The sequence below is a fragment of the Eggerthella sp. 1_3_56FAA genome (assembly GCF_000185625.1).
Lineage (GTDB): Bacteria > Actinomycetota > Coriobacteriia > Coriobacteriales > Eggerthellaceae > Eggerthella > Eggerthella lenta.
Genome location: NZ_GL622580.1, coordinates 319,433 through 363,659 on the forward strand (window position 1 = coordinate 319,433; position 44,227 = coordinate 363,659).

Here is a 44,227-nt window from a genome sequence, read left to right on the forward strand (position 1 = left end):
GCGCCGGCGTCGCTTTGGGGGTCGGCGTGGGCGCTTTGGTCGGTCACCTGCGCGGTCGCCGCCGCGTCGCCGCCCGCTTCCTGCTCCTGTTCCACTTGGGCGACGGAGCAGCGCACCGCCGAGGTCGCCACGACGATGGCCACCATCCCGATGGCGGCCGCCAGCATCAGCCTGTTTTTCTTTCGCATTCTCTCTCCTTGCTATCGGTATCTGATGGCGCACGTGAAATAGGCGATTCCCTCCGCGCGCTTGCATACGTCGCCGGGCTGCGGCTCGTGGATGTACTCGTCGCCGCCCACGTAGATGGCGACGTGGCCGGGCCGCCAAAGGATGTCGCCCGGCTCCGCCTCCGAGAGGGGGACGCGCCTGCCGGACGAGGCCTGGTCCTCCGAGTACCTGGGTATGGAGATGCCGGCCTGGGCGTAGCAGTACTGGGTGAGGCCCGAGCAGTCGAGCCCCACGCCGGGCACGCTCCCTCCCCAAACGTAGGGAACGCCCAGCTGGCTCACCGCCGCGGCGACGATGGCGTCGCCGTTCGCCGCGCCCGACCTGAAGTCCTCCAGGCTCATGCCGTCGAAGCGGCGCAGCCCGTAGGAATCCATGGCCGATTTGAGCGAGTCGGCGTAGGCGGAGGACGTGGCGTAGCCCGCGTCCTTCAGCCCCTCGGCCATCTTGTCGGAGCTCTTCTCCGCGATGGCCTGCCGTATGAGGGGGTTTTCCGCGTAGCGGGGGGCGGCGAGGAGCACGCGGCTCCTGAACGCGATGCACTCGCCGTGCCCCTTGAACGCGGTGAAGTCGGCCGTGATGCCCACGACCTCGCCGCCGTACTCCTCGTTCGTGGCCCAAGAGCTCTTCCCCGCCACCTCCGGGCAGCCGAGGAAGGAGGGGGACCACTTGATCCCGAAGAGGTTGTTGTCGCGCTCGGCGAGCAGCGACAGGCGGTCGCCCATGCCGCTCTCGCAGATGATCTGGGCGAGCGTGCATCCGGCGGGGTGGCCGTATTCCTCCTGGCATTCGAGCGCCGCCTCCACCATCTCCACCGTGATGTAAGGGGGAAGCCCTTCGAGCGAGGCCTTCTCGGCCTCGCCTTTCCAGAAGCCGAAGACCGCGCTTGCGATCTGCGAGACGACGAGGGCCGCCAGCACAAAGCAAAGCGCGCCCGCGAGGGCCCCCGCCACGGGGGCTGCGGCCGACGAGGCGGCCGCGGCTATGGCCTTTCCGGCGCCGGACCCGGCGGCGGCGGAGGCGCCCCTTGAGGCGGAGGCCGCATCTCGCATCGCCCGCGCCCTCAACCAGGTTCGCCTCGATTGGGCCTTCGCCGTAGGGCTTGCCTTCCCCCGGGCCTTGGCCTTGGGGGCGGGCGGCCTCTTCGCGCCGGGGCCGCTCGGGGCCGCCTCGCGATTCTCGGCGTGCAGCGCCGACGCTCTCCCCCTCTCGCGCATGCCCCGCAGGGCAGAGGAGGCGCCCCTGCCGCTGCGGTAGATCCCCTCGGACCCGCCGAGCTCGTCGGAGTCGTCCATTTGCGAGGCGGCCGCATCCGCAACGGCCCGTCTCGTGCGAAACGCGGACTGGCGCTGGGAAAGCCCCTCGGCTCGTTCGGGGCCGGCTGCTCGATTGGCCCCGGGTGCCTCCCCGCCTTTTTCCCTCGCCTTGCCGCCCCGGCTTGCCGACCTTCGGCCCCTGCCCTTGCAGCCCTCCGCCGCGAAGCGGTCGAACCCCCTCACGAGGCCCGCGCTCACCGCGTCGGTGCGCCCCGCGGATGCCAGCGAATCGGCTTGCGCGCCCTCGCCTTTGGCGAGCATGGTGTCGGGATGGGCCTGCGCCCTCGCCTCGCTTGCCTTGGCGAGCCCGCCCACTACACGTCGCCTTTCTCCGACTTGCGCCTGCGCTCGCGCTCGGCGAAGTCGCTCTCGCGCTTCTTGGCGGCGATCTCCTCGGGCTTGGTGTTGAACAGGTCGTAGAGCCTGCCCTTCGGGAAGTCGTCCTTCAGGGGCACCCGCGCGCCGCCGGCTATGAGCAGCCCCTCGCCCGCGCGCACGGACTCGTCGATGTAGGAGGCCTCCTGGGCGCTCATGTCGAGCAGTTCCGCCCATGCCCGGCGGTCGAGCGGGGACTGCTTGTGCAGCAGGACGAAGTCGGAGTTCAGCACCATGTTGCGCGCCTCCTCGTGGTCGAGCATGTAGACGCTGTTCTGCGTGATGCCCGTGGCGATGAGGTTGAACTTGCGCCCCTCCGCCCAGTACTTCGAGAAGTAGCCGATGATGGCGGGATGGCCGAAGAGCGACTGCACCTCGTCGATGTAGAGCCAGGTCGTGACGCCCCTCTCGTAGTTGTAGTACATGCGGTTGCGCACGCTCTCCAGCACCGTTATGACGCCGAAGGCGCGCATGTTCTCGGAGAGGTCCTTGAAGTCGATGTTGGTGACGCGCCTCTCGAAGCCGACGTTGGAGGGGTGGTTGAAAAACGACAGGGCTCCCTCGACGTAGCGCTCGTATCGCAGCGCCACGTCGCGCGCCTCGGGCTCGGGCTGCCTTTTCAGGATTCGGTAGAAGTCGCCGAGCAGGGGGTCGCGCCCGCTTTCCGCCGCCTCGCGGTAGGCTGCCTCGACGCAGCGGCTGATGATGGACCTGTCGGCCTCGGTCAGCCCTTCCGAGCCTTCGGCCATGGTGGCCGAGGACAGCGCAAGGAAGGCGTCTATCTTGAACGCCATCTGCGCCGAGGGCGACTGGTGGGCCACGTCGGCGAGGTCGAAGGGGTTCAGGTGCGTGCCCGAGTCGGGCGCGAAGCGGATCGACTCGCCGCCGTTGGCGAGCACCACCGGCGAGTACTCCCCCGCGGGGTCGAGGATGATGATCTCGTCGTCGGGGTAGGCCAGTATCGTGTTCTCTATCTCGCGCTTCACGGAGAACGACTTGCCCGACCCGGGCTTGCCGGCGACGAACCCCATGGGGCTCGCGAGCCGCTTGCGGTTGCAGAGCACGAGGTTGGAGGACTGCTTGTTCTGCCCGTAGTAGCCGCCGCCCGCCTGCGCGAGCTCCTGGGTGGCGAAGGGCATCTGGATGGCCACCTGGGCGGTCGTCATCATGCGCGACACCTCCACGTGGTTGTGCCCCAGGGGGAGCACCGAGTTCAGCCCCTCGCGCTGGCGGTAGTCGAGCGCGTCCGCCTCGATGGAGTTGCGCCGCGCCGTGGACACGATCTGCATCACCTGGTCGTCGAGCTCGGCGCGCGTGGGGGCGTGGGTGTAGACGAGGCCCGTGTAGACGTAGAGGCGCTGGTTCTTGTTCTGCAGGTGGTCGAGAAGGTCCTCGGCCTCCTCCTTGGAGTACTTGAGCTCCGAGGGCAGGATTTGGAAGTCGTAGCCTTTCTTGACCGCGCTCATCTGCTCGTCGATGATCTCCTTGTCCATCCACGCGATGCGCTTCTTCACGAACGCCACGGCCTTCGACTTGTCCATGGCCTGCACGTGGATCGACACGGCGAGCGGGATGGGCAGGTCGATGATGTCGGCCAGGCAGCGGTCGGACAGCTCGCTGCCGAAGCGGTTGATCGAGAGCACCTGGCACCACGCGTCCTCCGACTTGAAGCACGATCCGGCGCCGTCGGGCTTGAAGTCGAGGGACGAGGGGCAGATGAGGTCCTTGCTCGTGAGGCCGCTTCTCGCCCCGACGGCATCCCATGAGAACGCGTTGGGCTTGCCCGGGCGCAGGAGGGCGTGTATGGCGTCCAGGCGCTCCGCGCCCGAAAGCGGGCGGCTCGCGCTGCGCATCTTCGAGAGCGTCTGCTCGGCGTCGGTCCGCATTCGGGCGAGCTTGGGCATGGCCTCGTCGATGCTCGCCGCCCCGACCGAGAACGTGAGGTAGCGTTCGCGTACGAGGTTCGAGACGCCTTCGCGCATCTTGTCGTTGAGGATGCGGTTGTACTCGGCGGCGTAGGCCGCCGTGGCCGGGTCGTCCTCCCCGAAGAAGCGCTTGCGCCCGATGAGCTCTGTGGGGATGGGCCGGTTCACGACGGAAAGCTGCACGCAGCTCTCCGCCCCGAAGTAGTCGAACAGCTGGCACCATCCGCTGAAGATGGCCTGCTGGCTCTCCTCGCGCGCCGACTGGTAGCTTATGTCGTCGAAGGCGAGCGTCTGGCTGAACAGCCCCTCTTCCACCTGCGCGATGCCGTTCTCGTACATGAGGTCGTAGCCTATGGCCGCGTAGACGTCGCGCGCCGCGCGGCGGCGGGCGCGTCTCTCGGCCATGCGGTCGGTGAGCCGCCTTTCTTGCTCGGCCATGCGACGCCCAAGCGACTGGGTGCGCTTGGGGCCGGGGGAGGGCTTCACGAGGGTTCGCTTCCCGCCTTCTTCGCTAGAGTTCCTTGACACGGCGCTCCGCCCCTTTCCTTCTCGACTCCCGGCGTGCGCGCCGGCTCGTTTTAGCGCAGCCGACGGGGCCCGCTATCGACCCCGGGCGCGAGCCCGTGGTGTAAGCGATCTTCCCGTCGCCAAGCGCATGGCTCGCCACCAGGGGCAGGAACCTCTCGGGGGGAAGCCCCTTCGGCCGCCAGAACCCGAGGAGCCAAAACGGCATCGAGGCCGCCATGACGGGAAGGGTCGTGGCGTCGACCGGGATGCCGAGGGCGAGGTTGGCCACGGCAGCCGCGGCCACCGCCGATGCGAGCCCTCCCGCTGTGCAGGCGAGCGTGCGGGCGGAGAGCTTGCCCACCACCTTCTCGGTGTACTCGCCGATGTCCTTGTGCACGGACACGCTCAGCATGTGTCGCCTCCTTACGCCGGGAGCCAGCTCGTGTCGAGCATCCCGAAGTACACGGCGGCGGCGATGATGATCCCGCCGCCCGCTATGGTCGAGATGGCGCTCGCTATCTGGGCGCCGCCCTGCTGCTCGCGGATGGCGAGGCCGAGCGACACGGCCCCCCAGACGACCAGGAAGCCTCCGAGGAACGTCACGCACCCCGAGACGAGGCTGATGATGTTGGCCAGCATGTGTTTTCTCCTTTGCGTTTCGCTCGCGCGGCACGGCCCCCGAAGCGGGGCCGTGCCGCGGCTCTTCTTTTCCGGGAAATGGGCAGCCCTATTCACGTGGCCGCTCGCCCCCGAGCCGTCTTTCCCTGTATTCGGAGAAGTCGAAGGGGAGCCCGTAGAGCGCGTCGGCGCGCCCCGGGTACACCGAGCGCCACCTCGGGTGCATGGAGACGTCGTATTTCCTGTCCCTCAGGGGATCGGTTCCCGCGATGAGGACGATGGCCTCGTCGCGTGGCAGCTTCGCCACTTCTGCGGGCTGCATGAGGTCGCGCTCGATGGTGTTCCAGTTGCGGGTTGAGGATGCCGACGCGCCCCGGCTCTCGTTCCATGTGACGGTGGCGACGGTCTCCTTGCCGATCGACTCGGCTATCTCCCTCACCGTGTCGGTGGACTTGCCCCCGAGGAACAGCGTCGTGTCGCAGCAGTCGACGATGGTGGCCGCGTCGTCTTTGTACGCGCTCTTGAGCTGCGAGAGGGATTGCAGGCCGAAGGCCATCGAGATGTTGCGGCTGCGGACGACCGCCACCATCTTCTCCACGTCGGGGAGCCGGCCGATGTTGGCGAACTCGTCCATGAGCATGACGACCGGCGTGGGCAGCGCGCCGCCGTAGCGCACGAGCGCCCTCTTGCACAGGACGTTCATGGTCTGCCACATCATGATGGCGAAGAGGAACGAGTAGAGCGAGGAGGTGTCCGACATGACGGCGAACACGGCGCGGCGCTCGCCCGCGTCCCCCAGGCGGTCGAGCCCCATCTCGTCGAAGCTCACGAGCTCGCGCACCTGCGGGATGGCGAAGGGCTCCATGCGGGTGTTGCACGACACGAGGATGGACTTCAGCGTCTTGCCCGCCGCGTCCTTGAACATCTTGTAGTGCAAAAGGCAGAAGTCGGCGTCCACCGCCACGGGCTCGGAAACGCGCACCCATCGGTGCGTGCCGCCGGGGTTGTACGATTCTCGCCTTAGGGGGTCGAACCCCTCCGGCTCGCCGGCGCGGCGCACGTAGCGCATGCCGGTCTCCACCTCATCGAACAGGAGGTCGAGGGGGCTTCTGTAGTCCTCGTCGGATTCCTTGGCCTTGGCCAGGGAGAGCAGGGTGACGAGCCCCGAGAGCGATCGGTCGTCGGGCGGGCAGTGGTAGATGAGGTAGCCGATGAGCGCGACGTAGAGGAGGCGTTCGGCGTTCTCCCAGAACGGGTCGCCCGCATGCTCCTTGTCGCCCGTGGTGTTGTCGATGAGGCAGGCGACGAACTCCAGGATGTCCGCCTCGTCGGCTACGTAGGCGAGCGGGTTGTAGTGGAGCGACTTCGAGAAGTCCACGGTGTTGAAGGAAAGGATCTCGTATCCGCCCGCTTCCAGCATGTGCCCGAGGCGGGGCAGCGACTCGCCTTTGGGGTCGGTCACGAGGTAGTTCGCGCTCATCTGCATGACGTTGGGCTCGAAGAATCCGCGCGTCTTGCCCGCGCCGGATCCCCCCACCACGAGCACGTTGCGGTTGCGCTCGTGCCTGCGGTCGTGGTCGGGGCGGCTCATCGCCATGCCGAAGCGCTCGGTCAGGATGACGTTCTGGTCGGGGTCCTTGAGGTTCATGAAGCGCCGGCCCTCGCGCACGGTGCCCCAACGGGCGCTTCCGTGCTCCTCTCCTTGGCGCTGGGCGCGCCCGTGCGTGAGCGACCACGCCCACGCGCACCATACGGAGCATGCGGCCACGAGCCCCGTCGCGAGCGCGGCAGCCTCGAGCGAGAGGGGGCCGTGGCCCATGATGTAGAGGGGGAGGCGCCGGAGCGCTGCGGCCAGGTTGGCGATGGGGTTGCCCGGAAGCGACAGCAGGCAGGCGGCGTACGCGTTCGCGGCGAGAAAGGAGAGCGCCGAGAGGGCGGTCGCCCAGATGATGCTCGCCGTCACTTCGCCCGCACCTCCTGGAGGCGCGGCCCCTTGGCCTTCGCGCGGCTGGTGGCCCCCTCGGCTTCGAGCGCCTTGGACGCCTCGCGCGCCTCTCCCGCGCGTTCGTCGAGGGTTCTCTCGTCGCGTAGGCGCTCGGGGCCCTTCCCGCGCTGCGCCTCGAGCTTCTCCGCGGCCTTGGCGCAAGCGCCGTCGGTCTCGCGGGCGAGCTCGTCGAAGGACTGCCAGACCTCGCGCGCGTCGGCGATGCGGAAAAGCAGGTACTCGCGCCCCGTCTCGGGGTCGGGAAACCACGTGCTCGCGACGCCGTGCGCCGCGAGCCTGTCCTCGATGATCCCCTTGATGGCCTCATAATCCTCTATTCCCTGGAACTCGTGCATGTCGAGCTTCGCCCACTCGGCCAGGTTCCCGGCGGGAGCCTCCCCGGCCGCCTCCCGCGCCGATTGCGTGGCGTTTTGGAACGCACGCTGCATCTGGCTTGCGCGGGTGTACATCGCCCGCTCGCCCATGCGCTCCCCGAAGCGCATGAAGTCGTCGATCATCTTGCTTCCGGCCTCGTCGCCGTAATCGCTCGCCATAGGGCGTCCCTTCCCGAATGCGGGAGGGAACGCGCCTCCCGCGCCTACATCAACGGAATCCTTTCCGATAGTTGTGGGCATGGGATTGGCTTTGCGTTGGGAAGGGAGGCGTATGCGCGGAAAGGCGAGGCCGACCGTGCCGGTCGCACCCCGCCCTTGGCATCGACGTATGTCTCCGTCAGATGTTGCAGCGCGTCTCTCCCCTCTCTCTCATCGTCGGCAGGCCGCACAGGCCCGTGCCGTACTCCTCGATGGTCAGCTTCCGGCGGTAGGACAGCTCCTCGCGTAGCTCGGGCGTGAGGAAGAACTGCATGTCCAGGCCCATCACGGCGCAGAGGCGGACGAACTCGTCGGCGCGCATCTGGCGCTGGCCGTCCAGGATGTACCACAGCCTCTTACGGTCGATGGAGGCCCGCCGGGCCAGCTCCGCGACGCTGATGCCGCGCGCGTCCCGTGCCTCCTCCATCCTCACCGCTATGAGCTTCGCGTGGTCCATTCCCTTTGATCGCCTGCTTGCACTGTGTCGGTTGCCGTTTTCGATTGCCTTGATTGCCAGAGTAAGGATGCACGTGCCGACGCTGGGAACATCGTCCCAAACAAGAGACACATGACCTCGAATTGGGAACAAGTTCAGGACTGCCCGTCCAGCAATTTGCCTTCTTCCTGATGGTCGTCATTTAGAAGCGAAACGACATGAGCCATTGGCGAAGATCGCTTCTCTCTATTCGCTTCGCAGCGCAGCGAAACCAATCGCGCTTGGGCCGCAATGCGCTGTGACCACGCATCCCGTTTGCACCCAATGCACCTCTTGGACCCCGAGATTTTTGGCCCTTTCAGTGACTGCCTCGCATATCTTCGATGGCAGTCCGCACGAATAAAGGAGAATGAGCTGCTGCCTGTCGATCGCGCCATCCGAAAGGAACGCCTCCAAGAACTTAGTGGCAACGCGCTTCGTGCTCCCATGGAACTTCCTCGTCATCGAGAGCGCTCCATCGCGCATCTCGACGACTGGTCTGATGTTCAGCACTTGGGATGTCGCGTACTTTATTGAGGAGAGACGTCCGCCTGCCCTCAGAAACGATAGGTCCATTGGTAAGAAAGCCATCTTCGCACGGGCGATGAGGTTCTCTGACCTGTATCGTTTTTTCGGACACGAAGGTGCGAGATTTCTCCATATAAATCTTGTATCATTCACCACCGAAAAAAGGAGCAGAAACCATGACAACGTATACACCTGAATACAGGCGAGAGACCGCGGATTACATCATCTCGACAGGACGGCCAGTCCGACAAGTTGCCGAGGAACTTGGCATCAACTACAAAACCGCAAACAACTGGGTTGTAGCGCGCAAAAAGCAACTATCTGGCGAGGCTCCCACTACGGAAGTTGATGCTGATCTGGTTGCAGCTCAAAAGCGCATACGTGAGCTTGAGATGGAAAATGCCTTTCTAAAAAAAGCCGCAGCCTTCTTCGCGAAAGGCCAAGCGTAAACGATAAGTATCGCTTGATGTATGCGGAGAAGGAAAACTTCCCTGTAAAGCTTATGGCTCGCATACTCGAAGTGAGCCGATCGGGCTTTTATGCCTGGTGCAATAGGCCAAAAAGACCAGAAACCTCACCTGAATTGAAAGCCCTTATTGAGCGAGCCTGGCTTGAGTCCGACAGACGCTTTGGGCACAGGAGCATTCATGCCTATCTTGCACTCCAGGGACACGAACTCACGCTTTATCGGGTGCTTAGGATTATGCGTGAACTGGACATCAAGGGATGCACGCCTTATGCCAAAAAGCGCACCACAATCCCAGGATCCGGCGATGATGGACGTCCTGATTTGATACAGCGCAACTTTACAAGTGCCGTTCCGACAACACGGCTTGTAGGAGATATAACCTATCTTAAGACCGGAGAGGGATGGCTCTACCTTGCTACCGTGATCGACCTTGCAACGCGCATGGTTGTTGGGTTTTCGCTATCTGAAAAGATGACGGCCGACATCGTTGTGTCAGCCCTTGAGTGCGCTCGTGCTCGCGGCTATGTTGCAAAAGGCGCCATCTTCCACTCAGATCGCGGCAGTCAATACACATCACGTCTTCTGGCTGGCTGGGCTGATCAAAACGAAGTGAGGCTCTCTGTTGGACGCACGGGCTCATGCCATGACAACGCAGTGGCTGAATCATTTTTCGCGAATCTTAAAAACGAGATGTATCACCGTCAAAAGTTCTCTGCGCGAGTGGAGGCAAGGAGGGCTTTGGTGAACTACATCGAAACTTACTACAACAGGCGTCGCCCGCATTCCACCATCGACTATCAGATTCCGGCGCAAGCCATGCAATCTTTTATGCAACGCTGCGATAAAGCGTTCGGTATAGACGATAAGGATTTACAAGTGGCCGCATAAATATCTCGATATTCTGTGTCCGAAAACTTGACACAGGTCAGTATGCGCGCTACGACTTTTTAAGCACCGTAGGCGAGAGCGCCGTAGGACGGATCGGTCTCGTCGAAGGCGCAGCCGTAGGGAATTTGCAGCTTCTCCGACGTCAGGTGCCAACCGAAATCGTTAGTGACGATACGCTCGACGATGACCCATTCCCCATCGCGATACTCCCATTTGTCGCAGTAGCGGGCCACCGTCTGGAGCACGTGCCAAGTGCCGTCCTCGTTGGGACTCATCACCGGTGCGTTCGCGTAGGTCTCGGAACCGGCCTTCGTGCCATTCACGGTAATAGCGATGTTGTACATCTGGTGCGCGTAGTAACCGCCATTAGCCGTAATGCCCTTATCGATCGTGTTCGCGCAATATTCGGCCCACTCCTGGCCCGAGCCCTTGAACACTTCGCCGAATTCCGGGCTCGTGCCGAAATCAACGTAGCTGTCCTCGGCATAGACAGGCTTGCCGATGGCGGCATCCTGCCGATCGTCGCCACGAGCGTACATGCACAACTTGTAGCGAATCTCTTCCTTGGCCTCGGCAACCCAGAGCCGATCCTCGAGCTCCTGCATCTTTTTCATCAGTTCATCCATGGAAGTTTGCTCCCCCGTATCGGCCATTGGCGTCGAACAGCCCGCAAGGCCCAAGGCGCTCGCGCCGCACAAAGCACCAGCGGCAACTGCGGCTCCCTTCAGCACCACGGTGCGTCGATCCATTTCGCGGTTATCCTGCCGTTCATTCGTCGAATTCTCCATCATGACACTCCCCTGTCTTTCGCTTGCGTTCCGACAATCCGCCCACTCCTGCCTTAGCCATACCGGCGAGGGCGCCCGACAGCCGGGCCGCCCTCGCCTCATTGGGTCGCGCCGCCGAGCGGGAGGGGAGGACTCGGCAGGCGACATCGAAATAGTTACGCAAGTGGCTCCAGCGTCACCACGTGCTGACCGGCAATGCGTCCCGAGGTGTAGGTCCAGCCGAGCGCCTGGCCGCAGCCGGCGTTCACCTTCCCCTTGAAACCGCCGACCATGTTGCCCACCGCGTACAAGCGCGGGATAACCTCGCCGAACACGTTGAGCACCTGGGTGTTGGTGTTCACGTCAACACCGCCAGCTGTATCGGGCGAAACGGCGATGACGCGACCTGCGAAGAAAGGCGGCTGCATCAGGGGCATTGCGCCCTGGCGACCCAAGGCATCGGCACCGGCGGCCGCACCTTCATTGAAGTCGTCGATAGTCTTCTTAAGCGTGTCCGCATCCAAATCAAGAGCCGCCGCTAACTCTTCCACAGTGTCGGCCTTGACGATATAGCCGCCGGAAAGCTCTTCCTCGAATCCATCGCTGCAGTACATGACAGGGCCGCCGAAATCAGCCGTCGCGTCCGCGAGACCCTGATCCCAGATGTTCCACACATAACCGTTCGGCTGCTTCCAAACATCGCCCACCACGTTCTCGGTGGGACGACCGCTCTCCAGAACGTGGCGCTGGCCGTCAGTAGAAACAAATATACCCGGCATGGAAATGTAGCCTGCGGAATTATCCTCAACCTTGCGCTCCAGACCAGGGGCCACATTGTAGGCGCACCAAGGATTCACCAGCTTGGCACCGAGCGCGCAGGCCATCATAATGCCGTCGCCCTGCTGCCACGGCGAGCCATAGGAGCCCATGACGGGGCGGTCGTTAAACATGCCCGGCATGGCCGGCGACATGAAGCTACGCACCATGTCGGCGTTGCGGGAGAAACCGCCCGTGTTCAGGATGACGCCCAGACGCGCCTTGATGCGCTGCTCCTTGCCGCCATCTGCGACGATAACGCCCTCCACCTCGCCGTCAGCGTTGGTCAGCAAACGCGTGACCTGGGTATCGAACATGAATTCCGCACCTTGCTCCTCAGCCTTTTTGCGCAGCGGCTCGGTGAAACCAGCGCCGATGCCATCGGCGTTCTGGTGCATGCGGGCCACGGCGGGCGTCACATCGGTGTAGTAGTCCACCATGGTTCCCTGGGTCGACAGGCGATCGGTGGAAAGGGCCGCACCCTGCTCGGCCAACCAGTCGATAGTCTCGCCGGATTTCTCGGCATACAGGCGGCGCAGCTCGGGGTTCTCGAAGCCCTCGGCCACGGCCGTCAGATACTTGTCAAACTCCTCGACCGAATCATCGATGCCGGCCTCTTTCTGCAGCTTCGTGCAAGCACCCTGAATCATACCGGCGCACAGGGCTGAATTGGACATGGTGACGCTGCTCATCACTTCGCACACGACAACTTCCTTGCCCGCCGCAGAGACCTCAACAGCCGCAGCCAGGCCACCGCCGCCGGCGCCGGCGATCACAACGTCCACTTCTTTGTCCCACGCCGAATCGCTCGTGGAGCTCAGTTCCTGAGAAGCGGACGTTTGGGGCGCGCAACCAACCATGCCGGCAAAAGCGGCGGCTCCACCCATGAGAGCCGCGCCCTTCAAAAAGCTGCGACGATTGAGCCCTTCGTTCAGATTCATGATTGTCCCCTTTCCTTACATTAGTTGCCCTTCGGCACGACCCCATAGTGCGCTGGCGCCAGGCCGATAGCTAAATGCAAATGCGCGATTCTCTATCACGTTTCATGATGGCTTTTCGTGAAAGCCGATATCGCCGTCTCGGACGTCGTGCTCTTGCTTTGCGCAACATGCGATAATGCAAAAAAGCAAGGGAGGAGGTTCGCTATGAGAACCGAGTACTTGCGAGAGTTCGTCGTTTTCTCTCGCTACTTAAGCTTCACCGATGCCGCCAAAGAGCTGTTCATCGCCCAATCAACGCTAAGCACCCATATTGCTGCGCTCGAGAGCGACGTGGGCTTTTCGCTCATCGACCGGAAAGCGGGCAACCGACTCACCGATAAAGGGGCCGTTTTTCTCGACGGAGCCCGAACACTGCTGGATGGACTCGACGAGACACTGGCACGGTGCCGAGAGATGGGCGATCCTGACGCCACTCTTCGCATCGCTGTTCAATATCCAACTCCTCTTTTTGCGACCAAACTTAAAGAGCGGCTGCCCATGTCCTTTGCTTTCGTCGATCACGATTACCGAGATCCCATCTTCCAGCCCATCGCCAATGGCGCGGCCGACATCGTGCTCGATTACGACTACACGCCTTTTGCCTCACTCGTAAAGGAGACGAGCGCTCTCGATCTGGTAACAAAAACGTGTTTGGCCTTCCGCATGAGTATCAGCATGATGGCGTCGAATCCCCTGGCAAGCAAGTCCGCACTCTCGCGCAGTGACCTTCGCGGCGCATCCATTATCATCAACGATGCCCACAATTACGACCGCATCCGCTATCTTTACGAGCGCATGTTGGGCGACAGTCTGAATCTGCGCTTCAGCCTTCAGCCCATCAACGGCATGAGCGGTCTGGCCTTCGCCACCTACGGCGATGGAGTCCACATCTGCGGGCTATCGGAAAATCGCCACTGGTTCGCCGACCGAAACGATATAGTGCTCTTCGAAGAGCTCGACGGAAAGCCCTTCGGCATGCCCACCTCTCTCACGTATTCAGCTGACGCCAGCGATTGGGTTCGTGAAGGTGCAGCCATCGTTCTCGAGTGCATGGAGGCTTGCAGAAAGGAAAACGGACTTGCGAGCTAAGCGCTAACTGAATGCGCTAGACATAAAACTGACAAGTTACTCAGACAGGTGGCGCGTAACTCTTTTGAAAATGTTGCAATAAACTCCCAGTTTCTTGCAACATTTCGGATTATAGGAGGAAGACTGGCGCCTTTTATCACGACATCGAAACGCCCCGCGCCCTGCGACGATAGGCACAAATTGCCTGTTTTCGTTGCAATCACTTGAAACGAAAACTGTTTTCGTTGCATAATGTTTGCAACGATGAGACGTAAAGGCGGCCACTATGCGCGAAACAGCCACTCTTGAGTTTAAACAACAGCTGTCGAAAAGTTACCTGAAGACCGTCAGCGCCTATGCCAACTACGGCACGGGGAAGATCATTTTCGGCATCGCAGACGACGGCACGCCCGTCGGACTGGCCGATCCGCAAGACACCTGCCTTCGCATCGAACATGCGATTAACGACTCGATCGATCCAGTGCCTCGTTTCGAGCTGTCCATCGAAGGGGACACAAGAACAGTCACACTGACGGTGCATGAAGGCCCCGACAAACCCTATCTTTCCTCTGGACGCGCCTATCGTAGAACCGACACTTCAACCGTCGAAGTGAGCCGCCTTGAGTACGGCAGGCTCGTTTTGACGGGTGAACATGTCAGCTTCGACGCCCTTGTCGCAAAAGAGCAGAACCTTGCATTTGGCCACCTCGAAAAGGAGCTCGCATCGAAACTGGGGCTCAAACCACTCGATCAAAATTCCCTTATTTCGCTTGAGCTTATGGCTCCTTCCGGTGAATACTGCAATGCGGCCGCCCTTCTCGCCGATAGTAATCATTTCCCCGGCATAGACATTGCGCGCTTCGGCGGGAGCATCAACATCATTCACTCCCGGCATACCTTCGAGCGCACGTCAGTCCTTGAGCAGATGCAACGCACACTAGAGGTGTTCGACACCTATTACGCCTACGAAGAAATTGTCGGGTTCGAGCGCATAACGAAGACACTCGTGCCGCGTGAGGCTTTCCGAGAGGCTATCGCCAACGCGCTCGTCCACCGCTGCTGGGACGTTCGCGCCAACATAAAAGTGGGCATGTTTGCCGATCGCATTGAAATAACCTCGCCAGGAGGACTGCCTGCCGGAATCACAGAGGAGCTCTACCTCGCAGGAGGCCCTTCAGTGGCTCGCAACCCAATCCTTGCGAACGTTTTCTTTCGACTGGGACATATAGAACGGTTCGGTACGGGCATCCCGCGCATCCTGGACGAATACGCCCATGAAACAGTATCGCCCTCTTTCGCTCTGCGCGATAGCTCGATTACGGTGATGCTTCCCGTGACAGTGCTTGAGAACGTAACACTCGACGAGGAAGCCATACTTGCCGTGCTCGCCAAGGGCTCTGCTCTCACACGATCCCAGATAAGCGAAAAGACGCAGCTATCGAAAAGCAAGGCTATCAGAACTCTGAATGCATTGGTTGAGAAAGGACTCGTAACCAAGGTCGGCGAAGGCCGCTCCGTCCGCTACGAGAGAAACTAGCGGGAGAAAGCCCTTCGATATTTCTCTGTAACACCAAACCGCATCCTCCTCGCAACGAGCAGCTCAACGGTCACAATCCCATTGCAGCCGTCTCGCACGCCGATGGCATAATCGTGGGGCGCGGCCGTGGCGGCCGCGTTATGATTCGCTCGTTATGGAATCTTCGCAGCGAGACATATCGGATGAGAGGGACGCGCGTCGGCCCGATGGGCGCGACGAGCTCGACAAGTCAAACAGCCCGGCCACCCGCCCTAAGCGAAATCGACGCGATAAGCGCGACAACGGCATCGATATGCTCAACGGCCCCTTGCCGGGCAAGATTCTGCGGTTCGCCATTCCCCTGGCGCTGAGCAGCATCCTCCAGCAGTTGCTGAACTCGGCGGATGCCTCCATTGCCGGACAGTTCGTCAGCAGCTTCTCGCTCGCGGGCATCGGCGGCGTGAACCCGGTGACGGCTATGTTCGTGAACCTGTTTGTGGGACTTTCCATCGGCGCCAACGTGGTCGTGGCCATGCATGTGGGTGCCGGCGAGTTCCACAGCATCAAGAAGAGCGTCCACACGGCTATGGCGCTCTCGCTCATCGCCGGGTGGCCCTGGGGGCGGCCGGGCTCGCCTTGGCCCCCTGGGTGCTGGACGCCATCGGCATGCCCGAAGACTCCCTCGCCGACGCGCTCACCTATGTGCGGCTTTACTTCTGCGCCATTCCGTTCCTCACCATCTACAACTTCGGGTCGGCGCTACTGCGGGCCCACGGCGATGCGAAACGACCGCTGTATGCCCTCGCTGCCGCCGTTGTGGTGAACTTCGTGCTCGACCTCGCCTTCGTGCGCCTGTTCGGTTGGGGCACCGCGGGCATCGGCATCGCCACCGTCATCGCCGCCGCCCTGAGCGCCGTCATCGTGGTGGCGTTCCTCATGGGCGAGGAAGGCCCCTTCCGCCTGCACCTGCGCGAGCTGCGCATCTCCGGCCCGGAGCTGGCCGGCATTCTGCGCATCGGCGTTCCCGCCGGCATCCAGGGTGCCGTGTTCTCGCTTTCCAACACCGTTGTGCAGGCGACTATCAACGGCTTCGGCTCAGCGGCCATCGCGGGGTCGGCGGCCACGCTGAACTTCGAGTACTACACCTACTTCTTTGTGAACGCCTTCGGCCAGACCGCCGTCACCTTTACCGGCCAGAACTTCGCCGCCAAGAACGCCGACCGCTGCCGGGCCATCTTCCGCTGGTGCGTACTGTTCGGGTTCGCCTCGTCGCTCATTTTGGGCGTGACGTTCACGGCTTTGGGCACCCGGGCGCTAGGGCTGTTCACCACAGACGCAGCCGCCCTCGGCTTCGGTCTCGTGCGACTGTGGCTCGTGGAGCTGCCTGACTGCCTGACCACCTTCTACGAAGTGCCCGCCGGCGCCATGCGGGGCATGGGCTGGTCCACCCTGCCGGCGGTCATCACCATCCTCGGTTCCTGTGTGCTGCGCGTGGCGCTCGTGACCTGGGTGTTCCCGCTTTCGGGCACCTGGGACACCCTTATGGTGATTTATCCGGTCACCTGGTCGTTCATGATCGTGGCCATGCTCGTCTCCTATTTCATCGTGCGCCGCCGCTGCTACCGGTCTATTGAGCCTGCGGCTGCGTAGGACGGCGTGCCCCATTGGATCCGTAGCGGCGTGGGTCGGCATAGGTCGACGGTTTCCCGTATAATGGGCTCAACGCCGAACCCTCAGCCCCAACGTCCCGCGCGCCACGTCGCGGCGCCCCATGCTCCGAAAGGCGGTGAACCTCGTGACCCTCGCCCATTACGTGCTCATGAACAAAAACACGCCGGTGCTGTCGTTCGACTACGACCTGGATGACCACAAGGCCGTACGCATCCGCGAGGTGTTCGCCCCCGAAGCGGCGCCATTCGGACTCGTCGACCGCCGAAGCGACCTCTCCAAAGCCGAGCTGAACTACTGGTGGCGCCACCGCGCCATTCCCTCCTCGCGCGCGCAGATCAAGCGTCTTCTGGAGAACCTGCAGCTGGAAAGCACGCTGGTGCTCGCCGAGAAGAGCTTCGGGCTGTCGCTTTCCGACCGCTACTGGCTCAACGACGAGGACGACCCCACCTCGTGGGACGCCGTCAACTTCTTCGACAACGACTTCTCTGATGACCTGGGATTTCTCACCTTGGGCCAGGACTTAGCGGGGTCTTCCCCCGATGCGCCGGACTACCGCACGGTAAACCTGTCCTCCCCCAACAGCACCTTGGGAGGCGACCTTCTGAAGAAGTGGAAGATCGTAAACGGCGAGCGCGTGCTGCTGAAGTCAGGAGTGGGCTTTGTGAATCAGGAGCCCTACAACGAGGTGGCCGCTACGGCGTTGCACCGTCGGTTGATGGAGCCCGGCGAGTTCACTCCCTATACGCTGTTCGAGGACGGACGCCGGGTGTACTCTGCCTGCCCGAACCTGCTGGGGCCCGACGAGGAACTGGTGGCCGCCTGGGACGCCATCCGCAACGTGAAGCAGCCGAACAACTTGTCCGGTCTGCGCTTCTACGTGAAGCGCCTGGAGGATCTGGGGCTTGACGCCGACGCCACCATGACTGACCTGTATCGTTTTTTCGGACACGAAGGTGCGAGATTTCTCCATATAAATCTTGTATCATTCACCACCGAAAAAAGGAGCAGAAACCATGACAACGTATACACCTGAATACAGGCGAGAGACCGCGGATTACATCATCTCGACAGGACGGCCAGTCCGACAAGTTGCCGAGGAACTTGGCATCAACTACAAAACCGCAAACAACTGGGTTGTAGCGCGCAAAAAGCAACTATCTGGCGAGGCTCCCACTACGGAAGTTGATGCTGATCTGGTTGCAGCTCAAAAGCGCATACGTGAGCTTGAGATGGAAAATGCCTTTCTAAAAAAAGCCGCAGCCTTCTTCGCGAAAGACCAAGCGTAAACGATAAGTATCGCTTGATGTATGCGGAGAAGGAAAACTTCCCTGTAAAGCTTATGGCTCGCATACTCGAAGTGAGGCTCTCTGTTGGACGCACGGGCTCATGCCATGACAACGCAGTGGCTGAATCATTTTTCGCGAATCTTAAAAACGAGATGTATCACCGTCAAAAGTTCTCTGCGCGAGTGGAGGCAAGGAGGGCTTTGGTGAACTACATCGAAACTTACTACAACAGGCGTCGCCCGCATTCCACCATCGACTATCAGATTCCGGCGCAAGCCATGCAATCTTTTATGCAACGCTGCGATAAAGCGTTCGGTATAGACGATAAGGATTTACAAGTGGCCGCATAAATATCTCGATATTCTGTGTCCGAAAACTTGACACAGGTCACTCTGCCAAGCCGACCGCGCTTTCCGCCGACATCTTCGGGTTAGATCTGACAGCGTGAGCGATCTTGCCAGCTATGAGCCCGTATCCCCCCGATGCGAAGCAGGTGTCCACGCAGGTGACACGACCGGTCTTCTCGGCAGCGGATCGCGCAGACTGGAAGGAGCTCGTGGTAGCTGCCGAATAGCCTAGATGGATGATGTGCGCATTCGGATCTTTCTCAAGGATTCGCCCGAACACCCTCTCGTAGTCATAGGGGCTGCAGGCGCTCGTCTTCGGCAAGATCTTTTTCGCTTGACATAGCTCGAGCATGTCAACAGGCTCTATTTCCCCGTCATCGCAATGGTGTTCGCCAATCGAGAGATGGAACGGCACGATATGAATGCCAAGATCCTTTGCGCGCTCTGAAGGGATATCCGCGCCCGAGTCGGCAGTGATGAAGATCTTGTCCATCGCTAAGCCTTCTCTTGCCCCGCGTCACATCTGCGTTGCTCCCATAGTTTGTCGGCCACCGGCTTCCATCGGCTTGCCGCGCACGCGCACTTCCCCGTGAGGCCTCTAACGTCTTCCGGGCTCTCCAGGTCTGTCGAATGGGCGCCGCTTCGCTCTACCATCTCCGCAAGTGCACCCTCGTTGTCAAGCAGAGGGCACGGGCGATAGTGGTTCTCGTTGAAGGGCTGCCCCTCCTTGTACGCCATGAAAAGAGGCGAAGAGAAAGCTTCGAGAAGCGTCTTCTCGCGGATGTTTGAGTCGGAGTAGTGGATGAAGGCACATGGCTCCACGTCGCCGTTGGCGTTGATATGGCAGTAGGCGCGCCCCCCTGCTACACATCCTCCGATATAGTCGCCGTCATTCCAGAAGTCGATGGTGAAGATCGGCTTCGTCTCTCGGAAGGAGCGGATCTGACGGTACATGTACTCGCGCTGGTCGGCCCTGGCGATAAGCTCAGGAGAGGCGTTCACGCCGACAGGCATGTAGGTGAAGAACCAGGCGAACTTCGCACCCTGCTCGATGAGGAAGTCGATGTAGCGCTCGCTTCCGATGACCTCCGCGTTCGCAGAGGTGTAACAGCAGGAGGCACCAAACAAGATGCCACGCTCGCGTAGCAGCTCCATGGCTCGCATCACCGCAGCGAATGTTCCGCTCCCGCGTCTCGCGTCGGTATCCTCCTCGAAGCCCTCCACGCTGATGATGGGGACGAAGTTCTTCACGCGCAGAAATTCATCTGCGAGCTCCTCGTCTATGAGCGTTGCATTGGTGAAAGCGAAGAACTCGCAGTCATCATGGCGCTGGCAGAGCAGCATGATGTCGCGCTTGCGCACGAGCGGCTCGCCGCCGCTGAACAGAAATACATGGATGCCGAGCGACTTCGCCTCCTCGATCACGCGATCTAGTTCCGAGAAGCTCAGGTTCAGCTTGTCGCCGTAATCGGCGGCCCAGCACCCCTTGCAGCTGAGGTTACACGCGCTCGTCGGGTCGATGAGCATCGTCCACGGCACGTTGCATCCGTGCTCCTCCGCGGCGCGCTGCTGGATGGGGTAGCCTACGATGGAGCCGTTGACCACGACGTTCTGGAGGAAGGTGCGCAGCACTTCCGGATCGACGTCCTCCCACAAACCGCGTATCAGCTGGTTCCAGTTATTATCCGGTGACTCTATGATGGCGCGGACGGCCTTCCGATGGGGCAAGAGGATGTCTCTTACATCGAGCTTATCTATGATGGTGAGCGCTTGCGGCAGACGTCCTATGGGATCTGCCGCCACGTAATCGACCACCTTGCGCATGGCAAAGGATTTTGCATCAGCCGTAAGGCTTGCCGTGATATCGTCAAGCGCACCCATTATCGAACGTCTCCATGGGCATTGCTGCGAAGGACGACCTGCGCCTCTTCGCACTGGGTCGCCAGGCGGTCGTAGGCTGCCTCAATCTCGGGGCTCACGCGCGCGGACTCCGACTCTACGGTCTTGCGATAGCGAAGGAAGGCAAAGATGCATCCCGCGATGCCGATGATGCCCACGATGATCCCCAAGGCCATAAGGTGGGTCCAGACCATGGTGCAGCACATCCCGACGCCGAGCACGAGAGCGGCGATGGTGCCGAGCGCTATCGCTTGGCTGGTCGCCTTCTTCGTCTTTTGCGCTTCCATGTTCGCGATGGAGGCGATCGTGTCGTCCATCGTGCGCTGGAGCTTAGAGAGCTGCGCCTTGCTGCCGACTTTGCGGCTGCGGCGGAACGAAAGCGTGGTCTGGCCGCCAGCCGTTGCGGTCTTCTGGCCGGTGAGCTCGTAGCCGAGGCTCTCGTAGCAGTCGACTGCGACCTGGGCCAAGTCGCTCTTGACGGTGGTGCGGGCATACTCATAGGAGCGATAGGCGTCTTGGGCATCCCGAGCGCTCCCGACGGGCGTCGCCACCAGGACGGGCGCGCTTCCGGACTGGACAGGGGCTCCGCACACCTCGCAGTAGACCGCGGTTCCGTTCAGCTCGTTTCCGCATTGCTTGCAAAACATCGTCTTCTCCTTTCCTTTGGGAGGGGCGCCGAGTTTCGTCCATCCCGATTCGGCTTATCTGACGACCCCAGAATGAAGGGGCTGAGTAAACTTTTCATAAATGCTGGATAAACATCCGTGTTTATCTTTCGAGCGCATCCTCCGTGATGCGCGAGCACGACGAAGCCTTGGAGCGTTGCGCCGCGATGCGGCTCTTGACCTCACCGGCGATCTCACGAGAGCTCATCGGTTCGTAATGCTCGAATGCGATCGGTTCCAGGAAATGGGTTCTGATGCACCAAGGCGAACTACTTGAGCTTGAGAGCGCGTCGCGCGTACCTTCGATCGCAACGGGAACGATGGGGCGTTTTGCTCTGGTGACGCATTTGAAGCTTCCGGCCTTGAAATTGAGAAGCTCACCGGTTCTGCTCCGCGTTCCTTCGGGAAAGACCAGGTACCCTCTCCCAGCCTTCACTTCCGCAGACACATCTCGGATCACCTTGATAGCCTGTTTGTCATCCTCGCGGTCGAGACAATGGGATCCTGTGGCAGCTGCAAGTTGCTTGACCATCGGCATAGAGGCAAGCTCTTTCTTCATGACAGCAGCGATGGGTCGCGGACAGCCGAGGACAACGGCTGGAATATCGAGAAAGCTCTGGTGGTTCGGATAAAGGACGAAGCCGCCCTTCAGCGGAATATTGTCCGCGCCTGCCACTTCGAAATCTATGCCTGACGCTTCCATGAATGCGGTGAAGCAGTCTTGTATGAAGCGATACACATCCGCCTCGTCATGCTTTCCGTATTCGCTCGCGTATCTTGAGAGCCTGCCATACATGCGAGGCCCCTTGGGGAGCATTCGCATCATTGAAAGGATCGATCTTCTCATCGGATCGCCCCGTTTACCCGAATAATGTCAGGAAGACACCCATAACAAGCGGGATGCTGAACATTCCGAGAAAAACCGAGAACATCGTTTTGAGCACCTCATCGATCCTTGGGAGCGCTCCTGTCTCGCATCTCGGAACAATGTTCTGAAAATGCTTTGTCTGTTGCATCGTTTATCACCTCACAGCGTCGTACTCTCAATTCGCATCAAATGAAATGGTGGAGGCCGGTGATAAACTTTTCGTAAACGCTTGATAAATCGCGCTGTTTATCATTCGGATTCTTTGTTCGCAAATTCGATCGCAGGCCCTGAGGGCTTCTGCGGGTTTCGGGGCCTTGGCTCGTTTATCTTTTGTTTATCTTTCTGTGGCCTAATATGGTTCGCGCGTAGCGACGGAAGAAGGAGGCAGCGATGGCACGTATCTTGGTGGCCGAGGACGATGCGAGCGCAAACAAGCTCATAAGCGCGGTGCTGCGCCGCGACAACCACGAAGTGCTGTCGGCTGTAGACGGTCAGGATGCGCTCGACGTGCTCGATCATGAGCATGTGGACCTCATCGTGAGCGACGTCATGATGCCGCGCGTTGACGGACTGGAACTGGTGCGGCAGCTGCGCGAGGCGGGGTGGGACACGCCCATCCTCATGCTGACGGCGCGCCAGGATGCAGAGACGCTGCATGGCGGGTTCATCGCCGGCGTTGACGACTATCTCACAAAGCCTGCCGACATGAAGGAGCTGGTGCTGCGCGTGCGGGCGCTTCTGCGGCGCAGCGGCGCAGCCGAAGCGAACCGGCTGGTCATTGGTGCAGCCGTTTTGGACGCGAATCGCAACACGATCGAGCGCGGCGGCGAGAAGGTCGAACTGCCATCCAAGGAGTTCCAGCTGCTGTTCCGCCTGCTCTCCACTCCGGGGCGCGCCTACACCCGCATGCAGCTGCTCGACGAGGTGTGGGGCTGGGACACTGAGAGTTCGGAGGCGACCGTGAACGTGCACGTGAACCGCCTGCGCTCCCGTTTCGAGGATTGGCCCGACTTTGCCATCAAGACGGTGCGCGGCATCGGCTACTGCGCAGAGATCGGAGAAGCCGATGAAAGATAATGCGCACGAGGACGTAACCGACAGCCTCTCGTTGTTTCGCACGATCACTCTCGGGGCGATCCTCGTCGCGGTATTCGCAGGCGCGATCATGGGTGTATGCATCGTTCTCGCTGCGATCGGCGCGGCGCTGACGTTCAGTGGAGCTGTCTCCTACGAGCAGCTGACCGCCCCTTCCACCATTGCACCTGTGGTGTTCATCGTATGCATCCTGCTCGCCGTCATCGTATGTGTGGCCACGAACTACTCACTGGTGCGGCCTATGCGCCGCATGACGCTCGCTATGGACCATCTGGCCAAGGGCGACTTCTTCTACCGTATGGAGAAGAAGGACCGGATTAACCTGCGCGAGGTCGGCGAGTTCGCGCACAGCTTCAACGTAGCCGCTGAGGAACTGGCCAGTACGGAGATGATGCGCGCGGGCTTCATCAGCGACTTCTCGCACGAGTTCAGAACGCCCATCAACTCGCTTTCTGGCTTCGCCCAGCTGCTGATGGAAGACGACCTGACCGACGAGGAGCGCCGCGAATACGCGGGCATTATCGTGGAGGAATCGAAACGGCTCTCGGGCCTGTCCGAGCGCATCCTGCTCCTGTCGAAGATGGAGGCTGCGGCCATGCTGCCGTCCATCGAGGAGGTCGATGTGGCCGAGCAGCTGAAGCGCACCGTGATGCTGTTAGAGCCGAAGCTTGAGGAAAAGGACATCCGCATCGACTTGAACCTTGACGCCTGCACCGTTTCCGGCAACGCGGACTACCTGGCGCAGCTGTGGTTGAACCTGCTCGACAACGCCGTGAAGTTCTCGCCTCACGGCGGGCGCGTGAGCCTGGCGCTCTACGGCGGTCGCACAGGAGAGGAAGGGCGCACCGCGAGCGCGGACGAAGCTGTGATCTGGATATCGGACGAGGGCTGCGGCATGGACAGCGCCACCATGGCGCACATCTTCGATCGCTTTTACCAGGGCGATTCCTCCCATGCCTCGAAGGGATCGGGACTGGGGCTCGCGCTCTGCAAGCGCATCGCAGAGCTTCACGGTGGCACCGTCGACGTGCAGAGCGCGCCTGGGAAGGGTGCTGTCTTCGAGGTGCGACTGCCGATTTGTGCTACCGAGACGAGGGCGCGATGAGCGACGAGCGCGAGCGCATCGAAGAGAGACGCGCACCCCGGACGCCCAAGAACAAAGTCCTCCGCGTCATACGCGCGCTCCTCATGCCGCCGGGGTGTGTGGTGGCGCTTGCGGTTCCCGTCATCTGCGCCCTCATGGTATGGGTGTTCCTGTTCGACAACAAGGGTAATCCGTTGTCATATGTAGCCTACGCCGTATCTGCATATCTATTCACGATTCTCGTCATCTGGGTTGTGCGCGACGTGCCCGCACAGAGGGCGATCGCCTTCGCACGGAGGAATCCCCATGTCAGCCGCCTCATGGACGACGAGGATATGCGGAGACGCCTCTTCGTGTTCATCGGCGTAGTGGTGGATGTGCTCTGGGCTCTTGGGAACCTGGTGCTGGGGATCGCATGGCTTTCCGTGTGGTTCATAACACTGGGCATCTATTACCTCGTATTCGGTCTGATGCGCGGTGCCCTGCTCTACGAGTTGCGCAAGAGCGCCGCGTGCACGACGAGCGAACAGGCGCGCGTTTCGCGCATATGCGGCATCATGCTCATCGCGAGCGTACTTGTTCTCTCCGGCATCGTGACGCTCATCATGATCGGCGAAGGCTCCATCCGCTACGATAAAATCACCGTGATCGCCGTGGCGACGTTCACGTTCTTCTCGCTCATAAGCTCCATCGTGGGCCTGGTGCGACTGCGCTCGCACGAGAACCTGCTCGTCGGAACTAACTGCCGCGTGAACCTGGCCATCGCGCTCGTCAGTCTATTCACGCTGGAGATCGGCATGTTCTCCGCCTACGCCACCGCAGACGACGCCGATCTGGTGTTCGTCATGCCGATCATCACGGGAGCGGCTATCGCGAGCGTACTCTGCATCATGGGCGTGATTACTGTGTGTCTGGCCAATCGCACGCTTGCTGATCAAGACAGCGAATGCGATTGAGCTAGTTTCTATAACACGAAAAACCGATCGTCATGGGTAAGGCAGAAACAAAGTTCGCAAACACGGCAAAGAAGATGGATTCAGCCTTACTGCGGCTTTTGGAGACAACTGCCTTTGAGAAAATCAGCGTGACGATGTTGTGCAACGAAGCTCAGGTGAATCGTTCGACATTCTATGCGCATTACTCTGACACCTCCGACTTGCTGGTCGAGGTTAGATGGTTAGCATTGAAAGACTTTTCGTGGGCGCCAATCAACGCACTTCATACAATTCTCCTATAAGCCGAGAGCTTCTTATCGCCTATATGAAATTCCTAGAAGAAAATAGCACTCTCTTTTTGGCCACCTCACATAAAGCTGAACAATTTACTTCCAATGCGATTATGTCAAGCTTTCAAGATGCTTTGGAAAAGAGCGTCATTGGAAAAGAGATTCCGCGTCCCAAGGACGCAAATTATAAACTGCAATTTGTTGCAGCAGGAATCGCACGTTTGCTAATAGGATGGCTCCAGGACGCCCCGAGAGAGAAGAAGGGACGCATGGCTGACATCATCCTCGCATGCATTCCCGCATAAAGCACTGTTGATTTGGGGACACATATTCCCAATCTAATACCATCTGGTTCGATACGTCTTCACTACGGCTAGCTTGTTCGAGGTGCCATGTATTTCTTTTTGCAATCCGCGAAACATGTGCAGGGACATCTCGAACCTTGATAACCGCATCGAATCATCTACCAGACGCACCCTCATATGCATGAGCGACCGCCTCTCGCAAGTCTGCGATTCGCCGTCTCGCATCGTTGAGGCGCGTCGTTTGACCAACCAACATAGGCGGCAAGATGTCGCCTCGCCTTATGAGAGGAGGCACCTATGGATGACAACCACGGCGATTTGGAGATTGACGAGAACCGGCTTAAGGCAGCTGATCCCGATGGACTCTACCTGTTCATGCTGAAGGATTACCCCTACATGATGACGCCCGACAACGTGGCCGCCTTCACCGGCACCACGGGGCAGGAGATCCGCAAGCTGCTCAACCGTGGCGAGATACAGGGATGCCGCATCGGCGTCCGCTGGCTCGTTCCGAAGCTCGGGCTTCTGAACTACCTCTACAAAGATCGCCAACTGGAAGAGGGCGATTCCTATGCCACTAGCATTGAAATGCGATAAGCCATACAACATCGACGAGGCAAGGAAGCGTAAAGGTCTGCCGCGTAGCAAGCGAGAAGATTCCCGCACCACGATGTATGAACTGACCATCCGTATCCCCGATGATTTCCAGGTCTTCTTTGACGGTAAGACCAAGTTCACAAGGCGTGCTTTTGTTCTCAACCGTCGTGAGCTGCAGGATGAGGTCAGGGCCTTCGAGGATGAAAAGAACGAAGAGTTCATCAGGGCGAAGGATGATTACGAAAAGTCCCTCGAAGCCAAAGGGAAGGTAACGCAAGCTCTGCCACTCAACGATATGGGCTACTGCACCGCTTCGCTTACGGAGTTTGCGGAGCGCTACATCGAAGTCAGGAGCCACGGCTCTGTATCGGAAGAAACAATCAAGAACGAGCTCAACTATATGCGGTATATCCGGGCGACCATCGGCGATATGGTCTTCTTCGAGGTAAGGGCCGATGACATCGAAAGGTGCCTCATAGCCATCCCTCGTCTGTCTCGCATTTGGGCGGAGGAGCGCAAGAAGGCCCTAGAAGAGAACCGCAAGACCGCAAAATGGGCCAAGGAGAAGAAGACGCTCGTCAAACCGCTCAAGGAGCCGCGCACGGCAGGGTCGGACACGCAAGCGAAGGTGCTCAAGTTCCTTCGAGAGGTCTATAACTACGGACTAGGGAAGGAGCAGACGCCGAGGAATCCGGCTCACGCGCGTTTTCTCAGCCGGGTGTTCAAGCAGAGCAAGCCCCTCATTGATCCGCTCATGGCGGACGAGGCGGCAAAGTTCTTGGAGGCTATCGAGAAGCTTCCGCTCTCTTGGTTCAAGCTCAGCTTGCTGTCGCTGTTCTGCACCGGCATTCGCCCGGAGGAGATGCAGGCTATTCGAGCGGGCAGCTTTGCATTCGGTGACGTAGAGGATGCCTTGCGCGTTACGGGGGCCGTCAAGCACGGCGGCACCATCATAACGGAGTACCTGAAGTCGGATGCAGGGAGGAGGACCATTCCTATTGATAGCCTTCTGTCCTGTACCGCCAAACAATGGATTGCCGTGAAATCGCAGATGATAGAGGACTTGGGGCTTATGCCGACGATGCGCATGCCTCTCATGTCGGACGGACCCAAGCCTTATGCGTACAACACATGGCGCAAGCAATGGGTCAAGTTCATTGATGAGAACGGCTTCTCAGGCATACGCCCTTACGCATTGCGACACACCTACGCCACTCAAAACCTTGCGAATGGGGAGAACATCAAGACCCTCTCTGTGCTCATGGGACACGAGAGCCCGTCCTACACGCTGGATCTCTACGCAGGCTATGTTCCCAATACGGCAATGGGGATTGGCAGCCGGTATATCGACTACATCCGTTCCTCCGCCAGAGATTGTGGTTTTACGTATTAGCCGGAACGAGTTAAACAAGATGGCGTATAATTTGACAGAACGCGGGCGTCGCCAAGTGGTAAGGCACTGGCTTCCCAAGCCAGGATTTCGCGGGTTCGAGTCCCGTCGCCCGCTCCAAACAACGAATCGGAACGCCGTCGCTAAGACGGCGTTCGTGCGTCATATGGTCATTTTAGATTCAAATGAAAATGAAACGAGATTTCCCGTTTTTCATCCCGTGCGCTTGGTAAAATGGAAAACGGTATTCAAATCTTACGAGGTCAGAAAGGCTTTTCAAGAGAAATCGCACGGAGTAGTGCAACAGCTTGGGAAGCCTGGGCCTTACCACTTGGCGACGCCCGCAATTCATTCGCTGACTAAACGCAGCGCTTGAATTATAACGCATCCCAAGCAAAACGCAGCGGAATACAAAAGTTCCAAAACTATGCGGCCTGCGGCAGCGATTCGAGCCGTGAGACGTACCTGTTGGATAGCTCCCTGCTTGTCGAGGGGATGTAGCCCACATAGAGGTCGAGCGTATAGGACGGCGACGCGTGTCCGAGGATGACGGAGATGGTCTTGATGTTCTCGCCGCGAGCGAGGTTGATGGTGGCGAACGTATGCCGCAGCGCGTAGGGGCGCACGCCCTCGAACCCCACCTTCTCCACGAACCTTTGCCACTGCTTCTTGAGCACGTTGTAGGTGAGGGGCTTGTCAAGTTCTCCCACGAGAGGCGTGCTTGGGCCGGGCCTGATGCCCATGGCGCGCAGGCGTCTGCTCTTCTCCTCTATCCATCTGCCTATCTCGCGGGAGGTGTAATCGTCGATAGGAACCGTGCGGTACGACGAATCGGACTTCGTATACTCAACGATTTCCGCCGTCCCGTGTTCGAGCGACCCGGTGATTCTCGCCGAAGGGACGCCGCCGACGTTGACGCCGCCCATCTTCAAAGCGAGTGCTTCCTCGGGGCGCATCCCGCTGGAGAAAAGGGCGAGGCACGCCACCTTGAAAGGCGACAGGGGAAGCGCCTTCACTTCGTGGAGGAACCGCGCCGCATCCTCCTCCATGAGAGGGTCGATGAGCGGGCGGCTCTTCTTGAAGTTCTTGGAGAGGAAGCGCGCCTTCGCCACGTTCTTCTGCACGAGCTCCCTATCCAGCGCGTCGTTGAGGATCTCGCGGCAGAATTTGAGGATTTTGTGCTGCATATCGGGCCCGGCAACGCGCGGGGAGCCGAGCGGCTTCTTCTTCCGTCGATTCCCCTCGCGCACCGCCTGCTCGCGTTTCCTTTTCCATTCCTCCACGCGCTCGTTTGCCCACCGCCGCGAAATCTCGGGCACCTGAAGCAGGCATCGCTCCACGTCCATCGCCGTCAAATCGCGAAGGGGGATAAGCCCTATTACCTCACGCAGGTACTCGGCGTATCGCCGCTCGTTGGCTAGGGTTTGCCTTCCTATGGCCCCATTGCTGCGGAGCGCAATGTAACGCTCAACGTACTCTCCGAAAGGCGTTGCGGGACTCAGCGGTGAAACGTCTTGCGCCCCAATGCCCACCCCCGTCGTCCTATCTTCAAGCATTCTGTTGGCATCTTCCTCGAACTCGGCGATGCGCGCCCTGAGTTCTTCGCGCTTGTTGCGGGCGAACACCGTCCGCGACAGCTTCTTGCGCCCCATGACCCCCTGGAACTCGGCGGGCACCCTGATGCGCAGTTCGTAGGCGGTCGCTTTCGGGTCGTCGCGCTTCCTGCGGGGAAGCCCCTTCGCCTTCCTCGCCTCATCGAGATCCACGGGCTTGTCGCATTTGAGCGTCTTCGTCATTCTCTCCTCCATCTTCGCGCCTGTTCAGATAGCGTAGGAGGCAGAGCTTGGGAACCAGCCACTTCGACCCGAACTTGACCCCGCGCATCTCGCCCGCCGCCAACAGCTTCCTCACGCCCTGCGACGTGAGGCCCGTGAACTCGGCTATCTGGCAGGGGGTCATCATGTAGGGGTACGGTTCGAGCGCGGGCAGGAACAGCCCGCCAGGGTCGGCCCCGCAAAGCGCCTCGTCGTCAAACGCCGCCTCCGCGCGACGCTCATAATGAGCCATTTCGGCAGAGCGCGAAACGATGCGATTTTCCGCATCGCATGCTTGACAAGGGACGAAAGGCCGCGCGGTCATCTCCTCACGACCTTGTAGTCGTAGCCCGTGCGGGTATTGCAGATGGTGCAGGGCTCGCGTTGCTCCTGCTCGAAGTCCGCGCGCCACACCAGGTAGTCGTCCGAGTCGCAGAACGTCTGATGGCACTTCCTGCACAGCGTGAGCAGCATGAAGTCGTCTCCCGGCCCTTTGAGCCCCAGGCTCACGGCGAGTGCAGCGTCCACAAGCCTCATCTGCTCGGCGCCGATGTGCCCCGCCCTCCCGCGCAGGCGCAGCTTGTCGATGGTGCGCAGCTGCTCCAGGAGGGCGACCGAGCCCTCCCTGAGCCCGGCCGACGCGGGCACGGGTACGTGCACGGGGAGGTTCGCCTTGGGCTTGCCGGTTATGGCGGCGACGATGATAGTTTTGCTGCGCCTGTTGCCCGCATCGTTTTGCACGACGAGGACGGGACGCGTGCCTCCCTGCTCGCATCCCAGAACGGGGTCGAGGAAAGCGAAAAACACATCGCCCCTGCGCGGATGGTCGTCCATGAGGCACCTCCTTCGTTTCAATATGTAACTGCGGCCGAGAGTCGGGGTCGTCCGACCCGCGGCCGCCTGAAACGCCGCTTCCGCGGCTCCCGCTCGCCCACGAGGCCCCTCATGGCGTGGCGCGCTCTTGACCTTGCAAGGGCGGGCGGGTATGGGGCTGTCAAGGTTCCATCGAGGGATTTCCTCCCTCATAGAGACGGACAGCTAGGTGGGCGAAACGGAACCCCGCACGGAGAAAAACACTAGAAACCGGAAGAGAGAATCTCTTTCAGGTTCTCTCGCGCAAGACTGATGCTGCGTCTCACTGCGCGATCGGAGCACCTCTCTACTTCGGCTATCTTCGCCGTGGGCATACCAAGCAAGTGCCTCATCAGAAAACGCCTGCGTTGTGCGGCGGGTATCTGCTGGAACGCTTGAAACAGCGCTTCGGATTCCAGCTTCTCCATAAAGATTAACTCTGGGTCTTTTTCGGGATTGTTGGGGGCAAGAGAGGCTTCGTCCATCGACGCCAAGTGTAGTGAGTGTCTTGTCTCGCGGCGCTCCGTTCGCCAGAACTCACGCTGAAGTTCCTCTATGCCCTCGAATACTTGCCTGGGCAGATTTATCTCGGTTCGTTTGCCGTCAGGCGTCCTCACCACAATGCGATATTGGGCTTGGGAGTCGTCAATGTTCCTGCTTTCGTAAAATCGGGCCATATATTGCTCCTTCGGTTCAGACCCGCAGGAGCAACCGGCCGAAAGCGCAAAAAAGGACGGGCAGGACGTTTGGCTCCTGTCCGTCTGGCGGATCGGCGGGTATTTATTTACATCCTCAAGGATGTGCTACGTTTTGGGCAAATTCGTTATGCGCATAGTCCCATTGCTCTCGAACGTAAGCACGGTAAGCTGGCCCTTGCGTACTATTTCTACGCGACGCAGCTTTCTATCTGCCCGACAGACGAGCTTGCCGAGCGCATTCCTTACGTCTTGCATACAGCCACCTCCTCTCTGACGGAGCATGATGTCATGTTTGACCACATAGCGTCCCGACTTGAAAAGTCAAAATTCTGTCTGGTTCGACAATGGTGCTCCGCAGACTGTCGATCTTGGGGTGCTCTACGAGACGGATGGGTAATGCATCGTCACCGCTAAACTGACGGAAGATTCTCGCTCGGTCTATCGGTTCGCAAGTGTTTAGGGTTGTTGCGGGAGATTTTGCTTACGCCACAACAACCCCTTGGGCGTCATGCTGCAGCACAATGCATAAATATCCAATATTTTGTCTTAAAGGTTGTTGGAGCGATTCTGCTACTTTTCGGTCTTTGGCATGAAGCTGGAACGGAATATCGAGCGGGAGTTTAACTCGATATCCTTTTCGACAAGCTTTAACAAGAAAGAAATGAATTGCATTATGATGCAAAGAGCCAAGCGATAGTCCTGATGAACGAAGTACAAAGCGCGACTTTAATCTGAGGGTGAAATCTGCGACTTGCGCTAAACTGCGAATGTCGACAGTTATAATACGGAGTGACGTATCGAATCAAGATTCCGTCAAAGAGCCTGCTGTTGTCGTTATGAGGAGATTGAAAAATGGCACAAATGCCCATTGTCCGTTGCAGGAATATGATCTTTTTGATTTAAGCAGTTGGGCATGGTAGCGCCCAACAACCAGTTCTTTGGGTTGGTTGTTGGGACGATGTGAATCCAGATAAAACATGACCTCGCAATCAGTGAAATCGAGCCACTTCCCATACGTTGGAAACCATGCCTTGTAGACAGATTCTTTCGCGCTGAAAGTCAGCCTATCCCAAGATATATTTGGCTGACTGCAGGTAAGCTCACCCATCTGTTTTATCTCCTTCTTGCTCATTATCAAACTGTATATCTCTGATTCAATGGGGTTATTCGGCTCGGCGTCAATCCCGATAGTTCGAAATCGGTAATCTGAGGTGACTGCGGCAGCGGCATATCCTCTGCAATGCGTAATGCTCCCGCATATGTTTTTGGGCCAAATCGGTTCTCGGTTGGTACCGATGAGGATAGGAGGGTCATTGAAGCCCAGATGCGAGAGAGCGTTGCGAGCACATTTGCGCCCAACGGAAAACTCTTTCAGGCGTTTAGAAGAAAAACTTCGTGATATTTCCTTTTCTTTCCCAATAAGAGGAAAACCGTAAAAAGACCCCAGGTATTCTGAAGAAAACACTTCCTCTGGTAGTAAGGAGGCTAAAAAACCGGAATTGAATTTAGGAAAGCCAATCACAGCACCACCCCTAGTATGAACTATACACCCTTGTATACACTTTAAAAGTTCCAGCTGTTCATGTAGGCGATCTGCTCCTCGGTGAGGGTGTCTATCTTCACGCCCAGAGTCTCCAGCTTCACGCGCGCCACGCCGTCGTCGATGGCGGCGGGCACGTCGTACACCTTGTTCTCCAGCTCGCCCGCATGCTGGAAGAGGTACTCGGCCGCGAGCGCCTGGTTCGCGAAGCTCATGTCCATGACGGACGCCGGGTGCCCCTCGGCGCAGCTCAGGTTCACGAGGCGCCCCTGCGCCAGGACGATGACCGTGCGCCCGTCGGCAAGCGTGTACTCCTCCACGAGCGGCTTGATCTCCTCCACCTTCACGGCGTGCTCGCGCAGCCACTCCAGGTTGATCTCGCTGTCGAAGTGCCCGGAGTTGCACACGATGGCGCCGTCCTTCATGTTCTCGAACGCGGGCGCGTCCACCACCTTGCAGTTGCCGGTGACCGTCACCCACACGTCGGCGAAGCGCGCCGCCTCGGCGGCGGGCATGACCTCGTAGCCCTCCATGTGCGCCTCCAGCGCCTTCAGCGGGTCCACCTCGCACACGATCACGCGCATGCCCATGCCCTTGGCGCGCAGGGCGAGCCCGCTGCCGCAGTAGCCGTAGCCCGAGATCACGATGGTGCGCCCGCACAAAAGGCGGTTCGTGGCGCGCACGATGCCGTCGAGCGTGGACTGGCCCGTGCCGTAGTGGTTGTCGAAGCAGTGCTTCGTGTTCGCGTCGTTGACGTTGAACACGGGGTAGCCCAGCGTGCCCTCCTTCGCCATGGACACAAGGCGCACCACGCCCGTGGTGGTTTCCTCGGTGCCGCCGATGACGCCTTCCAGCTTGTCAATGTGGGTGGTGTGCAGCGCGGTGTCCAGGTCGGCGCCGTCGTCCATGATGATCTGCGGGTTCGTGGCGATGACCGCGTCGATGTGGCGGCGGTAGGTGTCCATGTCCTCGCCGGTGACGGCGAACACCTTGATGCCGAAGTCGCGCACGAGCGAGGCGGCGGTGTCGTCTTGGGTGGAAAGCGGGTTGCTGGCGCACAGCGCCACCTCGGCGCCCGAGGCCGCCAGCGCGCGCATGAGGTTCGCCGTCTCGGTGGTCACGTGCATGCACGCGCCGATGCGCACGCCCTCAAGCGGGCGCTCCTTCGCGAAGCGCTCGCGGATGGACGCCAGCACGGGCATGTCGCGCGCCGCCCACTCGATGCGGGCAAGCCCTGCGTCGGCAAGGTCGATGTCTTTGATGTCGTAGCTCTCGGTCATGGCGCTTCTTTCTTATGTTATCGACTGATCCTATGTCTGGTTTGGCGTCGATTAATCCTCAAACAATTCAGTGGAAAAATATCGTTCGCCCGTATCGGGCAGTAAAGTAACCACTGTCTTGCCCGAACCAAGTTGCCGAGCAAGCTGACGTGCGGCAACCACATTTGTACCGCCCGATACGCCGCAAAGCAAACCCTCCTCACGAGCAAGCGCGCGAGCCTCGTTGATAGCTTCCTCATCGGAAACCACGCAGATATCGTCATAGATGCCCTGATCAAGGATATCGGGAATAAGCCCATCGCCGATACCCATCTGCAAATGCGTTCCGACGCTTCCTCCCGAAAGAATCGCTGCGCTCTCCGGCTCAACGGCCCAAATGCATACATCAGGAAAAAGACGTTTGAGTGCCTGCCCTATACCGGAAATAGTACCACCTGTACCAATGCCCGAGCAGAATCCATGTATGGGCCCCTTCACGTCCTCTAAGATCTCAAGTGCTGTATGATAGCGATGCGCTAGTAAATTATCCCTGTTCTCGAACTGCTGTGGCACGTAAACACGAGGATCCTCGCTAGCCATACGCTTAGCCAGAGCGATGCATTTGGATATGCACTCTCCAATATCGCCAGCATCATGTACGACAATTACCTCAGCACCATAGTGGCGAACAAGCTTACGACGCTCTTCCGACACGCTGTCTGGCATAATGATGCGCGCACGATAACCGCGCACAGCACACACAAGCGCGAGCCCTATACCTTGATTGCCGCTTGTAGGTTCAACGATAATACTATCTGGCCCAATTTCGCCGCGGCGTTCGGCGGATTCAATCATCTGTAATGCCGTGCGCGTTTTAATGGAGCCTCCTACATTAACGCCCTCAAACTTAACGAGTATCTGTGCGGCATTCGCTTCAGATAACCGATTGAGACGAACGAGAGGTGTATGCCCCATGGCTTGCAGCACATTATCGTAAATCATGGAACTCCTTCCAAGGGGGTGCTAGCCCCTTATGCTAGCCTGCAGGTCTTTCGCAGATCCTCGGCGCGGTCGGTGCGCTCCCAGGTGAACTCGGGCAGCTCGCGGCCGAAGTGGCCGTAGGCGGCCGTCTTGCGGTAGATGGGGCGGCGCAAATCCAGCGCGTCGATGATGGCGCCGGGGCGCAGGTCGAACACCTCGGCCACCGCGCGCTCGATGGCCCCCACCGCCGCCTTCTCGGTGCCGAACGTCTCCACCATGAGCGACACGGGGCGCGCCACGCCGATGGCGTAGGCCACCTGCACCTCGCAGCGCGCGGCCAGGCCCGCGGCAACCACGTTCTTCGCCACCCAGCGCGCCGCGTAGGCCGCCGAGCGGTCCACCTTCGTGCAGTCCTTGCCGGAGAAGGCCCCGCCGCCGTGCCGTCCCATGCCGCCGTAGGTGTCCACGATGACCTTGCGGCCCGTGAGGCCGCAGTCGCCCATCGGCCCGCCGATGACGAAGCGGCCCGTGGGGTTCACGTGGATCTCCGCGTCGGGCGAGAGCGCCACGCCCTCGCCGGCCAGCACCGGGCGCACCACCTGCTCCACCACGTCGGCGCGCAGCCGCTCGTAGGGCGCCTCCTCGGCGTGCTGCGTGGACACGACCACCTTCTCCACCCACTTCGGCGCGCCGTCCTCGTAGCGCACGCTCACCTGGGTCTTGCCGTCGGGGCGCAGGTAGTCGAGCGTGCCGTCCTTGCGCACGGCGGCGAGGCGCTCGCTCATGCGCTGGGCCAGGTAGATGGGCATGGGCATGAGGGTGCTCGTCTCGTCGCAGGCGTAGCCGAACATCATGCCCTGGTCGCCCGCGCCGATGCGCTCGTAGGGGTCGTCCGCGGCCCCGCCGTGGGCCGCCTCCCAGCTCTCGTCCACGCCCTGCGCGATGTCGGGGCTCTGCTCGTGGATGGCGTTCACCACGCCGCAGGTGGTGCCGTCGAAGCCGTACTTGGCGCGGTCGTAGCCGATGCCGCACACCACCTCGCGCACGATGGCCGGCACGTCCACGTACGCCTGCGTGCGGATCTCGCCCGCCACGGCCACGAGCCCCGTGGTCGCAAGCGTCTCGCACGCGCAGCGCATCCGCGACACGTCGGCGGGCTGCCCGCTGGGGGCGATGTAGCCCTCGCGCTCGAGCTCTATCTCCTTGGAGATGATGGCGTCCAAGATGGCGTCCGATATCTGGTCGCACATCTTGTCGGGATGCCCCTCGGTGACGGATTCGGACGTGAACAGGTAGGATTTTGGCAAAGCGATCGATAAGCTTGGCCTTTGCTCTATCGTCATTTCAATTCTCTCTATACTTTAGATTGCCCATTATCCAGCTTATTTAGGTTGATGACCCTTATTGGACGTCCATCTTGCTCGACAGCTCCTTTTTTAAAGCCTGATATGACTCTTCGCTCATTGCGTGCTCCATGCGACAGGCATCCCTTTGTGCAATTTCAGTCGGAATGCCAAGGTTGGTAAGAACCTTGAAGAAGAAGCAATGGCGGTCGTAAACTCTTTCAGCGATTTTGCGTCCCCCATTTGAAAGGCGAACCAAACCTCGAGGCCTAAATTCAACATATCCTTCCGCGCTCAAGGAGGACATAGCTTTTGATATGCTCGCCTTGGAAAACCCATTCTACTGGCCATATCCACTTGCCTTACAAAACCACCAGAACGAGTTTCGAGAATAAGCAGGTTTTCTAGATAGTCTTCCCTTGACTCACTCAAAGTCATCAGTTCCACCTCACTTAATTCAAAATCCGACCCGTCGACGACTGAAGCTCCACCATTTTCTTGAACAGGCTGTCTTCGCGCTCCATGAGCTCCGACGGCTTTCCTTGCTCGGCAACGCGGCCTCCATCCAGCACCACGATTTTGTCGGCGCTCATCACGGTTCTCATCCGGTGCGCGATGACCAGCACGGTTTTGCGTTCAAGGAGACACGATAGCGCCTCCTGCACCTTCGTCTCATTTTCAACGTCAAGTGAAGCGGTCGCCTCATCCAGAAGAACAATGGGGGCGTTTTTGAGGATCGCCCGGGCAATCGATATGCGCTGGCGCTCGCCTCCGGACAAAAGCGCGCCGTTCTCGCCTATCCTCGTTTCATAGCCCTTCGGCATGCGGGAGACAAAATCATCGCAGTTCGCCGCCCGAGCCGCCGCAAACACCTCCTCATCCGTGGCATCTGGCCTACCGAGTCGGATGTTCTGCATGATCGTGTCGTCGAACAGAACCACATCCTGGAACACTTGGGCGAAATCGACGAGAAGGGCCTCGGGGTCGACGGTCGAAACGTCCACGCCTCCGATGCTCACAACGCCATCGTCGGCATCCCAGAAACGGGCAGCCAGCTTGGCCGCGGTGGACTTGCCGCCCCCGCTCGGACCGACCAAGGCGGTCACCTCGCCCTCCTTCGCAACAAATGAGACGTTCGAGAGAACCTTCTCGCCTCCTTCGTACGAAAAAGTCACGTTGTCGAAAGAAATGTCGTGATTCGCCGGCTCGAATTCCATCGACCCGGTTTGAGGCCGCTCGTGCTCGATGGAGTGCATGCGCTTGATTCCGAGCTTGAGATTGAGAAGCTCCGTCACAACTTCAAGCACGGTGTTGATCGGATCGTAGAATCTCGTCACCACGAGAAGGAAGCAGAAGTACACCATGAACTCTAGTTCCCCCGATGCCAAAAGCAGGGCTCCGACGAGGACGGTCGAAGCTATTCCGAGCTTGAGGAACGCTTGCGCGGCCGACACGGGAACGGCACTCGAAAGCTCCGAGACGATCTGGGCCTTCTCCGCGCGATCGATCTTCTGATCCAGTTGCTCGAGATACGTTTCCGATTGGTTCGCCGCCGTGATCTCTTGGGCGCATTCGAGGTACTCCTGCAAGCCGTCCGCAACGTCAAGCTGGCGGTCGATGAGAAACTGCCCCTTCGCATCTTGGCTCTTCCGAGAGAAGGCGATGATGAGCAAGGCGATGGGAAGAACCCAGAGGGCGGCGATGGCCATCTTCCAGTTGAAGAGCAGAAGCATGATCGAGATCAATATGGTCGACGCGCCGGTTCCGAACAAAAGGGGCATGATATGGGAGAACATGCGCTCCTGATCGGCGCAGTCCTTCATGATGGTGGTGGTGAGGTCCGAGAGGTCGCGCCTTCCGAAAAAGGAAAGGGGCAATCTGCGCAGCACCTCGGCAAGCTCGATCCGCTTTCTGGCACTCTCGCCGTACACGACATTGTAGGTGAAATGGTATTCGAGCCATTGGGTCAGCAGCATGAGCAGGAGTATGACGACGATGGCTGCAAGATAGCCACCAAGAGCAGGGAGGGGCTTCGAGGGGTCGAGCAGATGATCCAGGTAGTCGTTGGTCGCCATGCACAGCACGCCAATGGGTGCCATCATGACGAGGTTGGCGAGAGCGCAGAAGAACGCGCCTCTCTTGAACTCGAAAGCACCCCGCTCGGTCAAAGCGAACTTCTCACGCAGCATCGTTGGCACCCCCTCCGATTCTCCAAGAGACTGATTTCTGATAGTCCTCCCACATCCGGCGATACACTCCCTTGCTTTCGACAAGATCCCCGTGGGATCCCGATTCCGAGATGGCCCCGTTCTCCACGACGCAGATCCTGTCCGCGCCCACCACGGTCGATAGCCGGTGTGCAATCATGAGAACGGTCTTGCCGTGCGTAAGACGCGCGAGCGCACGTTGGATAAGGGCTTCGTTTTCCGGATCGGCGAACGCTGTGGCCTCGTCCAAGACCACGATAGGCGCATCTTTCAGAATGGCCCGGGCAAGCGCGATACGCTGGCATTCGCCGCCCGACAGGTAGACGCCCTTCGCGCCGACCACCGTGTCCAAGCCCTCGGGCAGCTTCGCGATGATGTCGTCGCATTGCGCCGCGTGCGCGGCCGCCTCCACCTCCGCGCGCGTAGCCGACGGGCGCGCGAATCTGATGTTGTCAATGAGGCTGCGCTTGAAAAGCCGTGTGTTTTGGAAGACGAAGGAAACGGAATCCATCAGTTCCGAACGGGGAACATCCCGCACATCAACACCGCCGACAAGCACCCGTCCTTCATCGACGTCCCAGAACCTCGGAACAAGGCTTGCAATGGTGCTCTTGCCTCCTCCCGACGGCCCGACGAGCGCCATCGTTTCTCCTTCGGGAATCGCAAAGCTCACGTTCTTGACGGCAGGTGCGTCAGCGCCCGGATACGTGAAAGACACCCCTTCAAAAACGATATCGCACGTCCCGCTCGCCCTCCCGCCTTTCGCAGAACAGCAAGGCATCTCCGGCGTGGATAGGATCCCCTCGATTCGCATCACGGCATCTTGGGCCATCGCCGCAGCTTCAGAGGCGTACAGTATCTTGGTCATCATCGATGTCGTCACCGCGCTGAACACCACGTAGAAGAGGAAGTCCGTGAAGAACGACGCGAAGTCCCCTGCTGCCCCCGCAAGCAGGATGCTGGCGGGAACCAGCACAGCAAAGGTCGAGTTGATCGCCACGATCTGCACGACCTGCGGTTTTTCGCACAACTTCGAATAGCCATGGGCCATATCCCGGTACTGCAGGATGGCCTCCTTGAATGCGTTGAACGAATCGACCGTTTGCTGGAACACTTTGACGACGGGCATGCCTCGAACATATTCGGTCGCAGCGGCGTTCATTCGGTTCAATGCCTGCTGGTAGTTCGACACGAAAGTCAGATAGCTTGAGTTCTCATCGCTGCCTCCCCCTCCCATCATCCTCCAAATGCACGCGAAGGACACCGCGATGGGAACCAGGCACGCCAAACCCATGGCCCAGTCGAAGATGAACATCACGACGACAAACACAACGGGGGTGATGAGGGCTCCCACGAAATCAGGGAACTTATGGGCAAGCACGGACTCGGTCTGGCCGGCGCAGCCGTCGATCACCCTCCTTAGTTCGCCGGTCGAATGCTCGTCGTAGTAGCCAAGGGGAACCTTGGAGAGATGGTGGGTCGCGGCCTTCCTCATGTTGTTGCCGGTTCGGAATGCCGCGATATGAGTGCACATCAACGCCGCGAAGTACACCACCACTCCGGCCACCGCGAATCCGACTGCCAGCCATGCGTAAAAGGCCGCGCCACTCGCTTCGCTCCATTGAGGAGCCACTGCGACAAACTGCGACATGATAAACCAGACGCACACAAGGGGCATCACAGCAAGCAACGAATGCAGACCAGACAAGGCGCAGCCCACCACGGTGAGGATTTTGTAAGGCCCTGCGAAGTCAAGCAACCTGAACAGCGGATGGGGTGCTTTGCGTTTCGACTTTTTGTTCTCTGGGCTTTGTTCCGTCATTTCTCCTCCTGCTCTATTACCAGGACGTTGTTTTGCACTTGCAGCGACTTGAATATTTCCGCAAACTGACCGCGTTACGCTGGGGGTGCAAAAAAATGGTATTCTGTCGCAACCAGCAAATAGAAAGGTGCTGAATATGGGGTCGACGCGCCAGACAGCCGGCTTGCCAGCAATTGACGTGACTTCTATCTGCGATGCCGCCTTGAAGCTCACCAAAGAATTTGGCATAGATGGTTGGTCTATTCGTCAACTGGCTAAAGAAATTAACGCGTACCCAGGTGTCATTAATTACCACGTTGGTCGAAGAGAAGATGTGGTACATCTTGTTATCGAGCACGTTAATGCCGAAATCGACCTTCCTGAGCCTCGCGAGAATTGGAAACGATGGTTCAAGCTTCTTCTTGAGGGGATGCGTTCCACCCTGAGAAAGTACCCCGGAGTCGCTCGTAGACTCGCTGCCGTAGGTCCTGGCCTTGGGGAATCCGACCGCATTATCAATTGCGGCATTCAAGTGCTGAGAGATGCTGGGTTTGGCGATTGGTCCACTCTTGTTTATTCCGTTTTGCTTTGCCAAACTTGCGCGTTCGTTGCTACCGAGGATGACAGGGACAAAATGGACGATGTGCGCAAAGAGGTGGGGGGTTCGTATGCGAGTGCGCTTTCTGCGTCCGATCCCGGTATTGCCGCTTTGGCAAAAACGGTCAAACTCCTGACCGAAGAAGAAAGCCTGAGGAGAAGTTTTTTTGATCATCAGTTCTCAGTCCTTCTCGATGCTCTTCTCGGCGGATTGGAAGAGATTTTTTTAAAGGGCTGACTAGCGTATCGAGGTCTTAAGAGCATTTAAATCAATTTTTCCTATGGGGGTCAGGGGCAACAACTCACGAATCTCTACTCTGTCTGGATGCTTGAATGGGGCGATTCCTATGTTGTTTAAAAACTCCCTTATGGATTCCAAGTTGGGCGCATCGCCGCTGCAAACGATAAACGCACACGTCTTTTCGCCAAGGGCTTGATCCGGTATCCCGCAGACGGCTACGTCTACGATGCCGGGCATTTCTCTAAGACTTGCCTCTACGTCTTCCGCCGAGAAAGTCTCACCGCCACGGTTTATTGTGTTTTTCAGACGTCCCGTGATTTTGAAGTTGCCGCAGGGATCCCTCACCGCTAAATCCCCCGTATGATAAAATCCTTCCGAATCAAAAGAGCGCAGAGTAGAATATTCATCTTCGTAATATCCACTCATCAGATACGGTCCTTTCCATATCAATTCCCCTTCTTCGCCGTCTGCGCAAGGTTGCCCATCTTGTCCGATGATAAGAGGGCGATCGTTTTCGGAAAGGGGGAAGCCTTGGGTGGTAAAGGCGATTTCCTCTGGCGCTTCAGGGCTTGTCAGCGTCAATATTCCTTCAGTCATGCCGTATGATTGCTGGACAGCGCAAGAGAAAGCGGCAGAAAGCCTCTTGGCATCTTTTGCGGTAAATCGCGCACCTCCTACATGGATGGACTCAAGGCTTGAAAGATCAACAGGATACCAGTCGAGTGCGTCCATCCAGAGGTTTACCGCCGATGGAACTGCTGTTATTGTCGTCACTTTTGCAGAAGAGATCAATGGAAACACTTCATCGGGACTCACGCTTTCCGCCAAAATGACGGTGCCTCCTTTTTCTAGCGCACCAAGTGCGCCGGGGCATGCGAGCGGCAAATTATGGCATATCGACAAAGCTGCTAGGTATTTTGTTTTTTCGGAAAAAAGCGATCGGGAAGCCGCTTCCACGAAATTGTACACATAGCTGAAATTTGAGCGAGGAATAAGTTTAGGGAGTCCTGTTGTACCACCCGACGGAAGCAGGAACAAAATTGATGAGGAGTGGGGTGCTGTGGCTTGCCAGAGCTCTCCGCGCATATCCGAAACTGATCGATATTGATCGGAAGATCCGATGACAAAACATTTTAGCCTTGGATTGTCCTTTTTGATGGCTTTTGCTAAGGACTCGTAATCATAAGCCGGGGAAGAACACGGAACAATTAGGCAGGATGCATTTGACTTTGAGCAGAAATGAGAGATTTCCGCTTTGCGATGAGTCGGCAAAGCAAGTACGGGGATGCATCCTCTCATTACTGACCCGAACAAGATTATAAGAGATTCAGCTTTGTTCGGAAGCTGAAGGACGATCCTGTCCCCAGCTTCTATCCCCTCCGAAGCAAGGCAAGAGGCGAATCGCCTTGCCGCATCAAATAGCTCAGTGTAAGTATACGTGGTTTCTCTGTCGCGAACCGCAATATTTGCCCCATATTCACGCTCCCATTGCGCAATACGTTCAACAAGAGTGAAACCAACGTCGGTTGCCCTTCTCATAAAACCCCCTTCTGCCATCCGAAGCCTTAGAAGATATTTGCGCAATATTTGCAAACAACAACCCTTTCGCTATAAGTATACTATAGCTAACATTATGTTAGTATGCCTTATATTCAAAGACTTATTGCTTGAAAGGGCGGTTGGCATGTCTGAAGTATGCGTGGAGCTAGTTGGAAAGCTTGTTGGGGAAATGCTCGGACTGTCAAAAGAAGAACTAAGCCCTTCGGATAATCTTATCAGTTTGGGGCTAGGATCTCTTGACATTATGAGAATAGCTGGGTTGCTAACAAAGAATGGCTGCAATGTTACCTTTTCAGAATTGGTTTCGAATCCCTGTATGGCTTCTTGGGTAAATTTTGCAAGAGAGAGGTCTGCGAGAAGCTCGTCTAATGGCAGCCCTCTCCTCGGTTCCGCAAATTACAGCAAAGGCGACCCCTTTCCGATCACGTCCGTCCAACATGCCTATATGGTTGGAAGGCGAGACGGACAGGAGCTAGGGGGAACCGCTTGTCACGCTTATATGGAATTCGAATGCGGATCTCTCGATGCGGCCAAACTCGAACGCGCAGTGGAACTTCTTATTCTAAGGCATCCCATGCTGCGCGCCCGGTTCTCTGATGACGGAACAGCCCGCATCGAAGACAAAGTAACTTGGAAGGGACTAACCACCTACAGAGTGGAAGGAGCAGGCAATCCCGACTCGAGGATTGAAGGTATTCGCCAAGAATTAAGTCACCTACGTTTCGACATCGAGCAAGACGATCTCATAGATGTACGCCTTACTGTCGTATCACCGAAACGCACTATCATGCATATCAACGTCGATCTTCTTGCAGCTGATGTGCTTAGCATCCAAGTTCTCTTAGAGGATCTAGCGCATCTCTACGACGGAACGGATCTCGCCCCCATCGAGATAGACTTCATGGAGTATGCGAGAAGAACCGGAATCGGAGAAGACGCACGAAACGAGGATAGAGAATACTGGCTGAATCGAATAGACAACATGCCAGGCGGCCCCTCTTTGCCACTGAAAGCCCCTATGGAGAGTGTCAAAAGATCTCAATTCACTCGTATGGAGTACTTAATTGATTCTAAGTCTTGGAAGAACTTCACCGAGAAAGGACGGCAAATCGGGGTTACCCAATCTATGGGCATCGCCGCTGTTTATGCCAAGGCTCTTTCTCGATGGAGCGAAGACAAGAAATTTCTTCTCAACCTTCCGCTGTTCAACAGAAAACCAATTCACCCAGACGTTGACAAGATCGTATCCGACTTCACCTCTCTTATCCTTCTTGAGGCTGATTGCGCAAACGCAATTTCCCTTCTTGAACTAGCTTCTCAAATGCAAGGACGCTTTCAGCAGGATGTTGCGCACTCTTCATTTGGAGCTGTAGAGGTTTTGAGAGAGCTTTCTCACCGTTGCCCAAACGATCCCAAGAAAGCCCCTGTTGTATTCGCTAGCAATATCGGCACCCAATTTATCTCCAACAAAGTGGAAGATGTTTTCGGTCCCTTGTCGAAGATGCTAGCAGAAACACCACAGGTATTGCTGGATCATCAGATATACGATCATAAAAACGGGTTGCTTTTGGCGTGGGATTACGTTTCCGAATTGCTTGATGACAAAATAGCCAAACAGATGTTTGAGGCATATTGCACAGCAGTGCGCTTCTACTGCGAAAACGACTGGTCGGAGCCGTTCCCCGACCTGCTGCCCCCTTCGCAGCGCGCGGCGCGCGCCGAGGCGAACTCGGAGGGGGCCGACCTCGGCGGCGGGACGCTCCACGGACGGTTCTTCGCCCGCGCCCAGGCCGAGCCGGATGCCCCGGCGCTGCGGTGGGGAGCCGACGGCGAGGCGACCTACGGGGAGCTT

40 protein-coding genes, 1 tRNA gene and 4 pseudogenes are annotated in these 44,227 nt (G+C 58.8%); 18 read left to right on the top strand and 27 right to left on the bottom strand.

Going from position 1 to position 44,227, the window contains the following annotated elements:
* The 9 genes and pseudogenes from HMPREF1023_RS15700 to HMPREF1023_RS16170 all read right to left on the bottom strand — a co-directional run.
* Window positions 1-188 (bottom strand): annotated as a pseudogene (locus tag HMPREF1023_RS15700) (hypothetical protein); the annotation flags it as partial.
* Between the two features lie 12 nt (window positions 189-200).
* Window positions 201-1,277, bottom strand: a complete 1,077-nt coding sequence (locus HMPREF1023_RS06815; RefSeq protein WP_232228697.1) for a glucosaminidase domain-containing protein — start codon at window positions 1,275-1,277, stop codon at window positions 201-203.
* 578 nt (window positions 1,278-1,855) lie between these two features.
* Window positions 1,856-4,327, bottom strand: a complete 2,472-nt coding sequence (locus HMPREF1023_RS06820) for a VirB4-like conjugal transfer ATPase, CD1110 family (RefSeq protein ID WP_009305466.1) — start codon at window positions 4,325-4,327, stop codon at window positions 1,856-1,858.
* A 25-nt stretch (window positions 4,328-4,352) separates the two neighbouring features.
* Window positions 4,353-4,760, bottom strand: a complete 408-nt coding sequence (locus HMPREF1023_RS06825; RefSeq protein WP_009305467.1) for a PrgI family protein — start codon at window positions 4,758-4,760, stop codon at window positions 4,353-4,355.
* An 11-nt stretch (window positions 4,761-4,771) separates the two neighbouring features.
* On the bottom strand, window positions 4,772-4,987 hold the full coding sequence (locus tag HMPREF1023_RS06830) for a hypothetical protein (RefSeq protein ID WP_009305468.1): 216 nt from the start codon (window positions 4,985-4,987) through the stop codon (window positions 4,772-4,774).
* Window positions 4,988-5,075: 88 nt separating this feature from the next.
* Entirely contained in the window at window positions 5,076-6,929 is a 1,854-nt protein-coding gene (locus HMPREF1023_RS06835) for a VirD4-like conjugal transfer protein, CD1115 family (RefSeq protein WP_009305469.1), read from the bottom strand.
* Window positions 6,926-7,504: a hypothetical protein gene (locus HMPREF1023_RS06840; protein ID WP_009305470.1), complete on the bottom strand. Its 579-nt coding sequence runs from the start codon at window positions 7,502-7,504 to the stop codon at window positions 6,926-6,928. The genes HMPREF1023_RS06835 and HMPREF1023_RS06840 overlap by 4 nt, the downstream gene beginning before the upstream one ends.
* Before the next feature lie 178 nt (window positions 7,505-7,682).
* Window positions 7,683-8,000, bottom strand: coding sequence for a helix-turn-helix transcriptional regulator (locus HMPREF1023_RS06845; protein ID WP_009608481.1), 318 nt, complete (start codon window positions 7,998-8,000; stop codon window positions 7,683-7,685).
* A 225-nt stretch (window positions 8,001-8,225) separates the two neighbouring features.
* Window positions 8,226-8,738, bottom strand: a complete 513-nt coding sequence (locus HMPREF1023_RS16170; RefSeq protein WP_369707140.1) for a DegV family protein — start codon at window positions 8,736-8,738, stop codon at window positions 8,226-8,228.
* Between HMPREF1023_RS16170 and HMPREF1023_RS06855 the strand changes: the two genes are divergently transcribed.
* Together HMPREF1023_RS06855 and HMPREF1023_RS15205 are read left to right on the top strand one after the other, a co-directional pair.
* A complete protein-coding gene (locus HMPREF1023_RS06855) occupies window positions 8,723-8,995 on the top strand; it encodes a transposase (protein WP_035578680.1) in 273 nt (90 codons plus the stop codon). The two genes, HMPREF1023_RS16170 and HMPREF1023_RS06855, sit on opposite strands and share 16 nt — an antisense overlap.
* A 17-nt stretch (window positions 8,996-9,012) precedes the next feature.
* Window positions 9,013-9,903: an IS3 family transposase gene (locus HMPREF1023_RS15205; protein WP_009305474.1), complete on the top strand. Its 891-nt coding sequence runs from the start codon at window positions 9,013-9,015 to the stop codon at window positions 9,901-9,903.
* A 59-nt stretch (window positions 9,904-9,962) separates the two neighbouring features.
* Here HMPREF1023_RS15205 and HMPREF1023_RS06865 read toward each other — a convergent pair whose 3' ends face one another.
* A complete protein-coding gene (locus HMPREF1023_RS06865; protein WP_009608214.1) occupies window positions 9,963-10,694 on the bottom strand; it encodes a nuclear transport factor 2 family protein in 732 nt (243 codons plus the stop codon).
* 152 nt (window positions 10,695-10,846) lie between these two features.
* Window positions 10,847-12,427 (bottom strand): FAD-dependent oxidoreductase, encoded by a 1,581-nt coding sequence (locus HMPREF1023_RS06870; RefSeq protein ID WP_009305476.1) that lies wholly within the window; start codon window positions 12,425-12,427, stop codon window positions 10,847-10,849.
* Between the two features lie 204 nt (window positions 12,428-12,631).
* On the opposite strand from HMPREF1023_RS06870, the gene HMPREF1023_RS06875 reads away from it, so the two are divergent.
* The 6 genes and pseudogenes from HMPREF1023_RS06875 to HMPREF1023_RS06905 all read left to right on the top strand — a co-directional run.
* Window positions 12,632-13,555, top strand: coding sequence for a LysR family transcriptional regulator (locus HMPREF1023_RS06875; RefSeq protein ID WP_009305477.1), 924 nt, complete (start codon window positions 12,632-12,634; stop codon window positions 13,553-13,555).
* Window positions 13,556-13,820: 265 nt separating this feature from the next.
* Window positions 13,821-15,071 (top strand): ATP-binding protein, encoded by a 1,251-nt coding sequence (locus tag HMPREF1023_RS06880; RefSeq protein ID WP_009305478.1) that lies wholly within the window; start codon window positions 13,821-13,823, stop codon window positions 15,069-15,071.
* Window positions 15,072-15,363: 292 nt separating this feature from the next.
* Window positions 15,364-16,700 (top strand): annotated as a pseudogene (locus tag HMPREF1023_RS16080) (MATE family efflux transporter).
* Window positions 16,701-16,845: 145 nt separating this feature from the next.
* On the top strand, window positions 16,846-17,754 hold the full coding sequence (locus HMPREF1023_RS06895; protein ID WP_147271565.1) for a hypothetical protein: 909 nt from the start codon (window positions 16,846-16,848) through the stop codon (window positions 17,752-17,754).
* Window positions 17,735-18,007, top strand: a complete 273-nt coding sequence (locus HMPREF1023_RS06900) for a transposase (protein WP_035578684.1) — start codon at window positions 17,735-17,737, stop codon at window positions 18,005-18,007. Before HMPREF1023_RS06895 ends, HMPREF1023_RS06900 begins: the two co-directional genes overlap by 20 nt.
* A gap of 71 nt (window positions 18,008-18,078) precedes the next feature.
* A pseudogene (locus HMPREF1023_RS06905) lies at window positions 18,079-18,357 on the top strand (integrase core domain-containing protein); the annotation flags it as partial.
* 37 nt (window positions 18,358-18,394) lie between these two features.
* Here the strand turns inward: HMPREF1023_RS06905 and HMPREF1023_RS06910 are convergent.
* The 4 genes from HMPREF1023_RS06910 to HMPREF1023_RS06925 form a co-directional block, all read right to left on the bottom strand.
* Complete coding sequence (locus HMPREF1023_RS06910) at window positions 18,395-18,847, bottom strand: DegV family protein (protein ID WP_009305483.1); 453 nt, start codon at window positions 18,845-18,847, stop codon at window positions 18,395-18,397.
* Window positions 18,848-18,849: 2 nt separating this feature from the next.
* Window positions 18,850-20,235: a radical SAM protein gene (locus HMPREF1023_RS06915; RefSeq protein ID WP_009305484.1), complete on the bottom strand. Its 1,386-nt coding sequence runs from the start codon at window positions 20,233-20,235 to the stop codon at window positions 18,850-18,852.
* Window positions 20,235-20,900: a zinc ribbon domain-containing protein gene (locus HMPREF1023_RS06920; RefSeq protein WP_009305485.1), complete on the bottom strand. Its 666-nt coding sequence runs from the start codon at window positions 20,898-20,900 to the stop codon at window positions 20,235-20,237. The genes HMPREF1023_RS06915 and HMPREF1023_RS06920 overlap by 1 nt, the downstream gene beginning before the upstream one ends.
* Before the next feature lie 121 nt (window positions 20,901-21,021).
* On the bottom strand, window positions 21,022-21,714 hold the full coding sequence (locus HMPREF1023_RS06925) for a 1-acyl-sn-glycerol-3-phosphate acyltransferase (protein ID WP_009305486.1): 693 nt from the start codon (window positions 21,712-21,714) through the stop codon (window positions 21,022-21,024).
* Between the two features lie 462 nt (window positions 21,715-22,176).
* Between HMPREF1023_RS06925 and HMPREF1023_RS06930 the strand changes: the two genes are divergently transcribed.
* The 7 genes from HMPREF1023_RS06930 (at window position 22,177) to HMPREF1023_RS06965 (ending at window position 27,602) form a co-directional block, all read left to right on the top strand.
* Complete coding sequence (locus HMPREF1023_RS06930) at window positions 22,177-22,863, top strand: response regulator transcription factor (RefSeq protein ID WP_009305487.1); 687 nt, start codon at window positions 22,177-22,179, stop codon at window positions 22,861-22,863.
* Between the two features lie 88 nt (window positions 22,864-22,951).
* A complete protein-coding gene (locus tag HMPREF1023_RS06935; RefSeq protein WP_232228698.1) occupies window positions 22,952-23,986 on the top strand; it encodes a HAMP domain-containing sensor histidine kinase in 1,035 nt (344 codons plus the stop codon).
* Window positions 23,983-24,921 (top strand): hypothetical protein, encoded by a 939-nt coding sequence (locus HMPREF1023_RS06940; RefSeq protein WP_009305489.1) that lies wholly within the window; start codon window positions 23,983-23,985, stop codon window positions 24,919-24,921. Before HMPREF1023_RS06935 ends, HMPREF1023_RS06940 begins: the two co-directional genes overlap by 4 nt.
* Window positions 24,922-25,162: 241 nt before the next feature.
* Window positions 25,163-25,495, top strand: a complete 333-nt coding sequence (locus tag HMPREF1023_RS15435; protein ID WP_139019531.1) for a TetR-like C-terminal domain-containing protein — start codon at window positions 25,163-25,165, stop codon at window positions 25,493-25,495.
* Window positions 25,496-25,792: 297 nt separating this feature from the next.
* A complete protein-coding gene (locus tag HMPREF1023_RS06955; protein WP_009305491.1) occupies window positions 25,793-26,092 on the top strand; it encodes a helix-turn-helix domain-containing protein in 300 nt (99 codons plus the stop codon).
* Complete coding sequence (locus HMPREF1023_RS06960) at window positions 26,067-27,485, top strand: site-specific integrase (RefSeq protein WP_009305492.1); 1,419 nt, start codon at window positions 26,067-26,069, stop codon at window positions 27,483-27,485. Before HMPREF1023_RS06955 ends, HMPREF1023_RS06960 begins: the two co-directional genes overlap by 26 nt.
* A gap of 41 nt (window positions 27,486-27,526) precedes the next feature.
* Window positions 27,527-27,602, top strand: a tRNA-Gly gene (locus HMPREF1023_RS06965).
* Between the two features lie 305 nt (window positions 27,603-27,907).
* Here the strand turns inward: HMPREF1023_RS06965 and HMPREF1023_RS06970 are convergent.
* Together HMPREF1023_RS06970 and HMPREF1023_RS15930 are read right to left on the bottom strand one after the other, a co-directional pair.
* Window positions 27,908-29,278 (bottom strand): tyrosine-type recombinase/integrase, encoded by a 1,371-nt coding sequence (locus HMPREF1023_RS06970; protein ID WP_009305493.1) that lies wholly within the window; start codon window positions 29,276-29,278, stop codon window positions 27,908-27,910.
* Complete coding sequence (locus HMPREF1023_RS15930) at window positions 29,235-29,384, bottom strand: hypothetical protein (RefSeq protein ID WP_227791079.1); 150 nt, start codon at window positions 29,382-29,384, stop codon at window positions 29,235-29,237. Before HMPREF1023_RS15930 ends, HMPREF1023_RS06970 begins: the two co-directional genes overlap by 44 nt.
* On the opposite strand from HMPREF1023_RS15930, the gene HMPREF1023_RS16085 reads away from it, so the two are divergent.
* Window positions 29,326-29,448: a hypothetical protein gene (locus tag HMPREF1023_RS16085; protein WP_255346938.1), complete on the top strand. Its 123-nt coding sequence runs from the start codon at window positions 29,326-29,328 to the stop codon at window positions 29,446-29,448. The genes HMPREF1023_RS15930 and HMPREF1023_RS16085 overlap by 59 nt on opposite strands.
* Before the next feature lie 343 nt (window positions 29,449-29,791).
* On the opposite strand, the pseudogene HMPREF1023_RS06980 reads toward HMPREF1023_RS16085, so the two are convergent.
* From HMPREF1023_RS06980 to HMPREF1023_RS07015, 9 genes and pseudogenes are all read right to left on the bottom strand, one after another.
* A pseudogene (locus HMPREF1023_RS06980) lies at window positions 29,792-30,130 on the bottom strand (type II toxin-antitoxin system PemK/MazF family toxin); the annotation flags it as partial.
* Window positions 30,131-30,372: 242 nt separating this feature from the next.
* Window positions 30,373-30,825: an RNA polymerase sigma factor gene (locus HMPREF1023_RS15215; protein ID WP_013981114.1), complete on the bottom strand. Its 453-nt coding sequence runs from the start codon at window positions 30,823-30,825 to the stop codon at window positions 30,373-30,375.
* Between the two features lie 823 nt (window positions 30,826-31,648).
* Entirely contained in the window at window positions 31,649-32,368 is a 720-nt protein-coding gene (locus tag HMPREF1023_RS15220; RefSeq protein ID WP_009305497.1) for a 4'-phosphopantetheinyl transferase, read from the bottom strand.
* A gap of 41 nt (window positions 32,369-32,409) precedes the next feature.
* On the bottom strand, window positions 32,410-33,666 hold the full coding sequence (ahcY, locus tag HMPREF1023_RS06990; RefSeq protein WP_009305498.1) for an adenosylhomocysteinase: 1,257 nt from the start codon (window positions 33,664-33,666) through the stop codon (window positions 32,410-32,412).
* Between the two features lie 51 nt (window positions 33,667-33,717).
* Window positions 33,718-34,647, bottom strand: coding sequence for a cysteine synthase A (gene cysK / locus HMPREF1023_RS06995; RefSeq protein WP_009305499.1), 930 nt, complete (start codon window positions 34,645-34,647; stop codon window positions 33,718-33,720).
* Between the two features lie 29 nt (window positions 34,648-34,676).
* Window positions 34,677-35,969 carry a methionine adenosyltransferase gene (metK, locus tag HMPREF1023_RS07000; RefSeq protein ID WP_009305500.1) on the bottom strand — a complete coding sequence of 431 codons (1,293 nt, stop codon included), beginning with the start codon at window positions 35,967-35,969 and terminating at the stop codon, window positions 34,677-34,679.
* Window positions 35,970-36,027: 58 nt separating this feature from the next.
* Window positions 36,028-36,276 carry a metal-dependent transcriptional regulator gene (locus tag HMPREF1023_RS07005; protein ID WP_232228699.1) on the bottom strand — a complete coding sequence of 83 codons (249 nt, stop codon included), beginning with the start codon at window positions 36,274-36,276 and terminating at the stop codon, window positions 36,028-36,030.
* Between the two features lie 145 nt (window positions 36,277-36,421).
* The gene (locus HMPREF1023_RS07010) at window positions 36,422-38,158 is read right to left on the bottom strand and encodes an ABC transporter ATP-binding protein (protein WP_009305502.1); all 1,737 of its coding nucleotides are present in this window, start codon (window positions 38,156-38,158) and stop codon (window positions 36,422-36,424) included.
* On the bottom strand, window positions 38,148-39,998 hold the full coding sequence (locus HMPREF1023_RS07015) for an ABC transporter ATP-binding protein (RefSeq protein ID WP_009305503.1): 1,851 nt from the start codon (window positions 39,996-39,998) through the stop codon (window positions 38,148-38,150). Before HMPREF1023_RS07015 ends, HMPREF1023_RS07010 begins: the two co-directional genes overlap by 11 nt.
* Before the next feature lie 136 nt (window positions 39,999-40,134).
* Between HMPREF1023_RS07015 and HMPREF1023_RS07020 the strand changes: the two genes are divergently transcribed.
* On the top strand, window positions 40,135-40,812 hold the full coding sequence (locus tag HMPREF1023_RS07020) for a TetR/AcrR family transcriptional regulator (RefSeq protein ID WP_009305504.1): 678 nt from the start codon (window positions 40,135-40,137) through the stop codon (window positions 40,810-40,812).
* Here the strand turns inward: HMPREF1023_RS07020 and HMPREF1023_RS07025 are convergent, their stop codons facing one another.
* Window positions 40,813-42,354: a (2,3-dihydroxybenzoyl)adenylate synthase gene (locus tag HMPREF1023_RS07025; RefSeq protein ID WP_009305505.1), complete on the bottom strand. Its 1,542-nt coding sequence runs from the start codon at window positions 42,352-42,354 to the stop codon at window positions 40,813-40,815. It abuts the gene before it with no gap.
* Between the two features lie 145 nt (window positions 42,355-42,499).
* Here HMPREF1023_RS07025 and HMPREF1023_RS15225 point away from each other — a divergent pair.
* The coding region (locus HMPREF1023_RS15225; protein WP_009305506.1) for a condensation domain-containing protein at window positions 42,500-44,227 on the top strand (1,728 nt) is incomplete at its 3' end.

What these genes read in the sequence shown, in the direction of transcription:
- HMPREF1023_RS06840 (WP_009305470.1), bottom strand. Translation starts at nt 7,504, where the DNA reads ATGGCGAGCGATTACGGCGACGAGGCCGGAAGCAAGATGATCGACGAC.
- HMPREF1023_RS15215 (WP_013981114.1), bottom strand. Translation starts at nt 30,825, where the DNA reads ATGGCCCGATTTTACGAAAGCAGGAACATTGACGACTCCCAAGCCCAA.
- HMPREF1023_RS06875 (WP_009305477.1), top strand. Translation starts at nt 12,632, where the DNA reads ATGAGAACCGAGTACTTGCGAGAGTTCGTCGTTTTCTCTCGCTACTTA.
- HMPREF1023_RS06930 (WP_009305487.1), top strand. Translation starts at nt 22,177, where the DNA reads ATGGCACGTATCTTGGTGGCCGAGGACGATGCGAGCGCAAACAAGCTC.
- HMPREF1023_RS07005 (WP_232228699.1), bottom strand. Translation starts at nt 36,276, where the DNA reads ATGTCCTCCTTGAGCGCGGAAGGATATGTTGAATTTAGGCCTCGAGGT.
- metK (WP_009305500.1), bottom strand. Translation starts at nt 35,969, where the DNA reads ATGACGATAGAGCAAAGGCCAAGCTTATCGATCGCTTTGCCAAAATCC.
- HMPREF1023_RS06935 (WP_232228698.1), top strand. Translation starts at nt 22,952, where the DNA reads ATGGGTGTATGCATCGTTCTCGCTGCGATCGGCGCGGCGCTGACGTTC.
- HMPREF1023_RS06845 (WP_009608481.1), bottom strand. Translation starts at nt 8,000, where the DNA reads ATGGACCACGCGAAGCTCATAGCGGTGAGGATGGAGGAGGCACGGGAC.
- HMPREF1023_RS06915 (WP_009305484.1), bottom strand. Translation starts at nt 20,235, where the DNA reads ATGGGTGCGCTTGACGATATCACGGCAAGCCTTACGGCTGATGCAAAA.
- HMPREF1023_RS06925 (WP_009305486.1), bottom strand. Translation starts at nt 21,714, where the DNA reads ATGTATGGCAGGCTCTCAAGATACGCGAGCGAATACGGAAAGCATGAC.
- HMPREF1023_RS06955 (WP_009305491.1), top strand. Translation starts at nt 25,793, where the DNA reads ATGGATGACAACCACGGCGATTTGGAGATTGACGAGAACCGGCTTAAG.
- HMPREF1023_RS06940 (WP_009305489.1), top strand. Translation starts at nt 23,983, where the DNA reads ATGAGCGACGAGCGCGAGCGCATCGAAGAGAGACGCGCACCCCGGACG.
- cysK (WP_009305499.1), bottom strand. Translation starts at nt 34,647, where the DNA reads ATGATTTACGATAATGTGCTGCAAGCCATGGGGCATACACCTCTCGTT.
- HMPREF1023_RS15205 (WP_009305474.1), top strand. Translation starts at nt 9,013, where the DNA reads ATGTATGCGGAGAAGGAAAACTTCCCTGTAAAGCTTATGGCTCGCATA.
- HMPREF1023_RS06910 (WP_009305483.1), bottom strand. Translation starts at nt 18,847, where the DNA reads ATGGACAAGATCTTCATCACTGCCGACTCGGGCGCGGATATCCCTTCA.
- HMPREF1023_RS06825 (WP_009305467.1), bottom strand. Translation starts at nt 4,760, where the DNA reads ATGCTGAGCGTGTCCGTGCACAAGGACATCGGCGAGTACACCGAGAAG.
- HMPREF1023_RS06830 (WP_009305468.1), bottom strand. Translation starts at nt 4,987, where the DNA reads ATGCTGGCCAACATCATCAGCCTCGTCTCGGGGTGCGTGACGTTCCTC.
- HMPREF1023_RS06865 (WP_009608214.1), bottom strand. Translation starts at nt 10,694, where the DNA reads ATGATGGAGAATTCGACGAATGAACGGCAGGATAACCGCGAAATGGAT.
- HMPREF1023_RS07015 (WP_009305503.1), bottom strand. Translation starts at nt 39,998, where the DNA reads ATGACGGAACAAAGCCCAGAGAACAAAAAGTCGAAACGCAAAGCACCC.
- HMPREF1023_RS06855 (WP_035578680.1), top strand. Translation starts at nt 8,723, where the DNA reads ATGACAACGTATACACCTGAATACAGGCGAGAGACCGCGGATTACATC.
- HMPREF1023_RS07010 (WP_009305502.1), bottom strand. Translation starts at nt 38,158, where the DNA reads ATGCTGCGTGAGAAGTTCGCTTTGACCGAGCGGGGTGCTTTCGAGTTC.
- ahcY (WP_009305498.1), bottom strand. Translation starts at nt 33,666, where the DNA reads ATGACCGAGAGCTACGACATCAAAGACATCGACCTTGCCGACGCAGGG.
- HMPREF1023_RS06920 (WP_009305485.1), bottom strand. Translation starts at nt 20,900, where the DNA reads ATGTTTTGCAAGCAATGCGGAAACGAGCTGAACGGAACCGCGGTCTAC.
- HMPREF1023_RS07025 (WP_009305505.1), bottom strand. Translation starts at nt 42,354, where the DNA reads ATGAGAAGGGCAACCGACGTTGGTTTCACTCTTGTTGAACGTATTGCG.
- HMPREF1023_RS06880 (WP_009305478.1), top strand. Translation starts at nt 13,821, where the DNA reads ATGCGCGAAACAGCCACTCTTGAGTTTAAACAACAGCTGTCGAAAAGT.
- HMPREF1023_RS07020 (WP_009305504.1), top strand. Translation starts at nt 40,135, where the DNA reads ATGGGGTCGACGCGCCAGACAGCCGGCTTGCCAGCAATTGACGTGACT.
- HMPREF1023_RS06960 (WP_009305492.1), top strand. Translation starts at nt 26,067, where the DNA reads ATGCCACTAGCATTGAAATGCGATAAGCCATACAACATCGACGAGGCA.
- HMPREF1023_RS06815 (WP_232228697.1), bottom strand. Translation starts at nt 1,277, where the DNA reads ATGCGAGATGCGGCCTCCGCCTCAAGGGGCGCCTCCGCCGCCGCCGGG.
- HMPREF1023_RS06870 (WP_009305476.1), bottom strand. Translation starts at nt 12,427, where the DNA reads ATGAATCTGAACGAAGGGCTCAATCGTCGCAGCTTTTTGAAGGGCGCG.
- HMPREF1023_RS06900 (WP_035578684.1), top strand. Translation starts at nt 17,735, where the DNA reads ATGACAACGTATACACCTGAATACAGGCGAGAGACCGCGGATTACATC.
- HMPREF1023_RS06970 (WP_009305493.1), bottom strand. Translation starts at nt 29,278, where the DNA reads ATGACGAAGACGCTCAAATGCGACAAGCCCGTGGATCTCGATGAGGCG.